At 61.0% G+C, this 56,743-nt stretch carries 50 protein-coding genes, 1 tRNA gene and 2 pseudogenes (1 of these 53 cut by a window edge); 36 read left to right on the forward strand and 17 right to left on the reverse strand.

Features of this window, described 5'->3' with window-relative positions:
- The 3 genes from D3879_RS04605 to D3879_RS04615 all read right to left on the reverse strand — a co-directional run.
- Positions 1-717: the 5' portion of a MetQ/NlpA family ABC transporter substrate-binding protein gene (locus D3879_RS04605; RefSeq protein WP_119952899.1), read on the reverse strand. Its footprint begins 66 nt before the window's first position; only the first 717 of its 783 coding nucleotides appear in the window; the start codon lies at positions 715-717; its stop codon lies off the left edge, out of view.
- A 233-nt stretch (positions 718-950) separates the two neighbouring features.
- Complete coding sequence (locus D3879_RS04610; RefSeq protein WP_119952900.1) at positions 951-1,898, reverse strand: sigma 54-interacting transcriptional regulator; 948 nt, start codon at positions 1,896-1,898, stop codon at positions 951-953.
- A gap of 215 nt (positions 1,899-2,113) precedes the next feature.
- Positions 2,114-2,695 carry an alpha/beta hydrolase gene (locus tag D3879_RS04615; RefSeq protein ID WP_119952901.1) on the reverse strand — a complete coding sequence of 194 codons (582 nt, stop codon included), beginning with the start codon at positions 2,693-2,695 and terminating at the stop codon, positions 2,114-2,116.
- A gap of 427 nt (positions 2,696-3,122) precedes the next feature.
- Between D3879_RS04615 and oscA the strand changes: the two genes are divergently transcribed.
- From oscA to D3879_RS04650, 7 genes are all read left to right on the forward strand, one after another.
- The gene (gene oscA / locus D3879_RS04620; RefSeq protein ID WP_119952902.1) at positions 3,123-3,305 is read left to right on the forward strand and encodes a sulfur starvation response protein OscA; all 183 of its coding nucleotides are present in this window, start codon (positions 3,123-3,125) and stop codon (positions 3,303-3,305) included.
- A gap of 185 nt (positions 3,306-3,490) precedes the next feature.
- Positions 3,491-4,489, forward strand: coding sequence for a sulfate ABC transporter substrate-binding protein (locus D3879_RS04625; RefSeq protein ID WP_119952903.1), 999 nt, complete (start codon positions 3,491-3,493; stop codon positions 4,487-4,489).
- A 175-nt stretch (positions 4,490-4,664) separates the two neighbouring features.
- Entirely contained in the window at positions 4,665-5,483 is an 819-nt protein-coding gene (gene cysT / locus D3879_RS04630) for a sulfate ABC transporter permease subunit CysT (protein WP_119952904.1), read from the forward strand.
- A gap of 12 nt (positions 5,484-5,495) precedes the next feature.
- Positions 5,496-6,368: a sulfate ABC transporter permease subunit CysW gene (gene cysW / locus D3879_RS04635; RefSeq protein WP_119952905.1), complete on the forward strand. Its 873-nt coding sequence runs from the start codon at positions 5,496-5,498 to the stop codon at positions 6,366-6,368.
- 4 nt (positions 6,369-6,372) lie between these two features.
- Positions 6,373-7,362: a sulfate/molybdate ABC transporter ATP-binding protein gene (locus D3879_RS04640; RefSeq protein ID WP_119952906.1), complete on the forward strand. Its 990-nt coding sequence runs from the start codon at positions 6,373-6,375 to the stop codon at positions 7,360-7,362.
- Positions 7,363-7,484: 122 nt separating this feature from the next.
- The gene (locus D3879_RS04645) at positions 7,485-8,294 is read left to right on the forward strand and encodes a substrate-binding periplasmic protein (RefSeq protein ID WP_119952907.1); all 810 of its coding nucleotides are present in this window, start codon (positions 7,485-7,487) and stop codon (positions 8,292-8,294) included.
- Positions 8,295-8,432: 138 nt separating this feature from the next.
- A complete protein-coding gene (locus D3879_RS04650) occupies positions 8,433-9,179 on the forward strand; it encodes a hypothetical protein (RefSeq protein ID WP_119952908.1) in 747 nt (248 codons plus the stop codon).
- A gap of 89 nt (positions 9,180-9,268) precedes the next feature.
- Here the strand turns inward: D3879_RS04650 and D3879_RS04655 are convergent, their stop codons facing one another.
- Positions 9,269-9,793, reverse strand: coding sequence for an Mpo1 family 2-hydroxy fatty acid dioxygenase (locus D3879_RS04655; protein ID WP_119952909.1), 525 nt, complete (start codon positions 9,791-9,793; stop codon positions 9,269-9,271).
- 89 nt (positions 9,794-9,882) lie between these two features.
- Between D3879_RS04655 and D3879_RS04660 the strand changes: the two genes are divergently transcribed.
- Positions 9,883-10,572 carry a Crp/Fnr family transcriptional regulator gene (locus tag D3879_RS04660; RefSeq protein ID WP_119952910.1) on the forward strand — a complete coding sequence of 230 codons (690 nt, stop codon included), beginning with the start codon at positions 9,883-9,885 and terminating at the stop codon, positions 10,570-10,572.
- Positions 10,573-10,655: 83 nt separating this feature from the next.
- Here the strand turns inward: D3879_RS04660 and D3879_RS04665 are convergent, their stop codons facing one another.
- The 3 genes from D3879_RS04665 to D3879_RS04675 all read right to left on the reverse strand — a co-directional run bounded on the left by D3879_RS04665 (position 10,656) and on the right by D3879_RS04675 (position 13,337).
- A complete protein-coding gene (locus D3879_RS04665; RefSeq protein WP_119952911.1) occupies positions 10,656-11,120 on the reverse strand; it encodes an REP-associated tyrosine transposase in 465 nt (154 codons plus the stop codon).
- Between the two features lie 130 nt (positions 11,121-11,250).
- Complete coding sequence (locus tag D3879_RS04670) at positions 11,251-12,327, reverse strand: FAD-dependent oxidoreductase (RefSeq protein WP_119952912.1); 1,077 nt, start codon at positions 12,325-12,327, stop codon at positions 11,251-11,253.
- Positions 12,324-13,337 (reverse strand): AraC family transcriptional regulator, encoded by a 1,014-nt coding sequence (locus D3879_RS04675; RefSeq protein WP_119952913.1) that lies wholly within the window; start codon positions 13,335-13,337, stop codon positions 12,324-12,326. Before D3879_RS04675 ends, D3879_RS04670 begins: the two co-directional genes overlap by 4 nt.
- 242 nt (positions 13,338-13,579) lie before the next feature.
- Between D3879_RS04675 and D3879_RS04680 the strand changes: the two genes are divergently transcribed.
- Genes D3879_RS04680 through D3879_RS04690 form a run of 3 tightly spaced genes read left to right on the forward strand, consistent with a single transcriptional unit; the run spans position 13,580 to position 15,590 of the window.
- Positions 13,580-14,650 (forward strand): fatty acid desaturase, encoded by a 1,071-nt coding sequence (locus D3879_RS04680; RefSeq protein ID WP_119952914.1) that lies wholly within the window; start codon positions 13,580-13,582, stop codon positions 14,648-14,650.
- Positions 14,651-14,709: 59 nt separating this feature from the next.
- The gene (locus D3879_RS04685) at positions 14,710-15,429 is read left to right on the forward strand and encodes an NAD(P)H-dependent oxidoreductase (protein WP_119952915.1); all 720 of its coding nucleotides are present in this window, start codon (positions 14,710-14,712) and stop codon (positions 15,427-15,429) included.
- Positions 15,426-15,590 carry a rubredoxin gene (locus D3879_RS04690; protein WP_119952916.1) on the forward strand — a complete coding sequence of 55 codons (165 nt, stop codon included), beginning with the start codon at positions 15,426-15,428 and terminating at the stop codon, positions 15,588-15,590. Before D3879_RS04685 ends, D3879_RS04690 begins: the two co-directional genes overlap by 4 nt.
- A gap of 27 nt (positions 15,591-15,617) precedes the next feature.
- On the opposite strand, the gene D3879_RS04695 is transcribed toward D3879_RS04690, so the two are convergent.
- A complete protein-coding gene (locus D3879_RS04695) occupies positions 15,618-15,965 on the reverse strand; it encodes a hypothetical protein (protein WP_119952917.1) in 348 nt (115 codons plus the stop codon).
- 109 nt (positions 15,966-16,074) lie between these two features.
- Between D3879_RS04695 and D3879_RS04700 the strand changes: the two are divergent.
- Positions 16,075-16,215: pseudogene (locus tag D3879_RS04700) on the forward strand (fatty acid desaturase); the annotation flags it as partial.
- A 109-nt stretch (positions 16,216-16,324) separates the two neighbouring features.
- On the opposite strand, the gene D3879_RS26465 reads toward D3879_RS04700, so the two are convergent.
- The 4 genes from D3879_RS26465 to arsS all read right to left on the reverse strand — a co-directional run bounded on the left by D3879_RS26465 (position 16,325) and on the right by arsS (position 21,443).
- The gene (locus D3879_RS26465) at positions 16,325-17,059 is read right to left on the reverse strand and encodes a DUF3047 domain-containing protein (RefSeq protein WP_158592062.1); all 735 of its coding nucleotides are present in this window, start codon (positions 17,057-17,059) and stop codon (positions 16,325-16,327) included.
- Entirely contained in the window at positions 17,056-19,197 is a 2,142-nt protein-coding gene (locus tag D3879_RS04710; RefSeq protein ID WP_119952918.1) for an FAD-dependent oxidoreductase, read from the reverse strand. Before D3879_RS04710 ends, D3879_RS26465 begins: the two co-directional genes overlap by 4 nt.
- A 111-nt stretch (positions 19,198-19,308) precedes the next feature.
- Entirely contained in the window at positions 19,309-20,352 is a 1,044-nt protein-coding gene (locus tag D3879_RS04715) for a methyltransferase domain-containing protein (protein WP_119952919.1), read from the reverse strand.
- A 137-nt stretch (positions 20,353-20,489) separates the two neighbouring features.
- Positions 20,490-21,443: an arsenosugar biosynthesis radical SAM (seleno)protein ArsS gene (gene arsS / locus D3879_RS04720; RefSeq protein WP_218567829.1), complete on the reverse strand. Its 954-nt coding sequence runs from the start codon at positions 21,441-21,443 to the stop codon at positions 20,490-20,492.
- Positions 21,444-21,607: 164 nt separating this feature from the next.
- On the opposite strand from arsS, the gene D3879_RS04725 reads away from it, so the two are divergent.
- Positions 21,608-22,024, forward strand: coding sequence for a hypothetical protein (locus D3879_RS04725; RefSeq protein WP_119952921.1), 417 nt, complete (start codon positions 21,608-21,610; stop codon positions 22,022-22,024).
- 106 nt (positions 22,025-22,130) lie between these two features.
- On the opposite strand, the gene gabT is transcribed toward D3879_RS04725, so the two are convergent.
- Positions 22,131-23,411: a 4-aminobutyrate--2-oxoglutarate transaminase gene (gene gabT, locus D3879_RS04730; protein WP_119952922.1), complete on the reverse strand. Its 1,281-nt coding sequence runs from the start codon at positions 23,409-23,411 to the stop codon at positions 22,131-22,133.
- Between the two features lie 278 nt (positions 23,412-23,689).
- Complete coding sequence (gene gabD / locus D3879_RS04735; protein ID WP_119952923.1) at positions 23,690-25,132, reverse strand: NADP-dependent succinate-semialdehyde dehydrogenase; 1,443 nt, start codon at positions 25,130-25,132, stop codon at positions 23,690-23,692.
- 375 nt (positions 25,133-25,507) lie between these two features.
- Between gabD and D3879_RS04740 the strand changes: the two genes are divergently transcribed.
- From D3879_RS04740 to D3879_RS04785, 10 genes are all read left to right on the forward strand, one after another.
- A tRNA-Arg gene (locus tag D3879_RS04740) sits at positions 25,508-25,584 on the forward strand.
- 110 nt (positions 25,585-25,694) lie between these two features.
- Positions 25,695-27,527, forward strand: coding sequence for a site-specific integrase (locus D3879_RS04745; RefSeq protein WP_119952924.1), 1,833 nt, complete (start codon positions 25,695-25,697; stop codon positions 27,525-27,527).
- A gap of 411 nt (positions 27,528-27,938) precedes the next feature.
- A complete protein-coding gene (locus D3879_RS04750; RefSeq protein ID WP_119952925.1) occupies positions 27,939-28,556 on the forward strand; it encodes a recombinase family protein in 618 nt (205 codons plus the stop codon).
- Positions 28,557-28,728: 172 nt separating this feature from the next.
- Entirely contained in the window at positions 28,729-29,163 is a 435-nt protein-coding gene (locus tag D3879_RS04755; RefSeq protein WP_119952926.1) for a hypothetical protein, read from the forward strand.
- 5 nt (positions 29,164-29,168) lie between these two features.
- Entirely contained in the window at positions 29,169-29,810 is a 642-nt protein-coding gene (locus D3879_RS04760; RefSeq protein WP_119952927.1) for a helix-turn-helix domain-containing protein, read from the forward strand.
- Positions 29,811-29,941: 131 nt separating this feature from the next.
- Positions 29,942-30,949 (forward strand): hypothetical protein, encoded by a 1,008-nt coding sequence (locus D3879_RS04765; protein WP_119952928.1) that lies wholly within the window; start codon positions 29,942-29,944, stop codon positions 30,947-30,949.
- Positions 30,950-31,327: 378 nt separating this feature from the next.
- Positions 31,328-32,032 (forward strand): endonuclease/exonuclease/phosphatase family protein, encoded by a 705-nt coding sequence (locus tag D3879_RS04770; RefSeq protein WP_119952929.1) that lies wholly within the window; start codon positions 31,328-31,330, stop codon positions 32,030-32,032.
- A gap of 90 nt (positions 32,033-32,122) precedes the next feature.
- Entirely contained in the window at positions 32,123-32,608 is a 486-nt protein-coding gene (locus D3879_RS04775; RefSeq protein ID WP_119952930.1) for a hypothetical protein, read from the forward strand.
- Positions 32,609-32,713: 105 nt separating this feature from the next.
- The gene (locus D3879_RS04780) at positions 32,714-33,082 is read left to right on the forward strand and encodes a hypothetical protein (RefSeq protein ID WP_119952931.1); all 369 of its coding nucleotides are present in this window, start codon (positions 32,714-32,716) and stop codon (positions 33,080-33,082) included.
- Positions 33,083-33,779: 697 nt separating this feature from the next.
- Positions 33,780-35,072: a glycosyltransferase gene (locus tag D3879_RS04785; protein ID WP_119954889.1), complete on the forward strand. Its 1,293-nt coding sequence runs from the start codon at positions 33,780-33,782 to the stop codon at positions 35,070-35,072.
- Between the two features lie 115 nt (positions 35,073-35,187).
- Here D3879_RS04785 and D3879_RS04790 read toward each other — a convergent pair whose 3' ends face one another.
- On the reverse strand, positions 35,188-36,411 hold the full coding sequence (locus D3879_RS04790) for a CaiB/BaiF CoA transferase family protein (RefSeq protein ID WP_119952932.1): 1,224 nt from the start codon (positions 36,409-36,411) through the stop codon (positions 35,188-35,190).
- 195 nt (positions 36,412-36,606) lie between these two features.
- The gene (locus D3879_RS04795; protein ID WP_119952933.1) at positions 36,607-37,788 is read right to left on the reverse strand and encodes an acyl-CoA dehydrogenase; all 1,182 of its coding nucleotides are present in this window, start codon (positions 37,786-37,788) and stop codon (positions 36,607-36,609) included.
- A 195-nt stretch (positions 37,789-37,983) separates the two neighbouring features.
- Here D3879_RS04795 and D3879_RS04800 point away from each other — a divergent pair, with 195 nt between their 5' ends.
- The gene (locus D3879_RS04800; RefSeq protein ID WP_119952934.1) at positions 37,984-38,892 is read left to right on the forward strand and encodes a LysR family transcriptional regulator; all 909 of its coding nucleotides are present in this window, start codon (positions 37,984-37,986) and stop codon (positions 38,890-38,892) included.
- A 459-nt stretch (positions 38,893-39,351) separates the two neighbouring features.
- Here D3879_RS04800 and D3879_RS04805 read toward each other — a convergent pair whose 3' ends face one another.
- Entirely contained in the window at positions 39,352-40,245 is an 894-nt protein-coding gene (locus tag D3879_RS04805) for a TauD/TfdA dioxygenase family protein (RefSeq protein WP_119952935.1), read from the reverse strand.
- 381 nt (positions 40,246-40,626) lie between these two features.
- Between D3879_RS04805 and D3879_RS04810 the strand changes: the two genes are divergently transcribed.
- From D3879_RS04810 to D3879_RS04865, 12 genes and pseudogenes are all read left to right on the forward strand, one after another.
- The gene (locus D3879_RS04810) at positions 40,627-42,399 is read left to right on the forward strand and encodes a DUF1302 domain-containing protein (RefSeq protein ID WP_119952936.1); all 1,773 of its coding nucleotides are present in this window, start codon (positions 40,627-40,629) and stop codon (positions 42,397-42,399) included.
- Between the two features lie 27 nt (positions 42,400-42,426).
- Positions 42,427-43,800, forward strand: a complete 1,374-nt coding sequence (locus tag D3879_RS04815; protein ID WP_119952937.1) for a DUF1329 domain-containing protein — start codon at positions 42,427-42,429, stop codon at positions 43,798-43,800.
- A gap of 134 nt (positions 43,801-43,934) precedes the next feature.
- Positions 43,935-46,319, forward strand: coding sequence for a penicillin acylase family protein (locus D3879_RS04820; protein WP_119952938.1), 2,385 nt, complete (start codon positions 43,935-43,937; stop codon positions 46,317-46,319).
- Positions 46,320-46,461: 142 nt separating this feature from the next.
- Positions 46,462-46,731, forward strand: a pseudogene (locus tag D3879_RS04825) (DUF1302 family protein); the annotation flags it as partial.
- Positions 46,728-48,095 (forward strand): DUF1329 domain-containing protein, encoded by a 1,368-nt coding sequence (locus D3879_RS04830; protein ID WP_119952939.1) that lies wholly within the window; start codon positions 46,728-46,730, stop codon positions 48,093-48,095. The pseudogene D3879_RS04825 and the gene D3879_RS04830, both read left to right, overlap by 4 nt.
- 195 nt (positions 48,096-48,290) lie before the next feature.
- Positions 48,291-50,885 carry a winged helix-turn-helix domain-containing protein gene (locus D3879_RS26470; RefSeq protein WP_158592063.1) on the forward strand — a complete coding sequence of 865 codons (2,595 nt, stop codon included), beginning with the start codon at positions 48,291-48,293 and terminating at the stop codon, positions 50,883-50,885.
- 473 nt (positions 50,886-51,358) lie between these two features.
- Positions 51,359-52,480 carry a Re/Si-specific NAD(P)(+) transhydrogenase subunit alpha gene (locus D3879_RS04840; protein ID WP_119952940.1) on the forward strand — a complete coding sequence of 374 codons (1,122 nt, stop codon included), beginning with the start codon at positions 51,359-51,361 and terminating at the stop codon, positions 52,478-52,480.
- 14 nt (positions 52,481-52,494) lie between these two features.
- Positions 52,495-52,815 (forward strand): NAD(P) transhydrogenase subunit alpha part 2, encoded by a 321-nt coding sequence (locus tag D3879_RS04845; RefSeq protein WP_119952941.1) that lies wholly within the window; start codon positions 52,495-52,497, stop codon positions 52,813-52,815.
- The gene (locus D3879_RS04850; protein WP_119952942.1) at positions 52,815-54,248 is read left to right on the forward strand and encodes an NAD(P)(+) transhydrogenase (Re/Si-specific) subunit beta; all 1,434 of its coding nucleotides are present in this window, start codon (positions 52,815-52,817) and stop codon (positions 54,246-54,248) included. The genes D3879_RS04845 and D3879_RS04850 overlap by 1 nt, the downstream gene beginning before the upstream one ends.
- A gap of 1,036 nt (positions 54,249-55,284) precedes the next feature.
- Positions 55,285-55,500: a DUF1127 domain-containing protein gene (locus D3879_RS04855; protein WP_119952943.1), complete on the forward strand. Its 216-nt coding sequence runs from the start codon at positions 55,285-55,287 to the stop codon at positions 55,498-55,500.
- A 273-nt stretch (positions 55,501-55,773) separates the two neighbouring features.
- Complete coding sequence (locus D3879_RS04860; RefSeq protein ID WP_119952944.1) at positions 55,774-55,986, forward strand: DUF1127 domain-containing protein; 213 nt, start codon at positions 55,774-55,776, stop codon at positions 55,984-55,986.
- Positions 55,987-56,082: 96 nt separating this feature from the next.
- Positions 56,083-56,403: a DUF2388 domain-containing protein gene (locus D3879_RS04865; protein WP_119952945.1), complete on the forward strand. Its 321-nt coding sequence runs from the start codon at positions 56,083-56,085 to the stop codon at positions 56,401-56,403.
- The last annotated feature ends 340 nt before the right edge of the window (positions 56,404-56,743 follow it).

Below are 56,743 nucleotides of genomic sequence, written 5' to 3' on the forward strand. Positions count from 1 at the left end.
CAACGCGGCGGAGAGTTTCTTGATCGCGTCGCTGTTCTGGTTGTCCAGGCGCGCCACCAGGTAGTTCACGTAGGGCGAGCTGCGGTCTTCAATCACCAGGGCATCCTTGGCCGGGTTCAGCCCCGCTTCCAGGGCATAGTTGGTGTTGATCAGGTCCAGGTCGACTTGCTCCAGCACCCGCGGTAGCAGCGCGGACTCAAGCTCCTTGAATTTGAAGTTGTGCGGGTTCTTGGCGATGTCTTTAGGCGTCGCCAGGGCGTTTTTCGGGTCTTTCAAGGTCAGCAGGCCGGCTTTTTGTAGCAGGAGCAACGCCCGGCCGCTGTTGCTGCCTTCGTTGGGGATGGCGATGGTGGCGCCGTCCGGCAGTTCGCTGAGCGATTTGTACTTGGACGAATAACCACCAAAGGGCTCGACATGCACACCGGTGACGATCACCAGATGGGTGCCCTTGCCGGCGTTGAAGTTGTCCAGGTACGGCTTGGTCTGGAAGTAGTTGGCGTCGAGGTGCTTCTCATCCACTTGCAGGTTGGGCTGCACGTAGTCGGTGAACACCTTCACTTCCAGATCGACCCCCTCTTTCGCCAGCTGCGGTTTGATCAGCTCAAGAATCTCGGCATGCGGCACCGGCGTCGCCGCGACCACGAGTTTTTCCCCGGCTTGCGCCAGGCCAGCAGAGATGAAGGCAGCCAGGGCGGTGAGTAACAGAGCCTTTTTCATTTGATGTCCTTATGGAGGTTCTTCAGCAGCGTGAGACACGCCGGAATAAGAGGTGCCAGCGGCATTTGTTGGCTGGCGTGAGGCGGACGTTACGAGGATTTTTTATTCCAATAAAATACTGTTTTATTATTTTTATATGCCATTTTGTATAAGCGGTGAGGTTTGTAGGGCGGGTGCAACCCGCGCGTTAAAACGGATTAAGGTTCCGCGCGGGTTTCACCCGCCCTACGATCTCAAGCCGACCTCTGCCGCAGCTGGCTGACGCGCTGCAATAGCACGTCCAACTGCGCCAGAGCGGCCTCCCCGGGCTGCTTGAGCAAGCGTTCCAGTTGCTGCTCTATCACCGTCAACGGCTCTAGCGCACCCACTAGTTTGAGGTGTTCGGGAAGAATTTCCGCGCCACTGCTGACCAGCAGCGCGAAGTGAATGACGTTCTCCAGCTCGCGGGTGTTGCCCGGCCAGCCGTGCCATTCCAGCACCTGCTGCGCCGCGTGACTGATCAGCGGCACCGACAAACCCAGGCGTTGGGTGTAGATGCCGAGGAAGTACTCCGCCAAGGGCAGGATGTCGCCGACTCGCTCGCGCAACGGCGGCAGCAGCAAACGGCCCTCATTCAGGTAGAGGTAAAGACGCTCATGAAACTTGCCTGCCGCTACGGCCTGGGCCAGGTCGATGCTGGTCGCCGCGACCAGGCGCACATCCACCGGGCTCGGTTGCGGGGCGCCGACGCGGGTCACCTCGCGGGTCTCCAGGGCCGCGAGCAACTTGGTTTGCAGCGCCAGCGGCAGGTCGCCGATCTCGTCCAAATACAAGGTGCCGCCATTCGCCGAGCCGAACCAGCCGGCGCGGCTGCTGGCCGAACCTGCATGGGCGCCGGCGGCATAACCGAACAATTCGGCCTCCGCGTAAGTCGGGCTGAGGGTGCTGCAGCTCAGCGCGACAAACAGCCCCGGGCGATCACTCTCGCGGTGGATATGCCGCGCCAGCAATTCCTTGCCGGTGCCCATCTCGCCGTGGATCAGTACTGGCAAATGGCTGGGGGCGAGCTGCACAACCTCTTCGCGCAATTGCCGCGAACGCGCATCGACAAACACCAGCGCTTTAGCGCGGATGCTCAGCGGACTCTTATCCGCCTCCGGGAAGGTCAGCAGCGGCAGACCCAAGCTTTCAGTACGGCTCATGGCAGACTCCCGCCTAAGCCGACCTGACCACTCAGAGACTTAAGCGTGTAAAAGGCTATCGATACAGGGCGCGACGGACAGCGCTCCTGGCGAGGTGAATTGGTGCGAGTGCTGTTCGTAGGAGCGAGCTTGCTCGCGAACGCTCTTGCGCAAAGGCATCGCGAGCAAGCTCGCTCCTACAGGTTTGGCGGTTTTCCAGGTGCTCGACGGCCTCTTCAAGCACGGCGCCTGGCGTGTTGTTCGACCTGGCTCTGCAGGCGAAACAGGTAAGCGAAACCCTGCTCCCAACGTTGATGCCCGGACTTCACATTGATATGCCCGGCGCCACTCAAAATCGCCGCGTCAGCGCCCCAGTTGCGCGCCAACTCGATGGCACGGGTGGCACTCGCCGCCGAGTCGTTATCGGAACCGACCAACTGGCTGGGAAATGGCAGCGGCTGGCGCGGAATCGGCGCAAACCCTTGCAACGCCGCTGGACAGCCGGGCCGCTCGACATCCGCTGGCGCCACCAGCAGCGCTCCGCGAACCCGGCGCAACAGCTCCGGTGGGGCACTGGCCGCCCAATGCGCGACCGTCACGCAGCCCAGACTGTGGGCAATCAGAATTACCGGCGTGCTCTGCGCGGCGATGCTGCGCTCCAGCTCGGCGACCCACTCCGCCCGTTGCGGGGCGAGCCAATCGGCTTGCTCGACCCGCTGGCTGTTGGGCAGGCTGCGCTGCCAGTGACTTTGCCAATGCTCGTCGGCCGAGCCTTGCCAGCCCGGCACAATCAGATAGCGGATCGACTCGCTGCGCATGGGGATGCCTCCTGCAAAATGGCTGTTTCGGCGGTCAGTATAGGGAGGGCTCATATACTCGTTAAGGAATAAGAAATTATTTAGTTATTCCATAAAAACCGAAACCGGGTTCCTTTTGCACAGCAGCCGAACCTTCCCCGCTCCGTCGATTAGTTGCGCGACCGCCTACCGTCACAGCAACTTTGCAGCTGCTCCAGCAGCCCTGCTGCGAGCCATTCAGGCCGCCGGCCAACACTTCGCCACCGCCCCTTGTCGCGGCACCCGTGCGCTGAATAACGCGCGCTGAACGCTGCGCAAACCTAACCTTCGATACAGTTATATAAAAATTCTTAAATAGTATTTTTAAGAATATTACGCCTCACCCTACTATCCGCTCCACGCCCACTGACCCCGACGCGTCAGGGGCGCTTTTCCAAGGAGCAGATTGATGAGCGCATCCCTTCGAAGCATTGAAGGCCAGGACGAAGCCGGCATCCTGCGCGAGGTCCAAAGTGCCCTGCTGGGCCTGCGGTTTGGCTCGGTGGAGATCACCGTACATAACGGCCAGGTCGTGCAGATCGAACGTAAGGAAAAATTCCGCCTGCAGCAGCCCGCCGGCAAGCAAGCTTGATTTGAACCAACCAGGGCAGGCTCGACTGGACTACCGGAGGGCATGGGAATGAACGCGAACATTACGAGCAGCACGCACATGAACAGCCACCGGTATTGCCGTTGTAGCCCGCGAATGCGGATCGGAACCCCATAAGAAACTCAGCACCAACACTTGAACAAAATTGAATCTTTAGGAGTTACACCATGTCCATTCGCCGTTTTGCCCTGGCAGCCCTGGCCAGCGCCCTGATCGCCGGCCCAGCCGTTGCGGCCACCGAGATCCTCAACGTGTCCTACGACCCGACGCGTGAGCTGTACCAAGAGTACAACGCTGAATTCAACAAATACTGGCAAGCCCAGGGCCACGAAGCCGTCACCGTGCAACAGTCCCACGGCGGCTCGGGCAAACAGGCACGGGCGGTGATCGACGGCCTGCGTGCCGACGTCGTGACCCTGGCGCTGGCCGGTGATATCGACGAGTTGAACAAGCTTGGCAAACTGATCCCGGCCGATTGGCAATCGCGTCTGCCAAACGCCAGCACCCCGTACACTTCGACCATCGTGTTCCTGGTTCGCAAGGGCAACCCGAAAGGCATCAAGGACTGGGATGACCTGACCAAAGCCGGCGTCGAAGTCATCACGCCGAACCCGAAAACCTCCGGCGGCGCACGCTGGAACTTCCTTGCCGCCTGGGCCTACGGCCTGCAGAAATACGGCAGCGAAGCCAAGGCCCAAGACTACGTGCAGAAGCTCTACAAGAACGTCCCGGTCCTCGACACTGGCGCCCGTGGTTCGACCATCACCTTCGTCAACAACAACATCGGCGACGTGCTGCTGGCCTGGGAAAACGAGGCCTTCCTAGCGCTCAAGGAGCAGGGTGGCGAGAACTTCGAAATCGTCGCACCATCGCTGTCGATCCTGGCCGAACCGCCGGTTGCCGTCGTCGACAAGAACGTCGACAAGAAAGGCACCCGCGACGTGGCGGAAGCTTATCTGAAACACCTGTACAGCCCTGAAGCCCAACGCATCGCTGCGAAGAACTTCTACCGCCCACGGGATGAAAAAGTTGCCGCAGAGTTTGCCAAGCAATTCCCGACGCTGAAGCTGGTTACTATCGACAAAGACTTCAACGGTTGGAAAACTGCACAGCCGAAATTCTTTAACGACGGCGGCATCTTCGACAAGATTTACCAAGCGCAATAAGCGCTAAACGACAGGCCCCGGCTCTTACCGAAAAGAGTCGGGGCTCTGTGCTGTAGTAAGCACTGACACAACAGACCAATCCCCGTGTAGTCGGAAACAATGGTTTGGTTCAGGGCCCCAGAAGCATCAGTAGCCGCGGATTGGCACCGGGCTGCAACCGTTAACAAGGACTTCTATGTCTCGCCGTATCTCCCCCGTCATACCCGGCTTCGGGCTGACGCTGGGTTACACCCTGGTGTACCTCAGTTTGATTGTGCTGATTCCGCTAGCCGCCATGTTCTTGAAAACCAGCCAGCTCAGCTGGGATCAATTCTGGGCCATCATTTCCGCACCGCGGGTACTTGCCGCCCTGAAGCTCAGCTTCGGCACGGCGCTGGCCGCCGCCATCCTCAACGGCGTTATCGGCACCCTGCTGGCCTGGGTGTTGGTGCGCTATGAGTTCCCCGGGCGCAAAATCATCGACGCGATGATCGACCTGCCGTTCGCCCTGCCGACCGCCGTGGCCGGTATCGCGCTGACCGCGCTGTATGCCCCGGCCGGCCTGATCGGCCAGTTCGCCACCGACCTCGGCTTCAAAATCGCCTTTACCCCATTGGGCATCACCCTGGCACTGACCTTCGTCACGCTGCCTTTTGTGGTGCGGACGGTGCAGCCGGTGCTGGCCGATATCCCGCGCGAGGTCGAAGAAGCCGCCGCCTGTCTCGGCGCCAAACCCTTGCAGGTGTTCCGCCATGTGCTCGTGCCAGCCTTGCTGCCAGCCTGGCTGACCGGCTTCGCGCTGGCCTTTGCCCGTGGCGTCGGGGAGTACGGTTCGGTGATTTTCATCGCCGGCAACATGCCGATGAAAACCGAGATTCTGCCGCTGCTGATCATGGTCAAACTCGACCAATACGATTACACCGGCGCCACCTCCATCGGCGTGCTGATGCTGGTGGTGTCCTTCGTTCTGCTGCTGTTGATCAACCTACTGCAGCGCCGCATCGAAACCCCATAAAAGGAGCGCGACATGTCTACTGCAACGCTAACTGCCGCCTCCTCCGCCAACGCCGCCCGGCGCGGCAATGCCATCGCCCGGCGGGTGCTGATCAGCCTGGCCTGGCTGGTGTTCGGTCTGTTTCTCCTGCTGCCGCTGTTCGTGGTGGTCTCGGAAGGCTTGAAGATGGGCCTTGGACCGTTCTTCACGGCGATCTTCGAACCGGACGCGCTGTCCGCCCTCAAGCTGACGCTGATCGCCGTGGCCATCTCGCTGCCGCTCAACGTCCTGTTCGGCGTCTGCGCCGCCTGGTGCGTGAGCAAGTACGAGTTCCGCGGCAAAAGCATACTGGTGACCCTGATCGACCTGCCGTTCTCGGTGTCACCGGTGATCGCCGGTCTGATCTACGTGCTGCTGTTCGGCGCCCAGGGCTATTTCGGCTCCTGGCTGCAGGACCATGACATCCAGATCGTGTTCGCCGTGCCGGGCATCGTGCTGGCGACCATCTTCGTCACCGTGCCCTTCGTGGCCCGCGAGTTGATCCCGCTGATGCAGGAACAAGGCACCCAGGAAGAGGAAGCCGCACGCCTGCTCGGCGCCAATGGCTGGCAGATGTTCTGGCATGTGACCGTGCCGAACATCAAATGGGGTCTGATCTATGGCGTGGTGCTCTGCACGGCGCGCGCCATGGGCGAGTTCGGCGCGGTGTCGGTGGTCTCCGGGCACATCCGCGGCGTTACCAACACCCTGCCGCTGCACGTCGAAATTCTTTACAACGAATACAACCACGTCGCTGCCTTCAGCGTCGCCAGCCTGCTGTTGATCCTGGCGCTGTTCATCCTGCTGCTCAAGCAGTGGAGCGAAGCCCGTCTAGCCCGCCTACGCCACAGCGGCGCGGAGGAATAAGTTCATGTCCATCGAAATCAGTAACGTCAGCAAACGCTTCAATGCTTTCCAGGCCTTGAACCAGATCAACCTGGACATCCACAGTGGCGAACTGGTCGCCCTGCTCGGCCCGTCCGGCTGCGGCAAGACCACGCTGCTGCGGATCATCGCCGGCCTGGAAACCCCCGACCAGGGCAACATCGTCTTTCACGGCGAGGACGTATCCGGGCACGACGTGCGTGATCGCAACGTCGGCTTCGTGTTTCAGCATTACGCGCTGTTCCGCCACATGACGGTGTTCGACAACGTCGCCTTCGGCCTGCGTATGAAAGCCAAGCACGAGCGCCCGAACGAAACGCAGATTGCCGAAAAGGTCCACGAACTGCTGAGCATGGTCCAACTCGACTGGCTTGCCGACCGCTACCCGGAGCAGCTCTCCGGCGGCCAGCGCCAGCGTATCGCCCTGGCCCGCGCCTTGGCGGTGGAACCCAAGGTGCTACTGCTCGATGAACCCTTCGGTGCGCTGGATGCCAAGGTACGCAAGGAGCTGCGCCGCTGGCTGGCGCGCCTGCACGAAGACATCAACCTGACCTCGGTGTTCGTGACCCATGACCAGGAAGAAGCGATGGAAGTCGCCGACCGTATCGTGGTGATGAACAAGGGCGTGATCGAGCAAATCGGCTCGCCGGGCGAGGTCTATGAGAACCCGGCCAGCGATTTCGTCTATCACTTCCTCGGCGACTCCAACCGTCTGCACATGGGCGACGATCATCATGTGCTGTTCCGCCCGCATGAAGTCTCGTTGTCGCGTACCGCCGTGGAAGGCCATCAGCCCGCTGAAGTCCGCGATATCCGCCCGCTGGGTGCGATCACCCGGGTGACCCTCAAGGTCGCTGGGCAAGATGAGCCGATCGAAGCGGAAGTGGTCAAGGATCATGACAGCCTGACTGGCCTGGTTCGCGGTGAAACCCTGTACTTCAAACCCAAGGTCTGGCAGTCGCAAGCCGGTCTCTAAGTCCGCGTGGCCGGCCTTGAACGCCGGCCAGGGCAAACTATGCTCAGCGCAAGGCGCTGCAGAGCGCCGCCCGCCCTCGCCGCGGCCGGGGCAGCCCTCCTTGAGCAAGGAAGTTCACCGCCATGAGCCTTTTCCGCCGCTGCCTGCTGGTTCTGCTGTTGAGCCTGGCGCAAGCCCAGGCAGAAGATCAGGCCGTCGCTCCGGTACGCGTCGGCTTCCTGGAATTCCCGCCCTACTCTTACCTGGACACGCTCGGCAGTCCCGCCGGCTCGATGATCGACTTTGCCGAACGGCTGTTCGAATTGGCCGGGCTGCCAGTCGAAATGACCCCCTACCCACCTGCCCGCCTGTACAAGAACCTGCAGGACGGCTCGACCGAGGTCACCCTCGGCGCCGTGGGCAACCCGATGCTGCGCGAACACACGCTGAACGGCAGCGAGGTGATCGGCTCGCTCGACCTCAACCTTTACTACCCCGCCGGCCAGGCGCCCCCACAGCTCCCTCAGGACCTCATCGGCAAACGCCTGCTGCTGATCCACGGCTTCACCTACTGGGCCCCGGAGGCCCGGAAGCTCCTGGAAGACCAGAGCCTGGGGTTGATTCTGCAAACCACCCACCGCCACCTGGCGGCCATCGAAATGCTCGACAAGCGGCGCACCGATTACCTCCTCGACTATCAAATGCCGGTCGAAGAAGCCCTGCAGCAAAGCCAGCGCCCGGCGTTGCCAGCCCTGACCCTACATAGCCTGCCGCTGGGGCTAATCTTCTCGCGCCACTCCATGCGCAGCGAGCTGCTGCGCCAACGCCTGGAGGGCGCCTACCAACAGCTCAAGGACAGCGGTGAGCTGCAAGAGTGGCGGCGGGCCATGCGCCTGCATAGCGGCGGCCCGCGTATCGGGACAACCGCCCTTAGCACCAACCCAACGCCATGATCGCCATTCATTCGCTGCGTAAATCAACCTTTCGGGTTATTTTCGTCAGCCTCAGGCAGGGTACGCTTGCACTGCGGTTAGGCTTGCACTTTCCCCGGCCCTACTGTTCACAACAACAATAATAAGGAGCACCTTGGCATGCGCTGTAAGCCTTTGGTTCGCAACATACTCATCTGGGCGTTTGGGCTACTGGCGAGCCTCGCGCTGCCGACCGCTGCTGAAGCCCTGACACCCCAAGAACAGATGCAAATCTATGCCTGCCGTGCCACCAGCAGTCTGCTGCTGTATCGCGGCGAAGGCTTCCAGGCCAGTTATGCCCAGCGCGTGGATACCGACCTCGCCGCATTGGCGGCGGCGCTGCAGAGTAGCCAGCAGGTGAGTGACGAGTTGCGCAAAACCCACCAGGAGCTTGTTACCCAGATTCGCCGCGGTGTTTCCTTCGGCCCCAATGAAGAAGATGTGCCTTGGGCCTATCAGAGAGAGCTGGGTAAAGCGCTGCGCGACTTCCTGCTGAGCGCCCATGCCCTGACCGGCAACACCGCGAAGGACGAATTGCCGGTCAAGATCGAATACCTGTCCGTGCAGTACCTGTTTCGCTCGTACATCGGCAGCTTCGAACTCGCCCGCGAGCACAGTGAGCAGTACCAAGGCCAGGATGAGCGGGCGCTAGTGCCTGACATCGATATTCAACTCGTCGAGTTGAACGACAAAGACAATCCAGCGATCGGCAAAATCAAAACCCGCTGGGGCTACCTGAAAGTCGCCCTCAACGACATGAACAGTGGTGTCACCGCCATGACCAGCAGCTCTGGTCGCCCTTTTGCACCGATCATGGTGGATCGCCACACGCGCACCCTGACCGAGCAATTGATGAGCTTGAACTAAGCCACCTCGCGTCTAATGCCGATAGCGTAGGGTGGGCTTCAGCCCACCACGTCCCCCGTATCGGTGGGCTAAAGCCCACCCTACTCCTGTCAGATCAGGGCTTTCTTGGCGCGGATGCAGGTGGGGCCGGCGCGCTCTTCCACAGCCTGACGAACCTCATCGCGCAGGCCGAGCAGAAACGCCAGTTCGGCGACCACAAACAGCGGACCGACCATCAGCCCCATCACATCATCGACAAAAGCTGGCTTACGGCCTTCGTAGTAATGACCGATGAACTGGATGATCCAGCCGACCACGAACAGGCCAAGACCGGCGCTCAGCCAGACCATCGTCGATTGCATGGCCAGCGCCTGGCCGCCCCACAGGCTGAGCCCGAGCAGCACCGTCATCAGCAGACCAAAACGCAGGTCCAGCCGCAGGTAAAACACCGCAGAAGCCAGCGCGGCGAGCGTTGCCGGTGACCACCACAGACCTAGCGCAGACAGCCCGGGGCGCGACAGCAACGCAGTGACGGCAAAGGCGATCAGCGGCACGCCGATGAAGTGGCTGAAAATATTCCGGCGGTCGCGATGATAGGCCGCGTATTGGCCAAGGTGATCGACCAGGGTTTTCATGCTGCTACTCCTGAAGTTGGGCTGACCAGATAATGCCGCGCAGCTAACCTCTAGCTCTGTCAGCTAGCCGACAAACCCTTGGAAAAACCATGAATGATGCCCTGCGATATCGCCAGCGCCTGCTCAGCGGTCATTGGTTCAACGCCCTGCCCGCCAGCCTCCAGGAGGCGCTGCTGGGTGCTGCCCAAGTGCGTCGCTTGGAGGCCGGACAGTGTTTGTTCAGTCGGGGCGACCAACCCTGCGGTTTGTATGCGGTGGTGGAGGGCGCAATCCGCATTGGCGCGGTCAGCGCAAGCGGTAAGGAGGCGTTGCTGACCCTGGTCGAGCCGCCTTACTGGTTCGGCGAGATTTCCCTGTTCGACGGCCAACCGCGCACCCATGACGCCTTTGCCGAAGGGTCGGTAACCCTGCTGCAAGTGCCGCAAGCGGCGCTGCTCAGCCTGCTCGAACGCGAACCGCGACACTGGCGCGACTTCGCCCTGCTGATGAGCCAGAAGTTGCGCCTGGCCTTTATCGCCCTGGAAGAGATCAGCCTGCTACCCGCCGCGCCGCGTCTGGCTCGGCGCCTGTTGATGATTGCGGAGAATTACGGCGAGGGCGGACCGCGACGGGTGATCCACCTGGCCCAAGAGCAACTGGCGCTAATGCTGGCGATTTCGCGGCAGACCACCAACCAGATCCTCAAGGAACTGCAAGCCCAGGGCATCCTCCGCCTGACTTACGGCGAGATCGAAATCCTCGACCTCGACCGGCTGCGTCAGGCCACTCAGCAACAGTAAATGCGACGCGCTGACCTGTAGGAGCGAGCTCTGCTCGCGATCCCTGCCAACACCGAAACCCTGATCGCCAGCAGAGCTGGCTCCTACAGCCATATGGCATCCCATAAGGGATAGTCGCCAATGCGCTCGACCAAGCCAGCTCGCAGAGGATTGGCAACCACATAGCGAGCCAGCGTTTTGAGGCTCTCCTCGCGCCGCACCGCATGATCGTGATAGCCCTTCTGCCAAATTTTCCCCTGAGTCTGACGAACAGTATTTATCGCCTTGGCGCTACGCGATTTGACTCGCTGCATCAAACCATCGAGGGACGCTCCCTCAAGCTCGACCAGCCAATGCAGATGATCGGGCATCACTACCCAGGCCAGAGAACGCGCCAATGCCAAGTCCTCGGCTAAACGCAGTTCATGCGCAACCAAGCGGCCGAGGCGCCAGTCGGCGAACAAACATTGGCGGTTATGCACAACGGCCGTCAGCAGATAAATACGGCCTGCTTCGGAGAAACGGCCAGCACGCAGGCGGTTACCCTGCGGCAAAGCGGTGACTGGCATTCCTTTGCCCCTGTATTTTTTTAAAGGCCAATCGCGAGCAGAGCTCGCTCCTACAAGGTTTAGTCGCGCGACTTTCCATTGTAGGAGCGAGCGCTGCTCGCGATCCCTGCCAACACTGAAGCCGGATGACCTAACCCGGCAAGCGATGGCGCCGCATAAAGCTGCGATCGAGATAATCCTTCCACCAGCCGCATAAACGCCCACCGGCGCTCCACTCGCGCCAACTCAGCAGCGCGCCGCCGTCGCCGGTGGCGAGCAGGGCCAGGCTTTGCCGCTGCGGGCGATACTGGCGCAGCGGCGCAGTGCGTAAAACGGCCTGTAGATTCGCCGCCAGCACCGGACCCTGGCGCACCGCGTAGACCCCACTTTTGTACGCGCCAGCCAGGCTGGCGCAGTCACCTACGGCGAATATCTGTGGATGGGACTGGCTCTGCAAACTCGCGCTAATTTGCACGAAGCCCGCCGGATCGCAGGCCAGCCCGCTCTGCGCCAACCAGGGCAGGGCCGTGGCGCCAGTCGCCAGCAGCAGCCGCGAGCCGTGCCAAACTGGCTCGGCGCCGCTCAACAAGCAGTCCTCATCGATAGCGCTGATCGGGCAATCCTCGCGCACCAGCACCTTTCGCAAACGCAGATGGCCGAGGGCGCGCAGGCGCAAACCCGGCGCATGCTCGGCGAGTAACGGCCCGGCGCTGAACAGCGTCAGCTCCGACACCTGCCCGGCCAAGGCCAACGCCAGCTCGACTCCGGCCGCGCCGCCGCCAAGAATCGCCAGCCGTTGAGGGGCGGCTTGCCAGGCTTGCCAGCCGGCGACAAAGCCGGCGAAGGGTTTCACCGGCAACAGCTGCAGCTCGCTGCCCCGCTGTGGCGGGCCGACCACCTGGCCACCGACATTCAGCGACAGCCAGCTCGCACTCAGTTGACGACCATCGGTCAGCGTCAGTTTCCGCTGCCGGGCCGCCAGCGCCTGCACCTCGCCGTCCAACAACTCGACCCCAGCAGCGCGACACAAGGGCGCGAGTTCGATCTGGCACTCTTGCGCGCGATACCGCCCCGCCAGCAGCCCCGGCAACATCCCTGAATACCAGGCTGCCGGCCCGGCGTTGAGCAGGCCAATCCGCCCCGGTGGCCGCGCGCCACCGGCCCAACGACGGAGTACGCCAAGATGCGCGTGACCGGCGCCGACCAGCAGTACATCGAAGGGCTTCATCCGCGCGTCAGGCCTTCGCGGTATTGGCTCGGCGCCAGCCCGGTCCAGCGCTTGAAGGCGCGGCTGAAACTGCTGCTATCGGCAAAGCCGAGCAGGTAGGCGATCTCGCTGATCGAGCAATGCGGGTCGCGCATGTGCTGCAGGGCCAAGCTCTGGCGAGTCTCGCCGAGCAGGCTTTCATAGCGGCAACCTTCATCCGCCAGATGCCGTTGCAGGCTGCGCAAACTCAGGTGCAGAGCCTGGGCAATGCGCTCGGCGGAGGGTTCGCCATTCGGCAGTTGAGCTTCCAGGCAGGCACGCACCCGGCGTTTCCAAGTCAACGGTTGCAGTTGTTCGAGGGTGCGCTTGAGTACCGTCTCGTTGTGCTCGGCGAGCTCCGGGTTGCCATCCTCGAGAGGGCTGTCGAAGGGTTCGCGGGCGAACTGCAGGAGATTTTCCTCGGCGCCAAAGAACACCGGCGCACGCAATACCTCATGCCACGGCTGCGGATCCGCCGGCGCGGGACGGCGCAGGTACACCGCCAGCGGCGCGAAGTCACGGCCGAGCCGGTTGCGGCAGGTGCGCACATAGATCGAAACAAAGGCGTCCACTGCCTCGGCCGCCGGCGCCGGGCTGTCCGGCGGTACGCGCAGGCGGAACTCGTAACGCTCGCCAACCAGCTTCAGCTCCAGCGTCAAGGCGTCACTGACGACCTGGTGATAACGCACGATGCGCTCGAACACCTCGCGCAGGCTGCCGCTGGCCACCAGGGCATAACCCAGGGCGTGAAAGGTGGTCGGGCCGACAAAGCGCGAGACCCGCAAACCCAGCGCCGGATCACCACTGGCGGCGACCGCCAACTGCCACAAGCGGGTGGTCGCAGACAGCGGGTAACGCGCATTCGGGTGTTCCATCAACGCCGGGTCGAGCCCCGCCTCGCGACACAACGCCGCGCTGTCGAGGCCCAAGGCGTCGAGCTGCTTGCGCAGGGCACGGGTCCAACTGGCCAGGGTAGTGGGTTCAGCAGTCATGCAGATTGGCGCATCCGGTCAACAGGTTGGCGTTCGCGGCCGGGCCGCGCGCGCGGCAGCACGGCACAGTACAGGCTGTGTGAAAACGTAGCGAGCGAAGGTTAGACAAGGCAAAAACAGGCGAGAAAGCGCAATTTACGTGGTGTAAATGAGCATTTTGAGCCTGTTTTTAACGCCGTAAAACCGAGCGCAGTAGTTTTCACACAGCCTGAGTAGGCTCACGTTAACTAGAGGATGTAAGCATGTCCCACTCTCCTGCAAGCCCCGCGAGCCAGAATGCACAGCAGCGTGCCGCGCATATTCGTGAAGTAGTGATGGCCCATGGCGTCGAACTGCGCCAGCGCTTCCCGCTTCTGCAGCATCAGGACGCCCTCGGCGCCGGCATCCTGGCCTTCGCCCTGGCCGGCATGCTCGGTAGCGCCGCACTCTATGTCAGCGGGCATATGGCCTGGTGGGTCTGCCTGCTGTTGAATGCCTTCTTCGCCTCGCTGACCCACGAACTGGAGCACGACCTGATCCACTCGATGTACTTCCGCAAGCAACGCGTGCCGCACAACCTGATGATGGCGCTGGTATGGCTGGCGCGGCCAAGCACTATCAACCCCTGGGTTCGTCGCCATCTGCACCTCAATCATCACAAGGTTTCCGGCACCGAGACCGACCTGGAAGAACGCGCCATCACCAACGGCGAACCCTGGGGCATCGCCCGTCTGCTAATGGTCGGCGACAACATGATGTCGTCCTTTATCCGCTTTCTGCGGGCCAAGACTCGCCAGCACAAATGGTCGATCATCACCCGCACCGCCAAGGTCTATGCGCCGCTGGGCCTGCTCAACTGGGGCACCTGGTATGTGTTCCTGGCCTTCCACGCCAGCAATGGCATCGCCAGCCTGATCGGCGCACCGATCGACTGGTCGGCGAGCACCCTGGAGGTGATGAACATCATCAACATCGCGGTGGTGGTGCTGGTCGGCCCGAACGTACTGCGCACCTTCTGCCTGCACTTCGTCAGCTCGAACATGCACTACTACGGCGACATCGAGGCGGGTAACGTGCTGCAGCAATGCCAGGTGCTCAACCCCTGGTGGCTGTGGCCGCTGCAGGCGTTCTGCTTCAACTTCGGCAGCAGCCATGCGATCCACCACTTCGTGGTCAAGGAACCCTTCTACATCCGTCAGCTCACGGTGCCCTTCGCCCACAAGGTGATGCGTGAAATGGGTGTGCGCTTCAACGATTTCGGCACCTTTACCCGCGCCAACCGCTGGACTCGCGCTGAGCGTACAGAGCCCGCGCAGCAGCCCCAAACGGCCTGACAGCCAACCGCGGCGCTACGGCGCCGCGTCTCTTTCCCCTCGCGTTACCGTACGAGCCTATGAATATCCTGATCGTCCACGCCCACCCGGAGCCGCAGTCGTTCTGCAGCGCCATGAAAGACCTCGCGGTCGCAACCCTCAGTGACGCCGGCCACAGCGTGCAGGTCTCCGACCTGTATGCGATGAACTGGAACCCGGTGGCCAGCGCCGCCGACTTCAACGAACCCAGCAACCGGGACTATCTGGTCTATGCCCTCGAGCAAAGGCATGCCCACGCCAAGGGCACGCTGGCTGCGGATATCAGCGCCGAGCTGGATAAGCTGCTGGCCGCGGATCTGCTGATCTTCAACTTCCCGATGTTCTGGTGCTCGGTGCCGGCCATCCTCAAGGGCTGGATCGACCGTGTGCTGCTCTCCGGGGTTTGCTATGGCGGCCTGCGCTTCTATGACCGCGGCGGCCTCAGCGGCAAACGCGCGCTACTGAGTTTCACCCTCGGTGCGCAACCCCACATGTTCGCCGACGAGCAGGCCATCCACGGCGAGTTGGAACCAATGCTCCGGCACCTGCAACGCGGCACCCTGGCCTACGCCGGCCTCAGCGTGTTGCCGCCATTCGCGGCCTACCACGTGCCCTACATCACCCCGCAAGCGCGCAGCTCTATACTCGCCGACTACCGCGAGCACCTAGAGCTGTTGGACCGCCTGGAGCCGCTCAACTTCCCGACAATGGCCGGCTTCGACCGCCAACTGAATCCGCTGCCCCGCGAGGAGCTTGTATGAAAACCTGGATCTGTGTGGTCTGCGGGCTGATCTACGACGAAGCCAAGGGTTGGCCCGATGAAGGCATCCCCGCCGGCACCGCCTGGGCCGATGTCGCGGATGACTGGCTCTGCCCTGACTGCGGGGTGAGCAAAGGGGATTTCGAGATGCGGGAAATCTAAGACCACCAGGCCCAACCCACGGGCGACTCAGTGGCTGCGAAAGTTCCAGACGATTTCCACCACCCGCAACGCCAACAGCACGTAAACCAAACACCCCACCGCTTGCAACAGTAGGTGGCGTTTCAAGCGAGCCAGCTTATGCAGACCATCCCAGATGTTCAGCAGGGTGAGCACAGCGGCCAGCCCGATCAGCCCCCAACCCGCCAGGCTCGAGACGAACAGCCCCAGGAACAGCTGCCGAGAATCGTGGAGGGCATCGGTGCCGGCGGCGAACAGCAGGGCGCACATGAGGAAATTGCGCAGGTTGTCAAAGACATCCTTGGCCAGGCCTTGCTCGAGAGCCCGGTTGAAGCGTTGCAGATAATCCCTGGCCATAGGCTCGTCCATGCTGGCAGTGGTCGGTGATCGCCGCGACCAAGATGGCCGAAGCGCTATAGCGACTTTAGCTCAGCCGCGGCGCCAGCCATGGAAATGCTCGCCTCAACTGCGGCAGCTGACGGCGCCGCTAGCGCACCGGGCGATGCGTGAGATGGACGGGCGCGGCAACGACTTCGGCACCTTCGCCCGCGCCAACCGCTGGACCCGCGTCGATCAATCCGCCGCACCGTGCGGGCAAAACGCCTGATCGATACACATAGCACGGCCTGCCGTTGTCCCCGATCCGGCTGGGAGCCGGCCCTCCCTCAGGCCCGGCGAATAGCTGGCGGCTTGGCTTCTGCGCCATTCATCAGCCGCTAGGGAGGCGCCGCTTCATTCGGCGCTTCCCTAACCTGCAGACTGGGCTCGGCGAACCAGCTCTCGGCGCGCTCCCCGGTATTGTCGCTGTCGACGGCGAAGACCACGCCGAGGATCCGGCGCGGCGCGCTGCCGAAGGCGGCGATGGCGTCGGCGCGCAGGTCGCGGTGTTCCTCCAGCCACTGCCCGAGCGGCGCCTCGGGGCCGCGTAGCACCAGCATCTCGACCTGCTCGCTGTAGGCACTGCGGGCGTGGGCGCCGGGCGCGACGCGGTTGTCCCAGACGTAGGTGAGGGTCGCCGCCGGCAAACCGGGATCGTAGAAGGTACGCGCCAGACGCAGCTTCTGCCGGCTCAGGAAACCCACGCTGGTCAGCGGGTAATCCAGCAGCACATAGACCCGTGCCGCATAGTCGTCGCCGACGCGGGTGGCGAAGCGGGCGCTTGCCAGCCGCCGCTCCGTGCGCCATTGCCAGGACAGCCGCCAGGGCCGGTCGCCGGGCAGTTCGAGAGGGTGCAGCAGACCGCCGGCGGCGGCTTCGGCACTGATCCGCAGCACGGCGCGACCGTCCTGCTCAACCAAGTTGCGCTGCGGCGCCTGGAGCCTGGGGATATCCGCCTCGCGCCAGGGCGCCGACCATTCGCCGTGCGGTGGCCCAGCCGTCCAGGGTGCCAGCTGGTTCTCCGCCAGGGCCAGCGGGGTCAGCAGCAAGCCGAACAGCAGGCCGCGGTTCAACCGAGGCGCCACTGGTGAAAGCGTTCGACCCAACGCAGCAAGCCTTGCGGCGCATGGCCGCGCTTCCACTCGCCGGCCGCGTATTTGTTGGCTTCGGCCAGGGTCGGGTAGCTGTGGACGGTGCCGAGGATCTTGTTCAGCCCTACCCCGAGCTTCATCGCCAGCACGTACTCGGCGAGCAGTTCGCCGGCCTGTGCCCCGACGATGCTGACACCGAGGATGCGGTCCTTGCCCGGTTCGCTGAGCACCTTCACAAAGCCGTGCGCCACTTCGTCGGCAATCGCCCGGTCCAGCTCCGCAAGATCGTAACGCGTGACCTCGTAGGCGACGCCCTGCGTCTTGGCCTCGGCTTCCGAAAGGCCGACCCGCGCCACTTCCGGGTCGGTAAAGGTGCAATGGGGAATCACCCGGTAATCGACCTTGAAGCGTTTGAAGCCGCCGAACAGCGCATTCACCGCGGCGTACCAGGCTTGATGGGCGCAGACATGGGTGAACTGGTAGGGTCCGGTTACATCGCCCACCGCGTAGATATTCGGCAAGCGGGTGGCCAGGTACTCGTCGGTCTCCAGGGTGCCGTTCGGCCGCACGACCAGACCCAGCTCTTCGACACCATACCCCTTCACATTGGCCACCCGGCCAAGGGCCAGCAGCAAACAGTCGAAGGTAATCGCGATTTCTTCATCGCTATCCAGCTGACGGGCGATCAATCGCCGTTCGCCCTCCACCAATTCGAAACGCTCGGCCTTGTGTCGCAGGCGCACGTCGACGCCTTCATCGCACAGGCTGGCCAGCACCAGCGCGCTGGCATCTTCGTCCTCGCGCGGTAGCAGGCGCGTATCCAGCTCCACTTGAATCACCTGACTGCCGAGGCGCTGAAAAGCCTGTGCCAGCTCACAGCCAATCGGCCCGCCACCGAGTACCAGCAGGCGCTTGGGCTGCTCGCGCAGGTTCCAGATAGTGTCCGAGGTGAATGCCGGCATGTCGGCCACGCCGGGAATATCCGGCCACAGCGGCCGGCCGCCGGCGGCGATGATGATAGTGCGACTGCTCAGGAGCTGACCGTTGACCTCCACCGTCCATGGCGAGCGGATGATCGCCTCGCCGGCAATCACCTCGACGCCCAGCTCGCGATAACGCTGCGGCGAGTCGTGTGGCTCAATCGTGGAGATCACCCATTGAATACGCTTCATCACTGCCGGGAAATCCACCTCGGCGCTGACCTTGGTAAACCCCAAGGCCGCGGCCTTTTTCAGTTCGGCCGCGAGCTTGGCCGATCGCAGCAGCGCCTTGGACGGAACGCAGCCGGTATTCAAGCAGTCGCCGCCCATCTGTTGCTTTTCGATCAGGCTGACCTTGGCCTTCACCGCCGCGGCGATATAGGCGCTGACCAGCCCGCCAGCACCGGCGCCGATCACTACCAGGTTGCGCTGAAAGGTCTTCGGTTTGACCCAGCCGGCATACGCCCGCCGCGCCTGTAGCCAGCCGAGCAGCCTGCGCGCCAAGAGCGGGAACAGACCGAGCAAGATAAAGGCACCGAGCAGGCCAGGCGAAAGAATCCCGGCCAACGAATCCAGCTGCCCGAGCTCGCGCCCGGCGTTCACATAGACCAAGGTGCCCGGCAACATGCCGAGCTGGCTGACCCACCAATAGGTCACCAGCGGCAAGCGGGTCAGGCCCATCAACAGGTTGATCATGAAGAACGGAAACAACGGCACCAAACGCAGGGCGAACAAGTAGAAGCCGCCTTCGTCCTGCATACCCTTTTCAACCCCGACCAACTGGCGAGCAAAGCGCCGCTGCACCCAGTCGCGCAGCAAAAAACGGCTGCTGAGCATGGCCAAGGCCGCGCCCAGGGTCGAGGCGAAGGACACCAACAGCACGCCTTGCCACAGGCCAAACAGTGCGCCACCGAGCAAAGTCATCAAGGCCGCGCCTGGCAACGACAGCGCAGTCACCGCCACATAGGCCAGAAAGTACAGTAGCGCCGCCTGCCAAGGGTGCGCCGCCACCTGGGCGAGTAGCGTCGCCTGCTGGGTCTTGAGGCTGGCCAGGGTGAGGTACTGGCCCAAGTCGAAGACGAAGAAGGCGGCGACCAGGGCCAGGATCAGGCCGAGCAGGAGCAGTTTGCGGGTGTTCATAGAACTCCTTGGCTAGATGCTCTTTTGTAGGAGCCAGCTCTGCTGGCGATCAGCGGCTTCGCATATGCACCCAATCGCGAGCAGAGCTCGCTTTTACCAAAACCCTCCAGCTCAACAACAGGCGGCCGCCTGGCCCGCGACCTGGCTATCGAAGGGGATGGCGCTGCCGCAGCCCTCGAACAGCCCATAGTGGGTGGCGAAGTCGCCGATGAACTCGAAGTGCGCGGCGAAGCGCGACTCCTTGAGCATGCGGTAGGTATTGCCGCACACCGGGAACACCTTGCCGCTCTCGATGCGGTGGTGTTTGTCGAGCACGAACATCTGCGAGTGATGGAGGATGCCGCCCTTATAGATCACCGCCTGGCCGTAGTCCTCGCAGGCGCTTTCCAGGGCCTCCAGCTTGAACAGCCGATAGGTCGCGGAGAAGAAACGGATATGGCCGATGCGCGCGGCGATCTGCGGGTTGTTCAGCTGGATCGGCCGATCCTCCACCAGCCGTGGATCGGCAAAACCGGCGGCCTTGGCCAGGCGCAGGAAGTCGCCCCAGTAGAGCGCACCGGCCAGGCACTCGCCGTACAGCTCGGGGTCGGCGGCCAGCTCGGCCGGCACCCGGCGGTCGGCGTAGACGTCGGAGAAATACAGCTCGCCGCCGGCCTTGAGCACCCGCCAGGCCTCACGCAGCACCCGCGTTTTGTCCGGCACCAGGTTGATCACGCAGTTGGACACCAGCACGTCGAACTGTTCGGCCGCCAGGCCCAGGCTATCCAGGTATTCGATCTCGCCCTCGATGAAGCGCAGGTTGGAACGGCCATGGCCGAAGGCCTCGGCATGGAACTGCTGATGGCGGCGCGCCACGGCCAGCTGTTCGGGGGTCATGTCGATGCCGGTCACCCCGCCCTGCTCGCCCACCAGGGCCGACAGGCAATAAGCATCGCGCCCAGCGCCGCAGCCGAGATCGAGCACTTGGCAGCCGTCCAGCGCCTCGGGGGCGATCAGGCCGCAGCCGTAGTAGCGGCTCAGCACCTCGGGGTGCAGACGGCAGAGGATCCGCTGCAGATGCTCCGGTGGCGGCGTGGCGGTGCAGCAGGCGCTGGTCTGCAGGTCAGCGGAGGATTGCAGGGTCTGGCCGTAGTAGGTCTTCACTTCGCTATGCATGCTGGGTTCTCGTGCAATGTTTCTGTAGGAGCGAGCTCTGCTCGCGATTGGCCCGTGGATGGCAAGGCAGCAGCCGTTCCCGACGGCTTGCTGCATTTCCCACACCCATGTGGGGCACAGGCTCGCTCCTACGAAGGTCAGCCAAGCGCGCCACCACAACTGGAACCCTGACCGGCGGTACAGGCGTAGCAGTGGTCGCGGGTGACTATCGGGTTGCCATCCAGCTCGCTGCTGAGCAGGTCGCGCAGATGGGCACGGTCGCGGCCGATCAGCTGCAACGGCAGGTCGAGCATCTGATTGAAGTCGCAGTCGTAGAGGTAGCCCTGCCAGTCGACGCTGACCAGCGAACGGCACATCAACCCGTCGAGGTTTTCCGCCCGGTAGCTGTCGCGCAGCAACTGCATATAGGCGGCGAACTGCCCCTTGCTGACCAGGGTGCTGCCGAAACGGGCAATCGGCTGGTTGGTGATGGTCAACAGGTGATCGAACTGAATGCCGAACTCATCACTGAGATGCTGCTTGTAGTCGGCCTCCAGTTGCGCCTGCGGCGGCGGCAAACTGGGGCCTTGCGGGTTATAGACCAGGTTGAGGATCAGCCCGCTGCCGGCTTGCCCATAGCCCAGCGCATTGAGCTGGCGCAGCCCCTGGATGCTGGCGTCGAACACCCCGTCGCCCCGCTGGCGGTCGACATTCTCCCGTGAGTAGCAGGGCAACGAGGCGGTGATCTCGACACCCTGCGCGGCGAGGAACGAACCCAAATCCGCCTGGCCCGGCTCACTGAGGATGGTCAGGTTGCAACGATCGATCACCCGCAAACCTTCGCGCCGCCCGTGACTCACCAGCTCGCGAAAGCGCGGGTGCAGCTCCGGGGCTCCGCCGGTCAGGTCGAGGGTGTGCACCGGATGGGCGTCGATCACCTGATGCAGTATCGCCAGGGTTTCGTCGCTCATGCTCTCGGTGCGGGTCGGCCCGGCGTTGACGTGGCAGTGCAGGCAACGCTGGTTGCAACGGTAAGTCAGATTGACCTGCAGGGCTTCCAGGTGGCCGCGGCGCAGCGGCGGGAAGCTCAGCTGATTGAGCAGGGGCAGCATGGCGTGCACAGCTAACTCCTTCGGAGGGATATACGCTATTAGAGGATAACGGCGCGCCCTCGTTACAAGCCTAGTGAGTTACAGACCCAATATGCTGCCGATGGCGCGCCTGACGCAATGTTCTATCTATAGACGCAATTGGTAGTCCTGTCTGGAGCATCCTGATGCCACGTCTCGCCCTGTTCTTCATCGCCGGCTTCCTCGCCGTGCCCTGCTTTCACCAGCCGCTGGTTGGCCTTCTGCATGCTTACGGCGTGATCCCTTTTGCTCCCTTTGCCACCGCCCCGACCTTGCCGTTGGGCGTCCCGGCCTGGCTCTCCGCCGCGTTCTGGGGTGGCGTCTGGGGCGTGGTCATGCTGCTGGTATTGCGCTGGGATGCGAACAAACCGCAACCCTGGCTCAAGGGCTGGTTGTTTGGTGGTATCGCCTTGACCACTGTCGCCCTGCTGGTGGTCTTTCCGCTCAAGGGTCTCGGCCTTGAGCCCAAGCAGCTACCCGGGCGCTTTCTGATCGGTTTTCTGCTGAACGGCGCCTGGGGCCTGGGCACGCTGATCTTTGCCCGCACCTTCCTGCATAGATAGCCTGGATGCCCCATGGTGGAAAACCGCTTTGCGGGTTTCCACCCTTCGCATACAGACAAAAAAAGACCCGCCGAAGCGGGTCTCAGGACTGCCTGGCTGGTGAGCCCTAGGCGAGTTCGTTGAAGCACTCGGCGATGATCGCCAAGCCTTTGTCCAGCAGTGCGTCTTCCGCGGTGATCGGCACCAGCACGCGCAGGACGTTGCCGTAGGTACCGCAGGACAGCAGGATCAGACCCTTGTCGCGAGCCTTGGCCACCACGGCATTGACCAATGCGGCCGCCGGTTTGTGGTGGTCGCCGTCTTCGAACAACTCGACAGCAATCATGGCGCCGAGGGCGCGCACATCACCGATGCTCTTGTGCTTGGCCTGAATGGCTTTGAGGCCAGTCACCAGACGCTCGCCGACCGCTTTGCAGCGATCCAGCAGGTGTTCTTCCTCGAATACTTCCATCACCGCCAACGCAGCCACGCAAGCCAGCGGGTTGCCGGCGTAGGTGCCGCCCAGACCGCCCGGGGCGATGGCATCCATGTATTCCGCCTTGCCGCACACACCGGCCAACGGGAAGCCACCCGCGATGGACTTGGCGAAGGTGGTCAGATCGGCAGTCACGCCCATCTGCTCCATGGCGAAGAAGGTGCCGGTACGGCCAGCGCCAGTCTGTACTTCGTCAGCGATCAGCAGGATGCCGTGCTGGTCGCAGAGGGCGCGCAGGCGCTTCATGAAATCTTTCGGCGCGACGTAGAAACCACCTTCGCCCTGCACCGGCTCGATGATGATCGCGGCGATGTCTTTCGGCTCGGCGTCGTTCTTGAAGATTCGCTCGATGCTGGCGATCGCGTCATCCGTGCTGACGCCATGCAGTTCGCATGGGTACTGGGCACGGAAGATGCCGCCAGGCATCAGGCCCATGCCGGCCGAGTACGGTACGACCTTGCCGGTCAGACCGAGGGTCATCATGGTGCGGCCGTGGTAGCCGCCGGTGAAGGCGATGATGCCGGCGCGACCGGTGGCGGCACGGGCGATCTTCACGGCGTTTTCCACCGCTTCCGAGCCGGTGGTGACCAGCAGAGTCTTCTTGGCGAAATTGCCCGGCACCTTGGCGGCGACCTTCTCGCAGACTTCCACGTAGGGCTCGTAGGCCAGTACCTGGAAGCAGGTGTGGGTCAGTTTGGTCAATTGCTGCTGCACGGCGGCAATGATTTTCGGGTGCAGGTGGCCGGTGTTGAGCACCGCGATGCCGCCAGCGAAGTCGATGAATTCACGGCCTTCGACGTCAATCACGCTGGCGTTCTTTGCCGACTCGGCGAAGATCGGGTGGATCTGGCCAACACCGCGCGGAACGGCGGCCTGGCGGCGTTGCATCAGGGATTCGTTAGTCTTGCTCATAGAGTCCTCATTTGCCGCTCATCGGTCGGCGCAGTTCAAGGATTAACGCAGCCGGGGAAAGGCGCGGGCAGCATACGATGATCGACTGCCACGGCCCTGCCGACTGCTCAGGGGTTCTTTGTTGCGTTATTACTTTTCTTTCTGGGTACCAAAGGACCAGTAGTGTAGCGAGCGAAGGTCAGGCAAGGCGGCGGGTTCGGGAAAAAGCGGAGTTGGCTGTAGCCAATGAGCATTTTTCCCGAACCCGCCAACGCAGCATCACCGATGCGCAGTAGCTACTAGATGCCGAGGCAGAGGTATTTGATTTCCAGGTAGTCTTCGATACCGTACTTGGAACCCTCACGGCCCAGGCCCGAAGCCTTGATGCCGCCGAACGGCGCCACTTCGGTGGAGATGATCCCGGTGTTGATGCCGACGATGCCGTACTCCAGCGCCTCGGCCACACGGAACACCCGGCCGAGGTCGCGGGCATAGAAGTAGGACGCCAAGCCGAACTCGGTGTCGTTGGACATGGCGATCACTTCGGCCTCGTCCTTGAAGCGGAACAGCGGCGCCAGCGGGCCGAAGGTCTCTTCCTTGGCCACCGCCGCGTTGTTCGGCACGTTGAGCAGGATGGTCGGTTCGAAGAAGTTGCCGCCCAGGCTGTTGCCGCCGGCGACCACGCTGGCGCCCTTGCTCACGGCGTCGGCGATATGTTCCTGGACCTTGGCCACGGCCTTCTCGTCGATCAACGGGCCGGTGGTGATGCCGTCGTCCAGACCGTTGCCGATCTTCAGCTTGGCCACCGCGGTTTTCAGCTTCTCGGCGAAGGCGTCGTACACGCCGTCCTGCACATACAGGCGGTTGGCGCACACGCAGGTCTGGCCGGCGTTGCGGTACTTGGAGGCCAGCGCGCCGTCGACCGCGGCATCCAGGTCGGCATCGTCGAACACGATGAACGGCGCGTTGCCGCCCAGCTCCAGCGAGATTTTCTTGATGTCCTTGGCGCATTCGGCCATCAGCTGGCGACCGATCTCGGTCGAACCGGTGAAGGACAGCTTGCGCACGATCGGGTTGCTGGTCAGCTCGCCACCGATGTCGCCGGCACTGCCGGTGACCACGCTGAGCACGCCTTTCGGGATACCGGCACGGTGCGCCAGCTCGACCAGCGCCAAGGCCGAGAACGGTGTCTGGCTGGCCGGCTTGATCACCATGGTGCAGCCGGCGGCCAGGGCCGGGCCGGCTTTACGGGTGATCATCGCCGCCGGGAAGTTCCACGGGGTGATCGCCGCGGTCACGCCGATCGGTTGCTTGATCACGATCAAGCGCTTGTCCGGTTGGTGGCCGGGAATCACGTCGCCATAGATGCGCTTGGCTTCCTCGGCGAACCACTCGATGAAGGAGGCGGCGTAGACGATCTCGCCCTTGGCTTCGGCCAGCGGCTTGCCCTGTTCCAGGGTCATCAGGCGGCCGAGGTCGTCCTGGTTTTCGATCAACAGCTCGAACCAACGGCGCAGCTTGTTGGCGCGGTCCTTGGCGGTCAGCGCACGCCAGGCCGGCAGGGCCTTGTCGGCGGCTTCGATGGCGCGGCGGGTTTCCACAGCACCCATTTTCGGCACAGTGCCGATGATCTCGTTGGTGGCCGGGTTGTTGACCTTGATGGTCTGGCCGTTGTCCGCGTCCACCCAGGCGCCGTCGATATAGGCTTGCTGGCGGAACAGTTGGGCGTCTTTGAGTTGCATAGCCGTCTCCTTTACCCCCGACACACAGGCACCGGGCAAAATTGTTGTGACTCGACCCAGCTTAGACAGCTGCAGTCAGAAATAGTGGATGACCGTCGTACCGACTGAGCCCTGACGGCGGCAATTGGAACAAGGCGCAGACCGCTGAGTCCGGTATGCCCGTGTTCGCGTCGAAGGCGTTCGAAATCTCAAACGAATCCTAGGGTCGTGACAGGCAAAGGGCAATAGCCCGTTCAAAAAAATTAACGAAATCCGATTAAGAGTGACGCTTTTCTGATCACTAGCAGGCAAGCCTAGTACTTTCGTTCAATATCACGAACAAGTCTCCCTGGCATGGACGCCTGCCAACGAGATGCGTATCATGGCGCCCGCATCGCACCAGTAGCTCAGCTGGATAGAGTACTGCCCTCCGAAGGCAGGGGTCGTGGGTTCGAATCCCGCCTGGTGCACCATTTTCTGTAACTGCTTGTCGGGTATAGATTTCCCGACAAACACCGGGTTTGAAAGGCTAAGTGGGGCACTGTGTAGTGCTTTTAGGTGGGGCATCGCAACGGTGCCGACCATGCCAGCCCAACCCGCTTTCCTCACTCTTAATCGCCACGGAACCTACTACTTTCGCGTAGTAATCCCAAAGCCGTTGCGCTCTGCATTCGGCTTGCAACGCGAAATCCGCCGCTCCCTGAAAACCGATAGCCTACGGCTAGCGCTTCGCCGTGCGCGGCAATACGCTGCACGCTTCGAAACTGCTTTTGACAAGGTGCTGGGCGTGGTAGACCAAAACGATTACGAGCCGACTGATGAAGACTACGAACTGTTCATGGAGGAGATTGAGCAGGCTGGTCGGGGTGAGCCTTTAGGCGCTTGGTCGAGTAGTCCGGCTGAGCCTGAGCAGAAAGCCAGCTCAGCGCTTACAGACGAAGAATGGCAAAAAATCGATCAGCAGCAACGTTGGAGTGCTATCGCTGAAGTGCTGACTGGCAATGCCAAGCGGAGTATTCCAGAGGACCGAAAAGCGCTCGCAGACCAGCTTTTTAAGGCGGGTAACGGCATCCCAGTGCCAAGGCTCCGGAAGCTGCTACCGAGCCTCCTAGATGAGCTGGTGCGGCAGCGGCTCGGTAGTCCGGGCGCAACCGTAGCAGCACCAGCACAGGGCACAGCGCCGTCAGCATCGCAACCTCCAGGCCCTACGCTGTATGAGCTTTGGTTGCTTCTGCGTGAGTCTGACAAGCGCCTGAATAGAAAAAAATCCCCCAGCGCCCACACTGACGAACAGGGACACGCCCGCAGGCTTACCATCCTGAGCGGTAACAGGCCGTTTGGTTCACTATCGCTAGACGACATCAATCAGCTGTATCTACTTACTCAGCAGGTCAAAGCCCTTCCCGGCAAAAATATTCCGCCACCTGATTCACCTATTGAATCAGTCCTTGCCTCTCCAAGGGACGACCTGATTAGCGGGCCAACTATTCAGAAGATGATCATCCGGCTTCGCGTGCTGCATAAGTTCGCTTACGCCAAAGGCTACACACACATCGACCCGGCCAAAACTGAAGCTCCATCAGTCAGCAGTGAGACCGGGCGTATCGCTCCAAAAGACAGGCCGTTTTCCAAAGAAGAGCTGCACGCAATTTTCTCCGGCTATCTCTACACAGGAACAGATAGCGGTTCAGCCAATCTCGTCTTCCCCTACCAATTCTGGCTTCCGCTGCTTGGTCTCTTTACTGGAGGGCGGCTCAATGAACTCTGCCAGCTCGAAACAACCGACATTGCTCAAGAGGCGGATACAGAAATCTGGTTTGCTCAGCTTGTTGAGGAAGGCTCGAAATCGCTGAAAAACAATCACAGCAGTCGATTCATCCCTATCCATAACGAACTGATCAAAATCGGATTCCTGGATTTTGTGGCGCAAGCTCAAAGAGAAGGTCGAAAAAACCTATTCTCAGACGGGCTCACCTACCAGAAGATCAAGGGCTGGGGCGGAATCGCAACCACCTTCTTCACCAGGATGCCAAGCCCCAGCACAAAGTATGGGGGCTACTTCCATAGCATCGGAATTCGCAAGCGCCTCCCTGATGGCAAGCCCGACGGCAAGAAATTTCACGCTTTCCGACATACCTTTATTGATCTGCTTCGGAATACTAGCGATGAGGCATTGCCGCTCATCACTGTATTAACGGGACACGCGGCAAAGAACAAGAACCAGTCGGATGATTACGGCTCAGGGTTCTGGCTCTCAACACTGCACAGAGCGCTGCACACAGTGAAGTTCCCCATAGACCTCTCAGGCATTACCTATGCTGACTTTGAGGCGCGGCTGGGGCACATACTGAAGCCATGCATTCAGGAGCATCGTGATAGGCACGGCCTTAATCCATCACTCCACCCCGCCAGCTAGGGCTAGCCGTTGGCTTAATCTGTTGATGAGTTGAGCGAAAGCCCCGTAGCGCAAGGCCCGCAAAGCAAATACCCTCGGAAGATATTTTTCCGGGGGTTTTTCGTTTCAGAGGCCCGAGATAGCGCCGTTCACCAAGCTGATTTCAACAGATTTACTGAACGGCTTGCAGCTAGGCGGGCTTTGCCTTTCTGTATGGCTTACTAGGCGACAGCAAAGAGCCTGGCTCAACGCAGCTAACCAATTAGAACAATCCGCTTTTCAACTCAGCGCCAGCCCCTCTCAGATGCCTATACCAACCTGAGAGGTCGGGAAAAATCTTCCCGCGCCTATCATCTTTCCTGTAGACACATGCCACATGATAGAAATATCATCTGCCTATCGACTTCAAACAAACTTGATAGGATGGCACCCATGAGCAATGCACGTATCTACCTGAGAGCATCGACGAAGGAACAAGACAGCCTGCGAGCCAAAGCCCTGCTTGAAGACTTCGCCGCTGAGCACAAACTGACCATTACCAATATCTACAGCGAAAATATCAGCGGCACCAAGCTAGACCGCCCAGAGCTTCAACAACTGCTCAGTGATGCTAGCCAAGGTGACGTGCTGCTGGTGGAGTCTGTCGACCGGCTCAGCCGTCTTTCTCAGGATGAGTGGCACCAGCTCAAAACAACCATCAGAGCGAAGGGCTTACGCTTGGTTGTGGCTGACCTCCCGACCTCTCACCAGCTCATTGACGATAAGGGCATCACAGGCCAGATCATGCAGGTTATCAACGACATGCTGATTGACCTGATGGCAACGATGGCTCGCCTCGATCAAGACAAGAGAGTTGATCGAATCAAACAGGGCCTTGCCCGCCGCCGCGAACGTGGGGAGGCAATCCCCTCACGGGGAAAATCTAACGCCTGGGATGAAGTAAAAGCCATCATGGCGAAACACCCGGAGTTGTCTGTCGAGCAAGTAGCCAAGTTAGCAGGGTGTGGCGTGGCTACTGTTTATCGAGTTAAGGCTGCGGCAATGCCTTAAATCCTTACACATAATAAAAAGTCAATTACTTTCTAGACGCAAAACACATAAACACGGTAAAATATTGGCTGCTGAATATTAACCACTGCCTTCAAACTTAACCATAACCACACGAGAGAGACCGCGATGAACAAACAACTTTTTACCAACCGACGTTATAAGGAAAATACAAATGCCTCATACCGAGAAAACCGCAAGCGAGTTCATGGAATCTGATAACGGGAGTTATGCTCGCCTAGCAGATCACCTCAACAAATACGCACCCCGCTCTGACGGTTCCCGCTGGACAAAAGACGCCGTTTACCATTTCTGCCGCACCCACAGCATCCAATCTAAGCGCCGCTGCAAAAACCAACCCGGAGTTGGTATTCGACAACGCGCCAACACCCGCAAACAAATCATTGCAGCCTCAATTGAAGCACTTACAGCAAGTGGCCGGACAATTACTGATATAGCCCCATTTAGCTTAAAAGAAATCACCCAGCTATCCGGCGCCCCCTATATCAACGTCAAGAATAACTGGCCGCAACTGGAAAATGAGCTGCTGATTCTTGCCGGACTGCCACCGAAGCCGCGCATTCTCACCATCATCGAAGACGACGAGTAACGGAAATGGCCGGCATAAGAAAGACACCTGACCAATCTGCCCAGGCAGTTATCTTGCGTGAGGCCGGCTACACCTTGCCGGCCATAGCGGATCGTCTCAACATCAGCCTGAGCACCACGCAACGACTACTAAAGCGACACGGTGCTGTTGCTGGTGCTGCCACACAAGCGCTGATAGAGAAGGCCAGAGAAGACCTCCTACACAACGCCTTTGCCCTAGATGCTGTTCAGCAGACTGCCGCTTCGCTGGTGCTCGACGACTTGTCGCTCAACCGTTTGATGAGGAATAAGCTCGCACAGGCTGTCGAGGCTTTAGAGGTGACTCCGGACAATGCTCCTATCGTATGTCGAGCCTTGGCTGCATGCGCAACCACACTAAAACTTACACAGCAGGTTGGCCGTCAAGCCCTTCCTCTGGACAAGCTTGAGCAGGCGTTAACAGTCGAAGAACTGCCGGAGCTTCAGATTCACATCATGACAGACCACGACGTTGCAGTTCTGCGGGCAGAGCAGCGACTCCAGGACGCCGAGCTGAACGGAAACCTCGCCGGAGTCAGTGACGAACAAGAAACCCTGCGCTGGTTGGCTGAGAGAAGAGAACACCAAACTTTGTGCGCGGTTGACGACGACATCGTAGTCGAAGGCTGACACCACGATGACCAGGTGATGACCATGCAGTTGTCAAAGTCTTAGGAATCACGAACAGAAGCCTTCCCCCTGGCCGCATCGAGCGCCACCAATTTTTGAAAATCGACCAGGGGCGGTATAGAGCACTCACCATGACAGAACATAAGAAACCGCCCCTCGAACTTCCCGGCCTGCAAAGGCCGCTTCTCCCGGAGGAGATCGGGCGGTTTGCCACGGAAAAAGCAGCCGAGCGCGAACCTCTATCACTGGAAGAAAAGAGCGCGGCCTCAGACTCCCCATCGTCGAGTCTCGCGGAATCTTACAAATTTGGCACGACGCGGAAGAGAACAGTGAAGCTCCAGGCCCCGCAGGAGGCGTGGACTCTGGCCATAATCACGGGAATCCTGAGCACTGATTTTGGAGCTATTAGTAATTCTCCCTTTACTCACTTCCAACAAAAGCTTGCTAGGGATTGGCTAAGAACGAGGTATTGGGGAGAGGTAATCATCCTCAATCCTCCCCAGGTAGACGACCTACCTGAGTGGGATGACCTGCCTGCCGACGTGAAGCATTTCTTCAAGCTCTCGTACCTGCTCAGCCAACCCGGAGCACAGTTCTTCACCATCCGGCTTGATCCTTCCATTGGTGAAAAAGCTTTGGCAGCGCCACGCGGCCCAAGTGATTGGCTGGCTGACAAAATCAAACGAGCGCTTGAGTCTGTCGGAGTTCCGGCTGATCAGATTGCCTTTGTTCTTGAGTTCGCCCCGAAGCAAGCTAAAACGCTGCACAAGCTGCATATTCATGGAGCCCTTTGCATTCCAGCCGAAATGTTAGAGCGAGCCTCAGAGGCGCTTAAAAAGGCCCTGGCTCCTGAATACACGCATCACGGCAGGAACAAGGCAGTGATGCTTGAAGCTCCAAGGAAGGTCGCCGACGTTGCCAAGTATGTGGTGAAAGAATCCAAAATCACGAAGGACAGGATCATCCGGCTTCTCAATCAACTCCACGCCACCAACCACGGCAAGGGAGCCAATCCGCACCGGGCCTCAGAGATTGCGACTGCTGGCGGGCGCGCTATCTATACCAATCTCCGGAGTTCCTTGTTCGGTAAGCAGGAGGCCTTCAACAAGGCTTTCCACAAGGCGATTCGGGAAAACTAGGGGGATGATGAGTAATTTGCTCTTTCTCGCCTTATACGCGCTCACGGGGGCTTCCGTGAGCGCAGGAGAGCATGGGCTTTTCCAGGGGTTTTGCATCTTGTCTGACCACCTGATTGCATCCAACGTGACAGGCTGAGATCGGCCACAAGCCGGCGATAGCCAAGCATTTCGTGCTGTAGTAGCGTTGTGCCCAGAATCTCCGCAAAAGCTGGAACACACGACCGGCCTCACGCAGATGTATAACTCCCTTATGCCGTCCCCGAGCCGCTGTAACGCCCTTTCTAGACAGGGAAACCAAGAGGACAAGGAATGTTATCCACCACGCCCGTAAAAGCCTTATCACACCATTAGGCGTCTATTTATAGTTAGCAGGCAAAGATGAAGATCCTCACATGGAATTGTAACGGTGCATTCCGCAAGAAGTATCAAGAAATTGAGAGGTTTCAGGCAGACCTGTATGTAATTCAAGAGTGCGAGAATCCAGAACATACGAAAGGGGAATACAGAAATTGGGCTGGTAGTTACCTTTGGTATGGCGATAACAAGAACAAAGGTATAGGCATATTTGCAAAAAATGGCGTAGAAATTCAACGCCTAGACTGGAAAGACAATAGTCTCCAGTTGTTTTTGCCTGTCAGGGTCAACAATCAGTTCAACATGATCGGGGTGTGGACAAAACAGGCCAACTCACCAACATTTCGCTACATTGGCCAGCTTTGGAAGTACCTAGAATTACACAAAGAGAAAATGGCCGCAGGCAGCACGGTGTTGTGCGGTGACCTCAATAGCAACAAAATCTGGGATGTATGGGATCGTTGGTGGAATCACAGTGACGTTGTCAGAGAACTAGATGCCGTAAACATGCAGAGTCTTTACCATTTGGCTACAGGTGAAGAGCAAGGTTCCGAATCCGCCCCGACCCTATACCTCCAAAGAAATCTAAAAAAGGCATATCACATAGACTTTGCGTTTGCCTCTGAAGGCATGTTTAATCCACAGAAAGATACGATAACAGTGGGTAGTCACAACCCTTGGCTGGAGTTCAGCGACCATGCCCCAGTTATATTCACAATTGCCTGCTAACAAGTCGCTCAAATCGTTCGCTTCGCTCACTGGGACACGCTGACGCGTGCCCTTTAGCTTAATCGTTAGGCCTCACTTAGGAAAAGTCAGATGGATGAAGCGACAGTTAATCTTATAGTGCAAAAGATTGTCTCTCAGACTGATATACAGGTTGCGTTAATAGGCTTGGCGGGTGCTGTTGTTGGCAGTGTATTTACCATGTTTGGTAATTTCGTAATGCATCTTCTTTCATCGAAGAAAGAGGTTCGAATGAAGATTCTGTCCAAGGAGTTAGAGCGCCTGTATGCGCTGGAAGAGTCAGTTGGTATTTTCGTTGAGGAAGTTGGCTCTTACAAAGAAATAGACAGAATAAAAATTACTTCATTGGCAAGTCAAATAGATGACTTCGCGGGTAAGTTTAGGCGTTACAAAAATCTAATGCAGGCAATCCGAGATATTTCTCAGTACGGGAAAATACTAGCGGCAGAAAAAACAACTAATCCATCTGCTCAGCCGGAAAGGAAGGAATTAGAGGAAAAATATTCGGCTTTCGTTGAGCAATACCACAATGTTGTTAACCATATTAAAGCGGCCTAACAAGTCGTTGAAGACGCGCCCTTCGGGCGCTGGTATCTGCTAAAGCAGGCCCCTTAACTCAGGCGCAAGGCCTAGAACTCTATCGCCGCAATATAAGGTAAAAACATGAAGTGGTTAATTTTAGCTTTACCATTCTTTATCTCAACCAATGCAGTATCTGCTGAATTCATTCACCCCATGGAATTTGACGGATCTGAAAGCCAGAAAGAAACAGTCATAAGTTACATCAAGGCCAGGGTGCAACATGACTATTGCGAGAGCGGCCTTGACATGTGCCAGAACACAACGCTTCGAATGATGGAAAATAAAAACCTAACCGCTTTCAAATCAGCCACCAAGGCTACTGATAGAAAAGTAATGGATCGCGTTATTAAAGACTACTGCCAAAGTGGTTTGGATATGTGCAACTACACTACAATTTTCATGATGTACCAAAAAAACTCAGAAGCGAGCTCTCAATCATTAGAGTGGTAGCAGCCTAACAATCGGTATATGGACTCTCCCCACAAGTAGTGAGCAAAGTTCTTCCAACCCTGTCGTCAGTGCGGTTGCATTCGTATATTCGGCCTGTGCTGGGCGTTATCGCCCTGGCCACGCTGTAGTTCGCGCAACGGGGGCCAGTCGCTTATGGACGAAGGCAGGTAGCTCCCGACGGTGAACGACCGTAAAGGGCCGTCGGGTGACTCGCTGGCAGTGCCGTTTTTTTCACCCATCTACAGTGTATGGGCTGAGGTATGGGCTGGAGAGTCCACAGTCCTGAGCTTTCCTTGCATAAGCGTGGGTTCGCCGGATAAAGTCTAGTGGGCCATCAACCAGCCCTATCAAGGTGTGACACTGGCGCCAAACCAGCTTTGAAAGCCCCGGAAATAGGGTGCTCTACCGGTCGTGGGTTCGAATCCCGCCTGGTGCACCAAATACGACAAGGCCTCAGGTGAAAACCTGGGGCCTTTTTGTTTTCCATATGTCCAGTCGTAGCTACACCTGAGATCAACGTCTCTGACCTCCCAGACTGGACTATTTCCCCAAGGCGAGGGGGATCTGCGGCTAGGGCTGACGCACCACGGGTAGCCCCGACAGCCCGCGCATCGCGCATAATTGCACCCACCGCGCAGCCCGCCTGCCGCGTCATTCACCCTCGCCCGTTCAAGGAATCACGCTTGTGAGCCAGCCCATGCCGCCAGCGGCAAGCAAACTACTGGTCATCGGTTACGTCTGGCCCGAGCCGCGCTCTTCGGCGGCGGGCGGGCACATGCTGCAACTGCTCGAGTGTTTTCTTGAGCAAGGCTGGCAGGTCACCTTCAGCAGCCCGGCCACAGAGGGCGAGCACAAGGCCGACCTGGGCGCGCTAGGCATTCGCGAACAGCCCATCGAACTGAACAACAGCAGCTTCGATAGCTTCGTCCGCGAACTGAACCCGGACGTGGTGTTATTCGATCGTTTCATGATGGAAGAGCAATTTGGCTGGCGGGTGGAGAAGCACTGCCCGCAGGCCCTGCGCGTCCTCGAAACCTCCGACCTGCAAAGCCTGCGCGATGCCCGCCAGCAGGCATTGAAAGAACGCCTGGCGACTGGCGATGTGGATGATTTTGCCGATTTGTTTGCCTTGAGCCAGCAGCAACTGTTTCAGCGCATGGCCGGCACTGACAGCGCGCAACGGGAGATAGCCGCGATTTATCGCTCGGACTTGAGCCTGATGATTTCAGATGCGGAAATTGACCTGCTCTGCCAGCACTTTCAGCTGCCCGCGGCGCTGCTGCTGCATTGCCCGCTGCTGCTCGACAGCACGCCGCGGCAAGTACCCGAGTTTGCCCAGCGCGCGCACTTCATCAGCATCGGCAACTTCCGCCACGCGCCGAACTGGGATGCCGTGCTGTGGCTGAAAAACAGCATCTGGCCACTGATCCGCCAGCATCTGCCGAAAGCCCAGTTGCATATCTATGGCGCCTACACACCACCGAAAGCCAGCGCCCTGCACAACGCCGCGCAGGGCTTCCACATCATGAACTGGGCGGAGGACGCCTTGCAGGTGATGGCCGCCGCACGCGTGTGCCTGGCGCCGCTGCGTTTCGGCGCCGGGATCAAGGGCAAGATCGCCGACGCCATGCTCTGTGGCACTCCCAACGTGACCACCCCGATTGGTGAAGAAGGTATGCGTGGCGACCTGCCCTGGGCCGGCAGCGTGGCCAATAACGCCAGCGAAATCGCCCTCGCCGCCGTACGCCTGCATGAAGACCAGGCCCACTGGCAACAGGCGCAAGCCAAGGGCTGGACACTACTGGCCGCCCGCTATGAGCGCAAAAGCTTTGCCACGGCCTTGCTGGCGCGCATAGCAGAGTGTCGGGCGAACCTGGCCGAACATCGGTTGAACAATTTCACCGGCGCCATGTTGCGTCACCATCAGCACAAAAGTACCCAATACATGGCGCAGTGGATCGAGGCGAAGAATCGGCGCAACTGGGGGTGAAATACCCAACGACCGCCACGTAGACAACAGAGGCTGTTGGATATTGCTAAATCATAGAAAAAGGCCCCAGGTTTTCACCTGGGCCTTTTCGTTGCCGCCGGTTGTTGCCGCCGGGTTAAACCACGCCCGCCTGACGCAATGCTTCGACCTGCGCGGCGTCTAGCCCCAAGACCTTCTGCAACACCTCAACGGTATGCTCGCCCAGTAGTGGTGGAGCGTTGCGGTACTGCACCGGGGTCTCTGAAAGGCGGATAGGGCTGGCCACCTGCGGCACCGTGCCGCCCAACGCGTGAGGCAGCTCGACGCGCAGGCCGCGCGCCTGCACTTGCGGGTCGGCGAACATTTGCGCCAGGTCATTGATCGGCCCGCAAGGCACACCCGCCTGCTCCAGCGCCGTCACCCATTCGCCGGTGGTTTTGAACACCGTGGCCTGACGGATCAGCGGAATCAGCACCGCGCGATTCGCCACCCGCTGCTTATTGGTCGCGAAACGCGGATCGTCCGCCCACTCCGGGTGCTCGGCGACTTCGCAGAATTTGCGGAATTGGCCGTCGTTACCCACGGTGAGGATGAAATCGCCATCCGCCGTGGGGAAATCCTGGTACGGCACGATATTCGGGTGCGCGTTGCCAAGGCGCCGGGGCGGCGTGCCGGTGGTCAGGTAGTTCATCGCCTGGTTGGCCAGGCAGGCGACCTGTACGTCGAGCAGGGCCATGTCGATATGTTGACCGCTGCCACCTTGCTCACGGTGCGCCAGCGCGGCGAGGACGGCGACGGTCGAGTAGAGGCCGGTGAGAATATCGGTCAGCGCCACGCCGACCTTGACCGGGCCGGCACCCGCTTCATCGTCTGGGCGCCCGGTCAGGCTCATCAGGCCGCCGAGACCTTGGATCATAAAGTCGTAACCAGCGCGTTTGGCATACGGCCCGTACTGGCCGAAACCAGTGATCGAGCAATAAATCAGACGCGGGTTGATGGCTTTCAGCGAGGCGTAGTCGAGGCCATAGGCGGCCAGGCCGCCGACCTTGAAGTTCTCCAGCAGGATGTCCGACTTGGCCGCCAGCTCGCGGACGATGCGCTGGCCTTCCGGCTGGGTGAAGTCGACGGTGACCGACTGTTTGTTGCGGTTGGCCGAGAGGTAGTAGGCCGCTTCGCTGGTGTTCTCGCCGTTGGCATCTTTGAGGAAGGGAGGGCCCCAGGCGCGGGTGTCATCACCGTTGCCGGGGCGCTCGATCTTGATCACCTCGGCGCCGAGGTCAGCCAGAATCTGCCCGGCCCAGGGGCCGGCGAGGACGCGGGAAAGGTCGAGTACACGCAGGTGGGATAGGGCGCCAGGCATCGGAACAGGTTCCTTTGTAGGGTGGATGGCGCTTTATCCATCCACCGATCGACGTTGCTCAGGGGGACGAAACAGCATCGTCCATGCAGTTCCCTCTCCCGTTTACGGGAGAGGGTCAGGGAGAGGGTAAGAATGGATGCCAGAGATACCCTCTCCCCCAGCCCCTCTCCCATGAATGGGCGAGGGGAGCGTGCTTCAGAAAAACGCCTGAATGCCAGTCTGCGCACGACCGAGGATCAGCGCATGCACGTCGTGGGTCCCCTCGTAGGTATTCACCACTTCCAGGTTCACCAGGTGACGGGCGACGCCGAACTCATCGGAGATGCCGTTACCGCCGAGCATGTCACGGGCCATGCGGGCGATATCCAGCGATTTGCCGCAGGAGTTGCGCTTCATGATCGAGGTGATTTCCACCGCGGCGGTGCCTTCGTCCTTCATGCGGCCGAGACGCAGGCAACCTTGCAGGGCCATGGTGATTTCGGTCTGCATGTCCGCCAGCTTCTTCTGGATCAGCTGATTCGCTGCCAGTGGGCGACCGAACTGCTTGCGATCGAGGGTGTACTGGCGCGCGGTGTGCCAGCAGAACTCGGCGGCGCCCAGTGCGCCCCAGGAGATGCCGTATCGCGCGGAGTTGAGGCAGGTGAACGGGCCTTTCAGACCGCGCACTTCCGGGAAGATGTTCTCTTCCGGGACGAACACGTTGTCCATCACGATCTCGCCGGTGATCGAGGCGCGCAGGCCGACCTTACCGTGGATCACTGGCGCGCTGAGCCCAGCCCAGCCTTTTTCCAAAACAAAGCCACGAATGTCGCCGGCATCGTCCTTGGCCCAGACCACGAAAACATCGGCGATCGGGCTGTTGGTAATCCACATCTTGCTGCCGGACAGGCGATAGCCGCCGTCGACTTTCTTCGCCCGGGTGATCATCGAGCCCGGGTCGGAGCCGTGATCCGGCTCGGTCAGACCGAAGCAGCCGATCCACTCGCCACTGGCCAACTTGGGCAGATACTTCTGCTTGGTCGCCTCGGTACCGAATTCGTTGATCGGCACCATTACCAGGGAGGACTGCACGCTCATCATCGAGCGGTAGCCGGAATCGACCCGCTCGACCTCACGGGCGATCAAGCCGTAGCTGACGTAGTTGAGGCCGCTGCCGCCGTAGGCTTCCGGAATGGTCGCGCCGAGCAGGCCGATTTCGCCCATTTCGCGGAAGATCGCCGGGTCGGTCTGCTCATGGCGGAAGGCTTCCAGCACGCGCGGGGCCAACTTGTCCTGGGCGAATTGCTGGGCGCTGTCACGCACCATGCGTTCCTCTGCGGTCAGTTGCTGATCCAGCAACAGTGGATCTTCCCAGTTGAAGCTTGCTTTACCGGCCATATGCGGATTCCTCAATCGTTCGTTGCGGTTGCTGACGCCCAGCGATGGGCTGGCGAATAGATTAATCCTAGTCAGCCTAGGCCGAATCGGGCAAACGAGGATTTTGCACAGTGTTGTGCTAATTTCTCATTCCGAAACGAAGTCGAAAGCCATACCAACTGGTTTTAATGTGCATCTAACGCATAAGAGAATCGCATGCGTCGTAAAATCCCCAGTACCACCGCCCTGGTCAGCTTCGAGGCCGCCGCCCGTCACCAGAGCTTTACCAAGGCCGCCGAAGAACTCTCGCTGACCCAAAGCGCCATCTGTCGGCAAATCGCCGGCCTCGAAGAATTCCTCGGCATCGCGTTATTCCGGCGTTCGCGGCGCGGGGTCAAGCTGACCGAGGCGGGGCTCTCTTACAGCCGACGGGTGGCCGCGCAGTTAGATGCCGTGGAGCGCGACACGCTCTCGGTGATGGGCCAGCATGGCGCCGGCAGCCTGGAGCTGGCCATCGTGCCGACCTTCGGCACCCAGTGGCTGCTGCCGCGGCTCAAGCACTTCCAGGCGCTGCATCCGGAGGTCACGGTCAACCTGACCAACCGCACCCGGCCCTTTCTGTTCGCCGACACCGAGTTCGATGCCGCGGTGTATTTCGGCGATGCCGACTGGTCGGGTACCGAGTCGCACTTTCTCATGCCGGAAAACCCGCTGCCGGTGTGCAGCCCGCAGCTTATCCCGGCCGGTCGCCAGTTGACGGCCGAGGCCATCGCCGGCCTGCCGCTGCTGCAACAGAGCACTCGCCCCTACGCCTGGCGCCAGTGGTTCAACTCGCTCGGCCTGAACGTACCGCGCGACATGACCGGGCCGCGCTATGAGCTGTTTTCCATGCTGGCCCAGGCGGCGATGCACGAGATGGGCATCGCGCTGATTCCGCCCTTCCTGATCCAGCGCGAGCTGGCCGAAGGGCGGCTGGTGGTGGCGCTGGATCACGCCTGCCTGAGCGACAAGGCCTACTACCTGATCATCCCCGAGCGCAAAGTCGAGTCGGCGGCATTGCGCGCCTTCCGTGACTGGCTGGTGGAAGAGGCGCGGCAGTACCGCACTGAGGCCGGACGGGCCTAAGGAAACGCCGAATGAGCCGTCATCCCCCGCGGCTGGCTCATGGTCCAGAGTCATTCTTCATTGCCTTGCGGGCGGATAGTCCGGGTTCCGCCCTTTCGGGCGAGTCACTGCAATCGCGATATCAGGCATGGTCCCAGCGCAGGTTGCGCCCGTAGGCTGGTGCTGAAGTTGGTTGGCGCTGAAGTAGGTTGGCGCTGAGCGCAGTGATGCCCAACAAGGAGTCGCCCGCGACTCCCAGTTCTCGATCTCACGCTCAGCCGCCCGGCCTTGCAGGCCGGTTGTTGGGCATCGCCTGCGGCTCAGCACCAACCTTGCGTTTGCCAATTCGCCCGGCAACGGCTGACTCTGTTGCGTAGGGTAGAAAATCCGCAAAGCGGTTTTCCCCCATGGGTATCCAGGCTGCTGCGCTGGTGGACAAAAGAGCGTTATCCCCCGACGTTTTTAAGCGGCCTTTGAATCTCAACGGCTAGGCGCTTCACCTACCACCGTGGTGCGGTACATCTCACGCCGGCTGCCGTGGTAGTCGGCGATTGGGTTGTGCCAGGTGCAGCGGTTATCCCAGATCGCCAGCGTGCCCTTGCTCCAGCGCATGCGGCAGGTGAAGGCCGGCGCAGTGGGCATGGCGAACAGGTAATCGAGGATCGGCTGTGCTTCGTCCGGGCGCAGACCCTCGATGCCGACGGTGTAGGTCGGGTTGACGAACAGCACCTTACGGCCGGTTTCCGGATGCCGGGTGATCAGCGGATGGGCGCGCAGTTCGGCGTCGACGTTGCCATAACGCACCGTCATGTTTTCCAGCAGGTCGTTGTGCCGCGCCGCCGGGCCATAGCCGCGCTCGGGGCTGTGCAGGGCATTCAGGCCTTCGCAGATTTCCTTCATCTTCGGCGACAGCCAGTCATAGGCCAGGCACAGATTGGCGTAGAGGGTATCGCCACCGTAGGGCGGAATATCCGCGCCATAGAGCAGGGTGAAAGCCGGTGGCCGTGCCTGGAACGACCAGTCGGTGTGCCAGGCGCCACCGAATACGAATGGCGCTTTCTCGTCGGCCTCCTTGACCACATGGATCACGTGGGGGTGATCCGGCATGGTTTCGACGAAGGGCTCGCGGCCGAATTCACCGAGTTGCAGGGTGACCGCCTCCAGCTGCTCGACGCTGAGATTCTGCTCGCGGATAAACAGCACCTGATGGCTCAGCAGCGCCTGGCGCAACTCGACGAAGCCAGCCTCGCTCAAACGGTTGAGATCGACGCCAGTGACATCCGCACCGAGCGAGCCGGCCGCCGGGGCTACCTGCAGATGACGGTACTTCGCCGCGTGGTTATTGCTGGCCAGGGTGTAGAAAAACTCGGACATGCTCTGTGCCTCTTCTTATTGGATTTGCTTGTTGGAATTGTCGTGACCCAGTGCGCTGATCGTTTCAGGCAAAGATAGTCCTCCCTGCCAATCAGGCCTCATACGCTGACTTCCAGTGCGATGTTCTGCCTACCGCCGAATCGTGGGCAAGCCCCGCACCCACAAAAAGCCTGTTGTAACCCTAGGTATCAGCCTTGAAACAAAAGCCGGCGCCCGTGCGAAACCACGCGGCATATGCGGCGAACGAGACGCTTGCAGGGCGCATTTGTGCGCGCTTATCACCCACCTGGGTGATAGGTGAAATCGCCCCTTAAGGCAGTTATGGGCAGCCTTTCGGCTGATTAGGATGACAGCTCACCCAATCCTCCTCAGGAGAGCCGCATGACAACAAGAACAATGCGCGGAATCTTCCGGCCGCACGTGCTGGCCGCCGCCGTTGCCTTGGGCAGCAGCGCCCAGGCTTACGCCATTACTTTCAATATCGGGGAGATCGAAGCGCAGTTCGATTCGCAGCTGTCGGTGGGGGCCAGTTGGTCGACACGCAGCGCCGACCCGGATTTCATCTCCCAGGTCAGCGGCGGTAAAGCGTCCTCGCGAACCTCCGACGACGGCCGCCTGAACTTCAAGAAGGGTGAAACCTTCTCGAAGATCTTCAAGGGCATCCACGACCTGGAGCTGAAGTACGGCGACACCGGGGTGTTCCTGCGTGGCAAGTACTGGTACGACTTCGAGCTGAAGGACGAGCACCGCCAGTTCTACGACATCGATGACCACAACCGCAAGGAGGGCGCACAGTCTGCCGGTTCGCAGCTTCTCGATGCTTTCGTCTATCACAACTACAGCATCGGCGAGCTGCCCGGCAGCGTCCGCGTCGGCAAGCAGGTGGTCAGCTGGGGCGAGAGCACCTTTATCGGCAACAGCATCAACTCGATCAACCCGATCGACGTGGCCGCCTTCCGCCGCCCCGGCGCGGAGATCAAGGAAGGCCTGATCCCGGTCAATATGCTCTACCTGTCGCAGAGCCTGACCGACACAGTGAGCGCCGAGGCCTTCTATCAACTGGAGTGGGACCAGACCGTGGTGGATAACTGCGGTACCTTCTTCTCCACCTCCGATGTGGTCGCCGATGGCTGCACGGATCGCCTGGTGGTTGCCGGTAATGACCTGCCACCCGGCCAGTCGAACAACACCGGCCCGGCTACTGGCAACAACCTCTTTATTCCGCGTGCCGGCGACCGCGATGCGCGAGACAGCGGCCAGTACGGCCTGGCCCTGCGCTGGCTCGCAGAGGAACTGAACGACACCGAGTTCGGCGCCTATGCAATGAACTACCACAGCCGCAGCCCGGTGTTCAGCACCATCCGTACCACCACCCCTAGCGCGGCCCTTATCCCTGGCGCGCCGAATGCTCGTTATTTTATCGAGTACCCGGAGGACATCCGCCTCTATGGCCTGAGCTTCCAGACCAACGTCGGCGGCACGGCGCTGTCCGGCGAGGTCAGCTACCGGCCGAACATGCCGTTGCAGATCAACTCCACTGACCTGTCCTTTGCGGCCCTCGGCCTGCCGTTATCGCCGGTGTTCCAATCCGGTAATGCGCGGAACACCGCTGGCAGCGATATCCACGGCTACGATCGCCGCGGGGTCACCCAGGCGCAGGTCACCGCAGTGCAGTTCATTGACCGAGTGCTAGGCGCCAGCCGTCTGACCCTGGTCGGCGAGGTGGGTTACAACCATATCAACGGCATCAGCGACGATGTCGGCGAGCTGCGCTTCGGCCGCGACCCGATCTTCGGCTCGGGGCAGCTGTCCTCGCAACCTACCTGCCGCGCCCTCAACGCCGCCAACCCGCAGGAATGCAACGACAAGGGCTTCTTCACCAGCGGCTCATGGGGCTACCGCGCACGCGCCAGCCTGGACTACAGCAACGTGATCGCCGGGATCAACCTGACGCCGAGCGTGGCCTGGTCGCATGACGTCGACGGTTACGGGCCGAACTTCACCGAAGGCTCCAAAGCCATCAGCCTCGGCCTGAATGCCGAGTACCAGAACATGTACACCGCCAGCCTGAGTTACACCGACTTCTTCGGTGGCGATTACAGCGTTATCACCGACCGGGATTTCGTTGCCCTCAGCTTCGGCTTGAACTTCTAAGCGCCGCCCCGCACAAGGACTCGAACAATGAAAACAAAACAATTCATGCAATTTGGCGCCGCCATGGCCCTGTCCCTTCTGGCTGGCAGCGTGATGGCCGCGGTTTCCGCCGAGGAAGCCGCCAAGCTCGGCACCACCCTGACTCCGCTGGGCGCGGAGAAAGCCGGCAATGCCGACGGCAGCATTCCCGAGTGGACCGGCGGCCTGCCGACCAACGCGGCCACGGTGGACGCCAACGGCTTCCTCGCCGACCCCTTCGCCAGCGAGAAGCCGCTGTTCACCATCACCGCGGCCAACGTCGAGCAGTACAAGGACAAGCTGTCGCCCGGCCAATTGGCGATGTTCAAGCGCTACGCCAGCACCTACAAGATCCCGGTCTACAAGACCCACCGCAGCATCGCACACAGCCCCTCGGTGTATGAGGCGATCAAACGTTGCGCGACCACGGTGAAAGCCATCGACGGCGGCAACGGCCTGGAGAACTACCAGGATTGCCGCACCTATGCCTTTCCGATCCCGAAGACTGGCGTCGAAGTGGTGTGGAACCACATCACCCGCTACCGCGGGCAGAACGTACGGCGCCACATTATCCAGGCCACACCGCAGGTAAATGGCTCCTACGCCCTGGTGCAGTTCGAGGACGAAGTGGCCTTCCCGCAGACGGTGAATGGCCTGGACCCGGCAAAGGCCAGCAACGTCCTGCTGTTCTTCAAACAGAAGGTCCTGGCGCCCTCGCGGCTGGCAGGTAACGTGTTGCTGGTGCACGAAACCATCGACCAGGTGAAGGAGCCGCGCCTGGCCTGGGTCTACAACGCCGGCCAACGCCGCGTACGCCGTGCCCCGCAGGTCGCCTACGACGGCCCGGGCACCGCTGCCGACGGCCTGCGTACCGCGGACAACTTCGACATGTTCTCCGGCGCGCCGGATCGCTACGACTGGAAACTGATCGGCAAGAAGGAGATGTACATCCCCTACAACAGCCTGCATCTGGACCAGCCGACCCTGAAGTACGCCGACATCCTCAAGCCCGGGCATATCAACCAGGACCTGACCCGTTACGAGCTGCACCGCGTCTGGGAAGTGGAAGCCACGGTGAAACCGGGCGAACGGCATATCTATGCCAAGCGCCATCTCTATGTCGACGAGGACAGCTGGCAAGTCGCCCTGGCCGACCACTACGACGGTCGCGGGCAACTCTGGCGCGTGGCCGAAGGGCATAGCCAATTCAACTACGCCCAGCAACTGGCCGGCTATACCGTCGAGACGCTGTATGACGTGATCGCCGGGCGGTACATCGCCCTGGGTCTGAAGAACGAGGAGAAGCGCGGCTTCGAGTTCGGCTTCCAGGCCAGCAGCGCCGACTACACCCCCGCCGCCCTGCGTAACTCCGGGGTTCGCTAACCCCCGCCGTGCTACCCGCTCAACACAATGCCCCGGATTCGGGGCGTTGTCGTAGTCGTGGCGCCAGAGCCGGCATCTCGCATCTCGCATCTCGCATGCAGAGTGCTGGCACTCAGAACAAGGAGAACCCACCCATGAAGCGCACCCTGACCGTCCTCGCTGTCGCCATCGCGGCCACCGCTGGCGGCGCCGCCTGGTATATCGACAGCAAGCAACCGCTTCGCGACGGCGAACTGCGCTTGAACGGCCTGCAGGCGCAGGTCACGGTGCGTTACGACGAACGCGGAGTGCCGCATATCCAGGCCCAGAACGAGGCCGATATGTACCGCGCCCTGGGCTTCGTGCAGGCCCAAGACCGCCTGTTCCAGATGGAGCTGCTGCGCCGCCTGGCTCGCGGCGAGTTGGCCGAGGTCCTCGGCGCCAAGCTGCTGGATAGCGATCGGCTGTTCCGCACCCTGGGCATTCGCGCGCAGGCCGACACCCATGCCGCCAAGCTGGACATGCACAGCCCGGCGGGTCAGGCGCTGGTTGCCTACCTGGACGGCATCAACCAGTACCAGACCAGCCGCCCGGCGCCGGTCGAGTTTGACCTGCTGGGGATAAAGCCGCGCCCCTTCACCATCGCCGACAGCTACAGCATCACCGGTTTCAACGCCTACAGCTTTGCCACTGCGCTGCGCAGCAACCCGCTGCTGACCTATGTGCGCGACGAACTGGGCGCCGACTACCTGAAGGTCTTCGATGTCGACTGGCACTCGCAGGGCGTGGTCGGCAAGCCGGCGCTGGCCGCCGCCGACTGGCAGGACCTCAATGCCATCGCCCGCCTGAGTCTCGACGCCCTGAGCGAGGCCGGTCTGCCGCAGTACGAGGGCAGTAACGCCTGGGTGATTGCCGGCAGTCGCACTGCCAGCGGCAAGCCGCTGCTGGCTGGCGACCCGCATATCCGCTTCGCCGCGCCGGCGGTGTGGTATGAGGCGCATACCCAGTTGCCAGGCGAGGAACTTTACGGCCACTACCAGGCACTGTCGCCCGCCGCCAGCCTCGGCCACAACCGCGACTTCGCCTGGAGCATCACCATGTTCCAGAACGACGACCTCGACCTGATCGCCGAGAAGGTCAATCCGGACAATCCGAACCAGGTCTGGTATCAGGGCCGTTGGGTCGAGCTGCAAAGTCGCGAGGAAGTCATCGCGGTGAAGGACGCCGAGCCGGTCAAGCTGACCCTGCGCCGCTCGCCGCACGGGCCGATAGTCAACGACGCCCTGGGCGCCGCCGCTCAGGGCAAGACACCGATCGCCATGTGGTGGGGCTTCCTCGAGACCGAGAACCCGATACTCGAGGCCTTCTACGAGCTGCGCACGGCCGACAGCCTGGACAAGGCGCGCGCCGCCGCCGAGAAGATCCACGCACCGGGCCTGAACCTCGTGTACGCCAACGCCAAGGGCGATATCGCCTGGTGGGCCGCAGCCAAGCTGCCGAAGCGTCCGACCGGGGTGAACCCGGCCTTTATCCTCGACGCCAGCCGCGGCGAGGCGGAGAAGGACGGCTTCTATCCGTTCGCCGACAACCCCCAGGAAGAGAACCCGCCACGCGGCTATATAGTCTCCGCCAACTTCCAGCCGCTCTCACCGATCGGCATCCAGATTCCCGGCTACTACAACCTGCCGGATCGCGGCCAGCAGCTCGACCGGCAACTGAGCGACAGCAGTGTCAAATGGGACCTACAAAACAGCCAGGCGCTGCAGCTGGGGGTGAAGACCGGCTACCACCAGCGCGTGCTGCAACCGATCCTCGCCGACCTGCGCGCCGCCGCGGCGGACGAGCAGGAGCGCGCGCTGGTCGAGCAGTTGGCCAGCTGGAATGGCGAGCACCAGATCGACTCCGTCCCTGCCAGCCTGTTCAACCAACTGCTCTACGAGATCAGTCGCGCGGCCATGGCCGACGAGCTGGGCGCAGCCTTCTTCGAAACCCTGCTGGCCTCGCGTCCGCTCGACTACGCGCTGCCACGGCTGAACGCGGATGCCGCTTCGCCCTGGTGGGACAACCGCGGCACCGAGGCCTTGGAGAACCGCGCTGACAGCATCAAGACCGCCTGGCAGGCGACCCTCGCCCACCTGCGCAACCAGTTTGGCGCAGAGCCGAGCGGCTGGGCCTGGGGCAAGCTGCACACCCTCACCCACAACCATGCGCTGGGTCAGCTGAAACCACTGGATCGGCTGTTCAACATCGGCCAGTTCGCTGCCCCGGGCGGCCACGAGATGCCGAACAACCTGTCGCACAAGATCGGCCCGGCGCCCTGGGCGGTGTTCTATGGCCCCTCGACCCGCCGCCTGATCGACCTCGACGACCCGACCCGCAGCCTCGGCATCAACCCGTTGGGGCAGAGTGGCGTGCCGTTCGACGCGCACTACGCCGACCAGGCCGAGGTCTATATCCAGGGCCTGTACCAGCCGCAGCATGTGCGCGAGGAGGAGGTGGCGGCCCATAGCCAGGGCGTGCTGAGACTGATCCCGAGGTAGGGGGTGGCATAGGCACAGGCCCCAGGCTGCGGGCAGGGCTCTTTTATAAATTCGGCCCTTCTGTAGGAGCGAGCTCTGCTCGTGATTAGGAGCAGCGCGAGCAGAACTCGCTCCTACTTTTTCGTGCCGGATCAATAGGATTAGCCGTTCCTGGGGTTACCGCACACGCGCCAGCCTGACGCCGTGTATCGCCTGGTCGCACGATATCGCCGATGATGGTCCAAACTTCAACGAGGGTTACAAGGCCGTCAGCCTTGGCCTCGATGCGGAGTACCAAACCACCTACAGCGCCAGCCTAAGCTATACCGATCTCTTCGGCGGCGATTACAGCACCCTCACCGATCGCGACAGCGTCGCCCTCAGTTTCGGCCTGAACTTCCGAGCACGGACTGGCAAAGGACTCGAATCATGAGAAGCACAAGCATCTTTCGTAACTGCACCCTGGCGCTGACCTTGCTGGCCAGCAGCGTGATGGCCGCGGTCTCCCCGGAAGAAGCCGCCCAGCTCGGCACCAGCCTGACCCCCCTGGGCGCGCAGAAGGAAGGCAATGCCGACGGCAGCATTCCTGAGTGGACCGGCGGCCTGCCGACCGATGCGGCGGCGGTGACCAACGGCTTCCTTGCCGACCCCTTCCCCAATGAACAGCCGCTGTTCGTGATCACCGCGGCCAATGCCGAGCAGTACAAGGACAAGCTCTCCCCCGGCCAGCTGGCCATGTTCAAGCGCTATGCCAGCACCTACAAGATCCCGGTCTACAAGACCCACCGTAGCGCCGCGGTGCCGCAGGCGCTCTACGACGTGGCGAAGAAGAGCGCGGTGAGCACCCAGCCGGTGGACAATGGCAACGGCCTGGCCAACTTCGCCGACACTCACTACTACGCCTTCCCGATCCCGCAGGATGGCATCCAGGTGCTGTGGAACCACATCACCCGCTACCGCGGCGGCAACGTCCGGCGCCTGATCGTCCAGGCCATGCCGCAGACCGGCGGCTCCTTCACCACCGTGCACTTCAAGGACGAGGTGGCCTTCCCGGCCGACTTGGCCGAGCTGGACCAGGAGAAGGCCAGCAACATCCTGCTCTACTTCAAGCAGGAGGTGACCGCGCCCGCGCGCCTGGCGGGTAACGTGCTGCTGGTCCACGAGACCATCGACCAGGTCAAGGAGCCGCGGATGGCCTGGCTCTACAACGCCGGCCAGCGCCGCGTGCGGCGCGCCCCGCAGGTCGCCTATGACGGCCCCGGCACCGCCTCCGACGGCCTGCGCACCACCGACAACTTCGACATGTTCTCCGGCGCGCCGGATCGCTATGACTGGAAGCTGGTGGGCAAGAAGGAGATGTACATCCCCTACAACAGCTACAGGCTCGACTCGACCAAGCTGAAGTACGCGGACATCCTCAAGCCCGGACATATCAATCAGGATCTGGCCCGTTACGAGCTGCACCGCGTGTGGGAAGTAGTGGCCACGCTGAAGCCAGGTGAGCGGCACATCTATGCCAAGCGTCACCTGTTCTTCGATGAGGACGGCTGGCAAATCGCCCTGGCCGACCATTACGACGGCCGCGGCCAACTCTGGCGGGTCGGCGAGGGGCATGCTGAGCAGCACTACCAGCGGCAGTACCCCCTCTACACCCTGGAGGCGCTGTACGACATCATCTCCGGCCGCTACATAGTGAACGGCATGCGCAACGAGGAGAAGCGCGGCAGCGAATTCGGCTTCAAGGCCACCGGCGCCGATTACACCCCGGCCGCCCTGCGGGCCACCGGCGTTCGCTAAACCAACCAAAGCGCGGCCTGGTGCCGCGTTCCAACACTCACAACGCCTCCGCTTGCGGGGGCGTTGTAGCATCTGCGCTGCGCATAGCATTATGGCGCTGTATCAACCTCAACCATCCTGCTTCCCCCTTAAGGGTGATGGGGCTAGGGTGGAATTCTCCGGTTCATCCATAACGACAATTCGCGAGAACCGCCCATGCCACGCCCCCGCTCCGGTTTAGCCCTACCCGTTGCGCCGCTTGCCAATGTGCCGCGCCTCCCGCCCATGCACCTGCCACGCCCGCGTCTGGTCGAACTGCTGCACGCCGAGGAAGAACGCCTGCGCCTGCTGGTCGCCCCTGCTGGCTTCGGTAAGAGCGTGTTGCTCAGTGAGTACCTGCGCCGGCTGCCAGCGCAGAGCCGGGTCATCTGGCTAAGCCTGGCCGGCCAACCGCTGAGTGCCGAGCAGTTGCTCAGCCAGGTCGCGACCGCTCTCGACAGCAACCTGCCGGCCACCGCCGCTACGACCTCGCTGCTGCAATTGCTCAGCAGGCAGGACCAGCCCTTATGGCTGGTATTGGACGACTACCCGAGCAACCCGCCCCCCGAACTGGACGCCTGCATCGATCAGTTGCTGGCCCGGCCACAACTCAACCTTTATCTGCTGGTCAGTGCCCGGCAACGCCCGGAGTGGAACCTCCCGCGCCTGCTGCTCGCCGGCGAACTGCGGGAGCTGGAAGCCAATCAACTGGCCTTCACCCGCAGCGAACAGGAGGCGCTGATCCACCTGCTCGCCCCACAAAGCGACCAGGCCATGCGTGCCGAACTGTGGCAGGAAACCGAAGGCTGGTGCGCCGGCACGCGCTTGCAACTGTCGAGCAAAGCCATGCAGCAGAGCGGCCCGACCAAGGCCAGCGGGCAGAACATCAACCACTGCTGGCTAAAGGAATACCTCGACCACGAGTTGCTCAACCGCCTCGATGCGGAAGAAACCCGCTGCCTGCTCGCCCTGGTGCACTTGCCGAAGATTTCCGCCGAGCTCTGCCAGCACCTCTGGGAAGAAAGCGACGGCGCTCAGCTGTTTCAACGGCTGCTGCAACGCCAGGCGTTCTTCATGCCGCTGGATGAGGACGGCATCTGGTATCGCGTGCTGCCGGTGGTCGCCCGCGTACTGCGCAACCGCCTCAGCGCCGCCGCCGCGACCCAGCTGCACCTGCGCGCGTGCCGCATGTTCATTGCCGCCGGGCAGGTCGAGGACGCCATTGAACAGGCGCTCTGCGCCGGCCAGCCGGAAGTCGCCGCCAACTACCTGGAACGCCTCGGCCAGGAATGGCTGACCGGCGAGCAGCACCTTGCTCACCTGCTCGCCTGGCGCGAGCGACTGCCTGCTGTGCTGCTGGAAAGCACGCCGCGTCTGCTGACCTTGAGCGCCTGGGCCTTGCTGCTGAGTTGGCGCCTGGATCAGGCCGAAGCCTGCATCGACAAGCTCGCGCGCTTCCAGCCACAGCCGACTGCGCACCGTGGGCTGCGGCTGACCGCCAACTGGCAGGCGCTGCGCGGAGTGTTGGCCGCCTTACGCTGTAACAACGGCGCCGATGACGCCCGGCGCCATTGTCAGCAGGCTTTGGAGCACCTGCCAGAAGCTGACTGGATGCCCAAGCTGCTGTGCTATTCGACCTTGGCCCGGGTGGCCATGGCTACCCACAATCCACAGGCGGCACCGGCTTACCTGCGTTCGGCCCTGGAATTGGCGCGACGCCGGGGCAGCCTGCTGTTCGAAGCACTGATCAACCTCGACCGGATTCGCCTGCTGCTGATGCGTGGTGAGCTGCCACGGGCGCAGAGCCTGATCGAACAAAGCTTCGCCCTGATCGGTTCGCGCAAAACGATCGACAGCCTGCTGCTCGGCCGTCTGCATCTGCTGCAAGCCGAACTGCATCTGCTGCACGGTGAGCACACGCAAGCCGAGCAGTCCTTACAGGTCGGCGTGGCGCAGGCGCAGGAATGCGCCGACCCTTTCATACTGCACGGTTATCTCGGGCTAGCCGAGCTGAGTTCGCGCCAAGGTCAGTTCGACCAAGCCTTCCTGTACCTGCGCGAGGCCGAGCGACAAATGCAGTGCGGCCAGGTCTGGCGCCTCTGCTATCGCGGCGTGCAACTGCTGCAAAGCATGCGCGTACTCGGCCGCCAGGGCCGTTGGGAGCGCATCACGCCTATCGCCGAACGCATTCAGCACTTCTTCAAGCTTGAACCGGCGTGGATGGCACCGCTCGACTACCCCACGCTGTCGCTGCGCAATCGCTTACTGCAAGCCCGCGCGCTGCAAGCCACCGGGCATTCGGAGCAGGCCGAGAGCCTGTTGCAGGCGCTACTCGAACAATGCGAAACGCTGCAATGCAAACCTATAGCCTGTGAGGTTCAACTGGCGCTGGCCGAAGCCAGGCACAGCCTCGGCCACGCCGATGCAGCGAGCCTGGAGCACGCCGCGCGGCAGCAGGCGAAGAGCCTCGGCCTGCACGGCATGCTGCAGAATTGGCCCGACCATGAGACCAGCACCGTCAACGCAGCCTCAGCGAAAACAGGCGACCCCGGCAACTACTCGGCTGCGGAGAACAACGCCCTACTCAGCCAACGCGAGCGGGCAGTGTTGCAGCTCCTCGCAGAAGGTTTTTCCAACCAGGAAATCGGCACTTACCTGTTTATTTCGGTGAACACGGTGAAAACTCATACGAAAAAGATCAACAGCAAGCTCGGCGTGAAGCGCCGCACGCAGGCGCTCATGCGTGCCAAGAGCCTGGGGCTGCTGGTCTGAAGCACCTTTCGGCTGATTTTCAACAGCCGTTCTTGACCTCGTAGTCAGAAATACGCTTAGCTACAGCCCGCTTCTCCTGCCAACCCTAATCAGGGTCATTAAAAACTTTAATTAACAGGTGCTTAGCCTGATAACGCAGGATGCCGCCAGGTCTCTGCGGGCTTAGCCTTGACCTGATGAACGGTTATTCACGTCAGGGATGTCACTGCCTCACGCACAGCCCCGGTATTAGGCTGCAAGCCTGCAATCACGCTACTTGTCGCACCCTGATAGAAACCCTTAGTCACTCAATGACTTGTAGTTATCTGTAGGTCAGCCTTCAGAACTTCTTGAAGGCCTCACGGTTCACCTGCAAAATGCCGCGCCCCGCCGGTTGCATGGCAATCGGTGCGGGTTTGTGATGATCCGCCACCCCAGTGCGCCATCCGTAGTGCTCTGGTTTTTTTTAAAAACGATCACGCAGGAGATTTGAAGTGCACATTGGTGTTCCACTCGAGACCTTTACCGGCGAGACGCGGGTTGCCGCAACTCCCGAGACCCTCAAAAAACTGATCGGCCAGGGCCATCAGGTCACCGTCCAAAGCGGCGCCGGCATCAATGCCAGCGTTCCGGACAGTGCCTATGCCGCCGTTGGCGCGACCATTGGCGATGCCGCCGCTGCATTGGGTGCCGATCTGGTACTCAAGGTGGTTGCACCAAACGCCGACGAGCTCGCTCAGCTCAAGCCCGGCGCCGTGCTGGTCGGCATGCTCAACCCGTTCAACAGCGAGAACATTGCCCAGATGGCCGAGCGCGGCGTGACCGCTTTCGCCCTCGAAGCAGCGCCGCGTACCTCCCGTGCGCAGAGCCTCGATGTGTTGTCCTCGCAAGCCAACATCGCCGGCTACAAGGCCGTGTTGCTCGCCGCTCACCACTATCCGCGCTTCATGCCGATGCTGATGACCGCCGCTGGCACCGTGAAGGCCGCCCGCGTGCTGATTCTTGGCGCCGGTGTGGCTGGCCTGCAGGCCATCGCCACGGCCAAGCGCATGGGCGCGGTGATCGAGGCCTCGGATGTGCGTCCGGCAGTGAGGGAGCAGATCGAGTCTCTTGGCGCCAAGTTCGTCGATGTGCCTTACGAAACCGACGAAGAACGCGAGTGCGCTGAAGGCGTGGGTGGTTATGCCCGGCCGATGCCCGCATCGTGGATGCAGCGTCAGGCGGTTGCCGTGCACGAGCGCGCCAAGCAGGCCGACATCGTCATCACCACCGCACTGATTCCGGGCCGCAAGGCACCGGTGCTGTTGCAGGAAGACACCGTCAAGCAGATGAAGCCGGGCTCGGTGGTCATCGATCTGGCGGCTGCACAAGGCGGCAACTGCCCGCTGACGGTCGCCGATCAGGTAGTGATCCAGCACGGCGTCACCCTCGTCGGTCACACCAACCTGGCATCCATGGTCGCCGCGGACGCTTCGGCGCTGTACGCCCGTAACCTGCTGGACTTCCTCAAGCTGGTGCTCGACGGCGAAGGCAAGTTCCACGTCAACCTCGAAGACGACATCGTCGCCGCGTGCCTGATGTGCCGCGACGGCCAAGTCATCCGTAAGAACGCATAAGAAGGGAAAGGACGATGGAAGAGTTGATCTCCCCCGGTATCTACAACCTGATCATCTTCGCGCTGGCCATTTATGTTGGCTACCACGTGGTCTGGAACGTTACCCCCGCACTGCACACCCCGCTGATGTCGGTGACCAACGCGATTTCCGCGATCGTCATCGTCGGCGCCATGCTGGCCGCAGCGCTGACCGTCACCCCGCTGGGTAAAACCATGGGCACCCTGGCCGTGGCGCTGGCCGCGGTCAACGTATTCGGCGGCTTCCTGGTGACCCGCCGGATGCTGGAAATGTTCAAGAAAAAAGCGCCCAAGGCGAAAGCGGAGGGTGACAAGTGATGAGCATGAATCTGGTAACTACCCTGTATCTGATCGCCTCGATCTGCTTTATTCAGGCGCTCAAGGGCCTATCCCACCCGACTTCGTCGCGGCGCGGCAACCTGTTCGGCATGCTCGGCATGGCGCTGGCCATCATTACCACCGTCGGCCTGGTGTTCAAGCTCGGCTCCGAGATTGCCACCACCGGCATCGGTTATGTGATCGTTGGCCTGCTGGTCGGCGGCACCGCCGGTTCGATCATGGCCAAACGCGTCGAAATGACCAAAATGCCTGAGCTGGTCGCCTTCATGCACAGCATGATCGGTCTCGCCGCGGTGTTTATCGCCATCGCCGCCGTGGTGGAGCCGCAGTCCCTGGGCATCGTCAAGCAACTGGGTGACGCGATTCCGGCCGGCAACCGTCTGGAACTGTTCCTCGGTGCAGCCATCGGCGCCATCACCTTCTCCGGTTCGGTAATCGCCTTCGGCAAACTGTCGGGCAAGTACAAGTTCCGCCTGTTCCAGGGCGCACCGGTACAGTTCGCTGGTCAGCACAAGCTGAACCTGCTGCTCGGTCTGAGCACCATTGGCCTCGGCTTGGTGTTCACCTTCACCGGCAACCTCGGCGCGTTCGCCCTGATGCTGGCGCTGGCTTTCGTGATGGGTGTGCTGATCATCATCCCGATCGGCGGCGCGGATATGCCGGTGGTAGTGTCGATGCTCAACTCCTACTCCGGTTGGGCCGCAGCGGGGATCGGCTTCTCGCTGAACAACTCGATGCTGATCGTCGCCGGGTCCTTGGTCGGCTCCTCGGGTGCGATCCTCTCGTACATCATGTGCAAGGCGATGAACCGCTCGTTCTTCAACGTCCTCCTCGGCGGCTTCGGCGGCGCGGTAGCTGCCGGCCCGGCTGGCGCCCAGGAAGCTCGTCCGGTGAAGTCTGGCTCGTCCGACGATGCCGCGTTCCTGCTGACTAACGCCGACACCGTGATCATCGTTCCAGGCTACGGCTTGGCGGTAGCACGTGCTCAGCACTCGCTGATGGAACTGGCGGAGAAACTGACTCACCGTGGCGTCACCGTGAAGTTCGCGATCCACCCGGTCGCTGGGCGGATGCCGGGGCACATGAACGTGCTGCTGGCCGAGGCCGAAGTGCCTTACGAGCAAGTGTTCGAGATGGAAGACATCAACTCCGACTTCGGTCAGACCGACGTGGTACTGGTGCTCGGCGCCAACGACGTGGTCAACCCGGCGGCGAAGAACGACCCCAACTCGCCGATTGCCGGTATGCCGATTCTCGAGGCCTATAAAGCCAAGACCGTCATCGTCAACAAGCGTTCGATGGCCAGCGGCTATGCCGGCCTGGACAACGAGCTGTTCTACCTGGACAAGACCATGATGGTCTTCGGCGACGCCAAGAAAGTCATCGAAGATATGGTCAAAGCGGTCGACTGAGGCTGCTCTGCCTGCGTCAAAAACCCCGGCCAAGTGCCGGGGTTTTTCTTTTCCGCCGGTACAGGGAACCATAGGAGCGAGCATCGCGAGCGAAGCTCCTCAGCTGCCTGCATTCGCCAGCAGAGCTGGCTCCTACAGAAGCTGCAGCCCGGCTGATGTCTTCCTGCTTCGTCACCGAAAGGCGCCAGATAGAGCCATTTCTTGGCCTTTGTATAAGAGCCAAAAGCACCCACCGTTACAGATCGGCCTGATGACGGGCGCCGGCCTCGGCAACGACCTCGACAAGCAGATGCGTAGGGTGGGCTTCAGATGCGTAGGGTGGGCTTCAGCCCACCGATACAGGGTGTGTGGTGGGCTGAAGCCCACCCTACTCCTGTAACCCACATAGATATGGGGAATGCGGAAAGCCGTAAGGAACGGCTGCCACCTCGCGAAAGCCCTTCAAGCAAAAGCATCGCGGGCATGGCCCGCTCCTACGGGTTTTGCGCCATACCCCGCATCTGTTACGCGAGGCGCTGGCCTGGCACATCGACCTGGTAGAAACCGGGAGCATGCTCAGGCCGTGTGAAAACCTAGCGAGCGAAGGTTAGATAAGGCAAAAAAAGGCGAAAAATCGCAATTTACGTGTTGTAAACGAGCATTTTTAGCCTTCTTCTAACGTCGCCTAACCGAATTCAGTAGTTTTCATACAGCCTGATGCTGGCGGTCTGACCCGTACAGAGCAGGCTGGGCAGCAAAAAGTCTGCTGCCTTCATGCCTCTACAGGAAAAACACCTTTCAACTTTACAAAACTGTACTGGTAAAGCGTTCCCATCGGTTACAAATCTGCTTTTAAAATCAGAAATTTGCGAGCACAAATGTCTTGTTTTGGTGCAAACCAGTACAGTTGCTTCGATAAGTAACAAAACAGTCCCCAAAAAAGGGCACGCCGACCAGCACAATTTAGAGCAACTGTGACTACAGGGTCAGGTGTTACAGGAGGATCATAGGCTCCAGTTAAATAACCAATCCCGCCACAAGCGGAAGGATGTACACCATGGAACGTACCCTCAGTTCCGACCTGTTCTTCGACAACACTTCGTCCCAAGCTCAAGCCGCTCTGCCGCTGCGCGCACTCTCCAACTTGCTGCTGTGGCAGCGCCGGATCTCCAGCCGCCACCAGTTGGCCCGCCTGGATTCGCGCCTGCTGGCCGATGCAGGTATCAGCGAAGCACAACGCCACGCTGAGTTGAGCAAGCCGTTCTGGCGTTAAGCTGCACCTGGCTGGGCTAGCGACACAGCACCGGCCACCCGAACAGTACAAACAAAACCCGCCGCAGTTCACTGCTGGCGGGTTTTGTCGTTATGCGCCCAAGCCTTTTCTGGCTAACAGCACAGCTCAACCCACAAGATACCGGTACAGTTTTAAAAAACCACAAACTGCTCCAACACAATTCTCCGACACTGTGACTGCCAGGATCGCTCGACAAGCGGGACTATGGTTCCCCATACCCCAACCCCGCGACGATGCGGGAAGGACAGTGCCATGGAACGCACAGTGAGCCACGTTGCTCTCACCATCACCTCAGCCAAACCTCGCAGCGCCTGGCCTCTGCGGCTGCTCGCCTGCTTCAGTATCTGGGCCCAACGCGCCCGCACGCGCCGGCAACTCGCGCAACTGGATGAGCGCCTGCTGGCCGATGTTGGGATTAGTAGCAGCGAACGCCTGGCCGAGCTGGACAAGCCGTTCTGGCGTTGAGCCTCTCTGGCGCGGGCGGTACCGCCTGAGCTAGGCTAATAGCGATACCAACGAGGCCCAGGGCCTCGTTTTTCGCTTACCCAAAGGAGTTTCGCCATGTCCCGTTTGCGCCTGCTTAGCGCCGCTGCCCTGTTGGCCGTTGCCACCAGCGCCTCGGCCACCAGCTTTGTCGTCACTACCGACGCCACGGTCGGTGCACTGGGGGCCACCTCGGACGCCACGTCTGACGTCTCGTCTTCATTCAAGGACGACAAGATTGTCCGCGCCGCCCGCGATGACGCCGCCAGCTTCGTCGCCAGCCAAGGCCAGATTCGTGGCGTGCAGCTGGAGGCCGCGTTGCAGCATATCCGTCAACAGGTACCGCAACTGCGCGCCAGCAGCGACATGCAATTGGCCCAGACGATTCTCACGCTCTAACCTGACGACCTTTTGGCCATAAGCACGGATGCTTATGGCCAAAGGTCACCCCATCGCTGATGCTGGTCGCGCCGTTGCTGGCGACCGGGGTACACAGGCTGCCAACGCCGCCCCCTGCACGTTCAGAACACGGTTTACAGCGTCCCGGCGACCGCAACAAGAGCCGCCCAGCGACCTGCATTAGCGGCCACCACGCTCGTTTACTGAAACGCCTCTCTGGTTCTGCCGCAGGCATTCCGTTAGCCTTGGCGCCCGAAATTCGGGCGGTGCCGCTCGCGCAAGTGCATACCGCGCCGCGTGATACGGCACAGTGCTGGAACTGGCGCAGGCCATACTCGTC

This window comes from Pseudomonas cavernicola, assembly GCF_003596405.1.
Classification (GTDB): domain Bacteria; phylum Pseudomonadota; class Gammaproteobacteria; order Pseudomonadales; family Pseudomonadaceae; genus Aquipseudomonas; species Aquipseudomonas cavernicola.

Coding starts and splice junctions, on each gene's coding strand:
- D3879_RS04610 (WP_119952900.1), bottom strand. CDS start 1,898: ATGAGCCGTACTGAAAGCTTGGGTCTGCCGCTGCTGACCTTCCCGGAG.
- D3879_RS04615 (WP_119952901.1), bottom strand. CDS start 2,695: ATGCGCAGCGAGTCGATCCGCTATCTGATTGTGCCGGGCTGGCAAGGC.
- oscA (WP_119952902.1), top strand. CDS start 3,123: ATGAGCGCATCCCTTCGAAGCATTGAAGGCCAGGACGAAGCCGGCATC.
- D3879_RS04625 (WP_119952903.1), top strand. CDS start 3,491: ATGTCCATTCGCCGTTTTGCCCTGGCAGCCCTGGCCAGCGCCCTGATC.
- cysT (WP_119952904.1), top strand. CDS start 4,665: ATGTCTCGCCGTATCTCCCCCGTCATACCCGGCTTCGGGCTGACGCTG.
- cysW (WP_119952905.1), top strand. CDS start 5,496: ATGTCTACTGCAACGCTAACTGCCGCCTCCTCCGCCAACGCCGCCCGG.
- D3879_RS04640 (WP_119952906.1), top strand. CDS start 6,373: ATGTCCATCGAAATCAGTAACGTCAGCAAACGCTTCAATGCTTTCCAG.
- D3879_RS04645 (WP_119952907.1), top strand. CDS start 7,485: ATGAGCCTTTTCCGCCGCTGCCTGCTGGTTCTGCTGTTGAGCCTGGCG.
- D3879_RS04650 (WP_119952908.1), top strand. CDS start 8,433: ATGCGCTGTAAGCCTTTGGTTCGCAACATACTCATCTGGGCGTTTGGG.
- D3879_RS04655 (WP_119952909.1), bottom strand. CDS start 9,793: ATGAAAACCCTGGTCGATCACCTTGGCCAATACGCGGCCTATCATCGC.
- D3879_RS04660 (WP_119952910.1), top strand. CDS start 9,883: ATGAATGATGCCCTGCGATATCGCCAGCGCCTGCTCAGCGGTCATTGG.
- D3879_RS04665 (WP_119952911.1), bottom strand. CDS start 11,120: ATGCCAGTCACCGCTTTGCCGCAGGGTAACCGCCTGCGTGCTGGCCGT.
- D3879_RS04670 (WP_119952912.1), bottom strand. CDS start 12,327: ATGAAGCCCTTCGATGTACTGCTGGTCGGCGCCGGTCACGCGCATCTT.
- D3879_RS04675 (WP_119952913.1), bottom strand. CDS start 13,337: ATGACTGCTGAACCCACTACCCTGGCCAGTTGGACCCGTGCCCTGCGC.
- D3879_RS04680 (WP_119952914.1), top strand. CDS start 13,580: ATGTCCCACTCTCCTGCAAGCCCCGCGAGCCAGAATGCACAGCAGCGT.
- D3879_RS04685 (WP_119952915.1), top strand. CDS start 14,710: ATGAATATCCTGATCGTCCACGCCCACCCGGAGCCGCAGTCGTTCTGC.
- D3879_RS04690 (WP_119952916.1), top strand. CDS start 15,426: ATGAAAACCTGGATCTGTGTGGTCTGCGGGCTGATCTACGACGAAGCC.
- D3879_RS04695 (WP_119952917.1), bottom strand. CDS start 15,965: ATGGCCAGGGATTATCTGCAACGCTTCAACCGGGCTCTCGAGCAAGGC.
- D3879_RS04710 (WP_119952918.1), bottom strand. CDS start 19,197: ATGAACACCCGCAAACTGCTCCTGCTCGGCCTGATCCTGGCCCTGGTC.
- D3879_RS04715 (WP_119952919.1), bottom strand. CDS start 20,352: ATGCATAGCGAAGTGAAGACCTACTACGGCCAGACCCTGCAATCCTCC.
- arsS (WP_218567829.1), bottom strand. CDS start 21,443: ATGCTGCCCCTGCTCAATCAGCTGAGCTTCCCGCCGCTGCGCCGCGGC.
- D3879_RS04725 (WP_119952921.1), top strand. CDS start 21,608: ATGCCACGTCTCGCCCTGTTCTTCATCGCCGGCTTCCTCGCCGTGCCC.
- gabT (WP_119952922.1), bottom strand. CDS start 23,411: ATGAGCAAGACTAACGAATCCCTGATGCAACGCCGCCAGGCCGCCGTT.
- gabD (WP_119952923.1), bottom strand. CDS start 25,132: ATGCAACTCAAAGACGCCCAACTGTTCCGCCAGCAAGCCTATATCGAC.
- D3879_RS04745 (WP_119952924.1), top strand. CDS start 25,695: ATGCCAGCCCAACCCGCTTTCCTCACTCTTAATCGCCACGGAACCTAC.
- D3879_RS04750 (WP_119952925.1), top strand. CDS start 27,939: ATGAGCAATGCACGTATCTACCTGAGAGCATCGACGAAGGAACAAGAC.
- D3879_RS04755 (WP_119952926.1), top strand. CDS start 28,729: ATGCCTCATACCGAGAAAACCGCAAGCGAGTTCATGGAATCTGATAAC.
- D3879_RS04760 (WP_119952927.1), top strand. CDS start 29,169: ATGGCCGGCATAAGAAAGACACCTGACCAATCTGCCCAGGCAGTTATC.
- D3879_RS04765 (WP_119952928.1), top strand. CDS start 29,942: ATGACAGAACATAAGAAACCGCCCCTCGAACTTCCCGGCCTGCAAAGG.
- D3879_RS04770 (WP_119952929.1), top strand. CDS start 31,328: ATGAAGATCCTCACATGGAATTGTAACGGTGCATTCCGCAAGAAGTAT.
- D3879_RS04775 (WP_119952930.1), top strand. CDS start 32,123: ATGGATGAAGCGACAGTTAATCTTATAGTGCAAAAGATTGTCTCTCAG.
- D3879_RS04780 (WP_119952931.1), top strand. CDS start 32,714: ATGAAGTGGTTAATTTTAGCTTTACCATTCTTTATCTCAACCAATGCA.
- D3879_RS04785 (WP_119954889.1), top strand. CDS start 33,780: ATGCCGCCAGCGGCAAGCAAACTACTGGTCATCGGTTACGTCTGGCCC.
- D3879_RS04790 (WP_119952932.1), bottom strand. CDS start 36,411: ATGCCTGGCGCCCTATCCCACCTGCGTGTACTCGACCTTTCCCGCGTC.
- D3879_RS04795 (WP_119952933.1), bottom strand. CDS start 37,788: ATGGCCGGTAAAGCAAGCTTCAACTGGGAAGATCCACTGTTGCTGGAT.
- D3879_RS04800 (WP_119952934.1), top strand. CDS start 37,984: ATGCGTCGTAAAATCCCCAGTACCACCGCCCTGGTCAGCTTCGAGGCC.
- D3879_RS04805 (WP_119952935.1), bottom strand. CDS start 40,245: ATGTCCGAGTTTTTCTACACCCTGGCCAGCAATAACCACGCGGCGAAG.
- D3879_RS04810 (WP_119952936.1), top strand. CDS start 40,627: ATGACAACAAGAACAATGCGCGGAATCTTCCGGCCGCACGTGCTGGCC.
- D3879_RS04815 (WP_119952937.1), top strand. CDS start 42,427: ATGAAAACAAAACAATTCATGCAATTTGGCGCCGCCATGGCCCTGTCC.
- D3879_RS04820 (WP_119952938.1), top strand. CDS start 43,935: ATGAAGCGCACCCTGACCGTCCTCGCTGTCGCCATCGCGGCCACCGCT.
- D3879_RS04830 (WP_119952939.1), top strand. CDS start 46,728: ATGAGAAGCACAAGCATCTTTCGTAACTGCACCCTGGCGCTGACCTTG.
- D3879_RS26470 (WP_158592063.1), top strand. CDS start 48,291: ATGCCACGCCCCCGCTCCGGTTTAGCCCTACCCGTTGCGCCGCTTGCC.
- D3879_RS04845 (WP_119952941.1), top strand. CDS start 52,495: ATGGAAGAGTTGATCTCCCCCGGTATCTACAACCTGATCATCTTCGCG.
- D3879_RS04850 (WP_119952942.1), top strand. CDS start 52,815: ATGAGCATGAATCTGGTAACTACCCTGTATCTGATCGCCTCGATCTGC.
- D3879_RS04855 (WP_119952943.1), top strand. CDS start 55,285: ATGGAACGTACCCTCAGTTCCGACCTGTTCTTCGACAACACTTCGTCC.
- D3879_RS04860 (WP_119952944.1), top strand. CDS start 55,774: ATGGAACGCACAGTGAGCCACGTTGCTCTCACCATCACCTCAGCCAAA.
- D3879_RS04865 (WP_119952945.1), top strand. CDS start 56,083: ATGTCCCGTTTGCGCCTGCTTAGCGCCGCTGCCCTGTTGGCCGTTGCC.